Origin of the sequence: Streptomyces spiralis, from assembly GCF_014654675.1 — a bacterium.
GTDB classification, from domain to species: Bacteria; Actinomycetota; Actinomycetes; order Streptomycetales; family Streptomycetaceae; genus Streptomyces; species Streptomyces spiralis.
On record NZ_BNBC01000050.1, the window covers coordinates 812 to 44,895 of the forward strand.

The window sequence follows — 44,084 nt, forward strand, 5'->3', positions numbered from 1 at the left end:
GGCGTCCTCGGGCTTTTCACTCCTTTGCGTCCTTTGCGAGGAGTCCGTTCGACCGATTGGTCAATACACGGTCAAAAGTTGGCCCGGCTTCCCTGACCCGGTGTTCACTCCCGCGCCATCATGGCTCCGCCACCGCGCCGCCCGTCCGGCGGGGCGTCCCAGGCCGTACGACGCACAGACGATCCTGCCCGGAAGGTGAAGCCGCATGGCCAGCAGGGGAAGACGAGCAACGATACGGAGCCTCGGGGCGCTGGCCGGCGCCGCGGCTCTCACCGTCCTGGGAGCGGCCGCCCCCGGCCGGGCCGCCGCTCCCACCGGCCACCACGGCCACGGATCGACGGCCACGCCCATCAAGCACGTGGTCGTCCTCTTCGACGAGAACATCTCCTTCGACCACTACTTCGCCACGTACCCGAAGGCCGCCAACACCGACGGCACGCGGTTCACGGCGTCGAAGAGGACCCCCAGGGACATCGACACCCTCGCCCACGCCGGGCTGCTGGAGGAGAACCCCAACCAGTACGCGCCCCGGCGGCTCGGTCCGGCCCAGGCCGTGACCTGCGACCAGAACCACTCCTACGGGCCCGAGCAGTACGCCTACAACGGCGGCGAAGCCGACCGGTTCGTGCAGAACACCGAGGTCGACAAGTGCAGCGGCGGCCTGTTCGGCGAGCCCGGCCTGGTCATGGACTACTACGACGGCAACACCGTCACCGCGATGTGGAACTACGCCCAGCACTACGCCCTGAGCGACCGTTCCTACAGCTCCACCTACGGGCCGTCCACCCCCGGCGCCATCAACCTGGTCTCCGGCCAGACGCACGGGATCATCTCGGTCGACCCGGCCTCCGGCACGGAGAACCCCCGGCAGACCTCCACGCCCGACCCCTACACCGTCAAGTCGCCCGACGCCAACGGCGTGGGCACGATGATCAACGACCCGGACCCCGCCTTCGACGACTGCTCCGGCAAGAACCACACCAGCAGCAACGCCCTGGGCGTGATGACGGGCCGCAACATCGGCGACCTGCTCAACGACCGCCAGGTCAGCTGGGGTTGGTTCCAGGGCGGCTTCCGCCCCTCCACCGCGTGGAGCGGCAACCAGGGCGAGTACGCCCGGTGCGACACCGCGCACGCCAACGTCGGCGGCGCCCAGGTCGTCGACTACAGCCCGCACCACAACCCGTTCGCCTACTACAAGTCGACGGCCAACCCGCACCACCTGCCGCCCAAGGATGTCGCCGAGATCGGCCACGACGGCCAGGCCAACCACAACTACGACCTGACCGACTTCTCCGCCGCGCTGAAGGCGGGCAAGCTGCCGTCCGTCAGCTTCGTCAAGGCGCCCTCCTACCAGGACGGCCACGCCGGATACTCCGACCCGATCGACGAGCAGCACTTCCTCGTCGAGCAGATCAACGCGATCCAGAGTTCGCCGCAGTGGAGGTCCACCGCCGTCGTCATCGCCTACGACGACTCCGACGGCTGGTACGACCACGCGTACGTCGCACCGCGCAACGGCTCCACCGACACCGCGCTCGGCTCCAACGGCAAGGCCACCGACAGCCCCGCCTGCCAGGCCGGCCCCCGGGCGTCCGGCGGCTACCAGGACCGCTGCGGCCCCGGCACCCGGCAGCCGCTGCTGGTGATCTCGCCGTACAGCAAGGTCGACAAGGTCGACCACACGCAGACCGACCAGACGTCGGTCCTCCGCTTCATCGAGGACAACTGGCACACCGGGCGCATCGGCGACCACTCCTTCGACGCCGCCGCGGGCACGATCACGGGGATGTTCGACTTCCGCCACCCCAACTGCAAGCAGGTGCTGCTGAACGCCGACGGCTCGGTGCGGTCCGTGGGCCCGATCCGTGACGTGGCGCCGGTCGCCACCTCCATCACCCCCGGCCCGGCCCTGCAGAACACGGCCGCGACGACCGATGCCTCCTCCTTCCCGGCCGTGCCGATCGGCATCGCCGCGGGCGCCCTGCTGGCCGCCGGCGCCACGGGCACGTACCTCTCCCGGCGTCGCAGGAACCGGGGCACGGCCTGAGATCCTCCCGACGGACAGGGGCCGCGCCGTCGGTGACGGCGCGGACCCTGCCGCGTGCAAGGTTCTGAGTCAGGCCCGGACCGGCAGTGTTGCGCAGTTGGCCTGGGCCGGCTTGCCGGCGAGGCGGTCGGTCAGCCAGGAGACCGCCGCGCCCTGGTCGGCGAGCAGGGGCGCGAAGTGGTTGAGCAGGGGGCTGATGACGTTCGGCAGGACGACCGGCTGGTAGGTGACGTCGGCGCCCTTGCGGCACCAGTCGACGGCGAGCTGCCGGGCCTGGGCGTGCGGGACGAGGTTGTCGCTGGTGCCGGTGGCCAGCCGCACCGGACCGGCCGGCTTCAGCCTGCCGATGCGCTGGGTGTCGAGGAAGTCCCGGAGGGCGGGCGTGGAGCGGATGATGTCGCTGACGGACCGCCCGTCGGTCGTCCACCGCGTGCTCCTGGCGTAGCCGTAGTGGAGGATCGCGTCGCCCACGCACATGGTCGACAGGTCCTTCAGAGCGGCCTTGCCGGCGGCGTTGAGGTGCGCGTCGGCGATCGGCCGCAGGTCCGGGTCGGTCTGGAGGAAGCCGTTGAGGGACCAGCCGATGGCGCCGGCCAGTTCACTGCCGTCGATGGCCTTGGTGACCTCGGTCAGGTCGGCGGGCGGCGCACCGGCGTAGGTGCCCGCGAGGGCCACGTCGGGGGCGTAGGAGGGCTGGAGTTCGGCGGCGGCCGCGGTGGCGCCGCCGCCCTGGCTGTAGCCGAAGAGCCCGACGGGCGAGGCCGCGGTGACCGAGGCGCCCCGCACTTCACGGCCGGCGCGGGCCGCGTCGAGGACGGCGTGGGCCTCGTCGACCCGGTCGACGTAGGTGTGCAGCCGGTCGGTGGCCCCCAGGCCGACGTAGTCGGTGACCACGACGGCGGCACCTCTGGAGAGCAGCCGGTAGACCGACAGGTCCTCGTAACCGACCGACACCGTCCGGCCGTTGAAGGACACCGGGTGCTCCAGGGCCATGGAGGCCGCGCACTGGTCGCCCTGGCCCATGGTGCCGGGAGCGACGACGACCAGGGGGCGCGCACCGGCGCCCGGCCAGTGCGCCGCCGGTTCGATGTAGGCGCCGGTGACGGCGACCGGCCGGCCGCCGGCGTCGGTCGACTTGTACATCACCCGGGTGGCCCGGCCCGGGAGGGGCCCGTTCATGCCGGGCAGGCTGAGGGCGAGCGGGAGCGGCTCGCTGCGGATCAGGGTGCCGTCGGCGCCCGGCAGTTCGGCGGGCGGGGTGTAGAACGCCGGGATGGTGACACCCCGGGACACCACGGGTGCGGACGCCGTGGCCGCGGTGGCAGGGGTGGCGGCAAGGGCCTGGACGCCGAGGCACGAGGCAGCGGTGACCGCTGCGGCGAGCAGATGTCTGCGCGCGGGCATGGGGAACCTCCTGGGATGCGGCCGAGCAGGAGAGACCGCCTCGTGCCGGGACGGCGGACGTCGCCCGGTCCGGGCACGAGGGCAGGACGGCGTGAGGCGGCACGGTCGTCCGCCGGCTTCCTCACGCGGGTGGGGAGTGAGCTGACGAGACCGTACCCACCGGCTGTTACCGCCGGTACCGGCCGGTAGGTTACGGTTCAGTAATTTGACTCAGCGTCCAATAAGGGGGCGATTTCCGTGACAGGGCGTCGGAGCGGGGCCCGAACGCCCGCCGCTCACCAGGCCATTTCGTCGATCAGCAGGGTCATGTCCGGCTCCGGGGCCCGGCCCAGGGTCTGCTCCGCCCAGATCACCTTGCCGTGCGCCACATAGCGGGTGCCCCACCGGTCCGCGAACTGGGAGACCAGGAACAGCCCGCGGCCGCCCTCGTCGGTGGTCGCCGCGCGCCGCAGCCGGGGAGAGGTGTTGCTGCCGTCCGAGACCTCGCAGACCAGGGTGCGGCCCAGCAGGATCCTGACCCGCACCGGCGGCGCGCCGTAGCGGATCGCGTTGGTGAGGAGCTCGCTGAGGATCAGCTCGGTGGCGAAGGACACCTCCTCCAGCTCCCAGTCCACCAGCCGGCGGCTCACCTCCGTCCGCACCCGGGAGACCGCGCCGGCCTCGAAGGGCACGTCCCAGACCGCCACCTGGGACGGGTCCAGCAGCCGGGTCCGGGCCACGAGCAGGGCGACGTCGTCGCTGGGGTGCTGCGGCAGCATCGTCTCCATCAGGGCCCGGCACGTCTCCTCCGGCGACCGGTCCGGATGGGCGACGGCCGCTCCGAGGATCCGCAGCCCCTCGTCGATGTCCCGTCCGCGGTCCTCGACCAGACCGTCCGTGAACAGCACCAGCCGGCTGCCCTCCGACAGGTCCAGCTCGCCCGCCTCGAACGGATGCCCGCCCACCCCCAGCGGCGGCGACAGGGGCAGATCCGGGAAGGTCACGCGGCCCGAGGGGTCCACCACGGCCGGGGCCACATGCCCGGCCCGGGAGACGGTGCAGCGTCCGCCCACCGGGTCGTAGATGGCGTACAGGCAGGTCGCTCCGGTGACCCGCGACCCCTCGCCGTCCGCCGCATCGGCCTGGGTGTCCAGACGGGTCACCATCTCGTCGAGATGGCCCAGCAGCTCCTCCGCGGGCAGGTCCAGCGAGGAGAAGTTCAGCACGGCCGTCCGCAGCCGGCCCATCGTCACCGCCGCGTGCAGCCCGTGACCCACCACGTCCCCGACCACGAGCGCCACCCGGAACCCCGGCAGCGGGATCACGTCGAACCAGTCGCCGCCCACACCCGACTGCGCCGGCAGATAGCGCCACGCCACCTCCAGAGCGTCCTGCTCCGGAAGGTCCCGGGGCAGCAGGCTGCGCTGCAGGGTCACGGCCATCTCGTGCTCGCGGGAGTAGCGGCGCGCGTTGTCGATCGCGACGGCCGCGCGGGCCACCAGCTCCTCGGCCACCGCGACGTCCTCGTCGTCGAACCGGGCCGCCCCGGCCACCCGCCAGAAGTTGACCATGCCGAGCACCACACCCCGCGCCCGCAGCGGCACCGTGATCAGCGAATGGATGCCGGCGGCCAGCACCCGGCGCGCGCCCTCCGGATCCTGCGCCCGCCAGTCCCGGGCGGTCTCGAGGTCCGGCACCAGCACGGCCTTGCCGCGGCGCAGCGCCGCCACCATCGGCGTGTCCGCCACCACGAACTGGATCGAGTCTCCGACCGGTTGCAGCGGATCGCCCGGAAGCGACCCGTGCAGCGCGGTGCGGCGCATCCGGTTCACGGCACCCGTGGGCTCCTCGCCGTGCAGCACGGCGTCCAGGAGCTCCACGGTGACGACGTCCGCCATCCGCGGGACCGCCACCTCGGCGAGCTCCTGCGCGGTGCGCGGCACGTCCAGCGTCCTGCCGATCCGCACCCCGGCCTCGTACAGCAGAGTCAGGCGCCCCCGCGCCATCTCGGCCCGGCCGGACAGGGCCTGCAACTCCGTGGTGTCCCGGAAGCTGGCCACCAGGCCCTGCGCGCCGCCGTACGGCGCGGTGCGCCGCGTGTTGACCGCCAGCAGCCGGTCGCCGGCCGGGCACACCACGTCGGAGGCGGCCTCGCCCGACACCAGCAGCCGCGTCATCTCCTCGCCCAGCCCCAGCTCCGTGACATGCCGCCGGCCGGCGTCCGGCGGCAGGCCCAGCAGCCGGTGCGCCTCGTCGTTGGCGAGCAGCAGCCGGCCGTCGGCACCCACGATCAGCACACCCTCGCGCACCGCGTGCAGCACGGCGTCGTGGTGCTCGTACATCCGGGTCATCTCGGCCGGGCCGAGCCCGTGGGTCTGGCGACGCAGCCGCCTGCTGACGAGGGCGGTGCCCCCGGTGGCCAGCGCCAGGGCGAGGGCCGCCGAACCCAGCACCATCGGCACCTGCTGGTCCAGCAGATGCCCCACGTTCTCGATCTTGATCCCGGCCGTGACCACGCCGACCACGCGCCGGCTCGCGTCCATCACGGGCACCACCGCCCGCACGGCGTCGGACGGCTTGCCGCGGAAGGTGTCGGTGAACGTCTCGCCCATGGCGGCCCGGCCGATGTCCTGCGCCGTGGTGCCGATCAGCTGCGGCTGCGTGTCGGCGAGCCGCACGCCCCGCGGGTCCAGCACGGAGATGAAGTCGACGCCGGACCCGGCCTGCGCGTGCATGACCGACGGCTGCAGCGCCCTCGTCGGATCGGACGACTGGAGCGCCGTCGCCGTGCCGGGCGCGTGCGCGAACGCCTCCGCGACGGCCAGTGACCGCTCCCTGGCACTGTTCTCACCGTCGTAGCGCCCCTGCAGCACGAGTGCGGCCGCGGCCGCCGCGATGAGCACCAGGACCACGATGACCTGGAGCAGGAACACCTGCGCAGCGAGCGTGCGCAGGCTCCAGGACGGCGACAGGCGGCGTCCGGGGAACCGCCACAGGCGACGGGACGGATCAGCGGACCGCCGACCGCCCGGCGGCGGTGCCGCTTTCGACCGGGATCGGCGGGTGCGTCCGATCATGTTCCCAGTTCTAACACCGCGCTTGACGCAGGGGCGACCTGGGAAGCTGCTGCTCCGCCCAGATCGTCTTGCCCGAGCTGGTGTACCGGGTGCCCCAGCGCTGGGCGACCTGGGCGACCAGGAACAGGCCCCGTCCGCCCTCGTCCGTGCCGAGCGCCCGCCTCATGTGCGGGGAGGTGTTGCTCGCGTCGGAGACCTCGCAGATCAGGGTGCGCTCATGGATGAGACGCAGCCCGATCGGGCCGCACGCGTGCCGGATGGCGTTGGTGAGCAGCTCGCTGACGATCAGTTCCGTGGTGAAGACCATGTCGTCCAGCCCCCACCGCGACAGCTGCCCGGTGACGTTCTCCCGGGCCACACGCACGGCCGAGGGGTCGGTGGGCACCTCCCAGGAGGCCACGCGGTCGGCGCTGAGCACATGGGTGCGGGCGATGAGGAAGGCCACGTCGTCCCGCGGCCGGTCCGGCAGCAGGGTGCGGACCATGATGTCGCAGATCTCCTCCAGGGGGCGGTCCGGGTGGGCGAGGGTGAAGCACAGGCGCTCCATCCCGACGTCCACGTCCCGGTCCGACGCCTCGATCAGCCCGTCCGTGTAGAGGGCGATGACGCTGCCCTCCTCCACGGCCACCTCGGCCGACTCGAACGGCAGGCCGCCCAGTCCGAGCGGCGGCCCCGCGGGGATGTCGGGGAACTCCACGGGTTCGGTCAGATGGGCGATCGCGGGGCTCGGGTGCCCGGCGCGAGCCACGACGATCTTGCGAGCGATCGGGTCGTACACCGCGTACACGCAGGTCGCCCCGATCACCATCGGCTCCTGGGCGGCCGCCTCCGCTTCGTCGGACAGGCGTACGACCAGGTCGTCGACGCGTGCCAGCACCTCGTCCGGAGGCAGATCCAGGTCGGCCAGGGTCTGCACGGCGGCCCGCAGCCGCCCCATGCTGGCCGCCGCATGGAGCCCGTGGCCGACCACGTCGCCCACCACCAGCGCGACCCTGGCACCGGAGAGCGGGATGACGTCGAACCAGTCCCCGCCCACCCCCGACTCCGCGTCGGCCGGCAGATAGCGGTAGGCCACCTCGACGGCGGTGTGCTCGGGCAGGGCGAGCGGCAGCAGGCTCGTCTGCAGGGTGAGCGCCGCCTGGTGCTCGCGGGCGAAGCGCCGGGCGTTGTCCACGCACATGGCGGCCCGCCCCACCAGGTCCTCGACCAGGAGCAGATCGTCCTCGTCGAACGGATCGGGGTTCTTCCAGCGCAGCAGCGTGACCACGCCCATCGTGGTGCCGCGGGCCCGCAGTGGGACGACCAGATGCGTGTGCACACCGAGCCGGAACATCTTCTCCCAGCGCTGGGCGTCGTGGGCGAGCCAGGGCGTCCAGGTGCCGACGATCTCCCGCAGGGGCTTTCCGGTGGCCAGACACCGCCTCTGCGGAGACAGGTCCGGGTACCGGGTGGGCTCGCCGACCCGGACGATCACCTCCGGCTGGTCCTCCTTGATGGAGCGATGGACCGCGCGCCGCAGTGTGTCCGCGTCGCTCGGCGCCCCGGCGTCCGGGGTCTTCGTCGCGTGGACGGCGTCGAGGAGGTCGATGGCCGCGAAGTCGGCGACCTGCGGGACGAGAACCTCGGCCAGCTCCTGCACCGTGCGGTCGAGGTCCAGGGTGGTCCCGATGTGATCGGTGGCCGCGTTCAGCAGCGCCAGCCGCTCGCGTGCCGGGTCCTGTCCGGTCAGGTCGAGAGCGGCGTAGCAGATGCCCAGCGTGCGGCCCGCGCCGTCCCGCAGCGGGAAGAAGGAACGCAGCCTGGAACGCCCCTGCCCCCCTGTGTCCGCCGCCGCGTGGCGGGGCGGGGTGTGTTCGAGGGTCACCTGGCACTGACCGGAGAGCAGCACCTGCCTCGCCTGCCGGGTCACCACGGAGGACTCCCTCGCCGTGGCGACCAGGGCCCGCAGGGTGTTCTCGTCGCGGGCGCCCCCCTCGGCCGCCGCGGTCCCCGCGGATCCGGCGCCTTCCCCGGTGTACGGGGCCCCGGCGGCTTCGGCGGCGGTGTCGTCCATGCCGGCCAGCGCGCGGTTGGCCCACCGGTAGCGCAGCTGGGTGTCCAGCACCGCGACCCCGAGCGGCGACTGATCCAGCAGGGCGCGCGCCACCGCCTCGTACATCTCGTGCCGGCGCCGTCGCACCGCGTCGCATCCGAGGACGAGCCAGTCGCTGCCGTCGGGCGCACCGGTGCCGCCCGCACCGCTGAGCCGGCACACCCGCACGGCCAGCCGCACGGCTCCGTCCGAGCGGTGGCGGACGGTGATCACTCCGGCCCAGGCGCGGTCGATGCCCCGCAGGAACTCCGGTACGGCGGCCGGGTCGCCGTACACCAGCAGGGATCCCGCGGGACGGCCCAGTACAGCACGGGCAGGGTGGCCGATGAGCTCCTCGGCTCCCCGGCTCCAGTGGACGATCAGTCCCTCGGCGTCTATCACCGCCACGGCCGTGGAGGCGATGTCGAACGGATCGCCCGGACCCGCACTGCTCGCCACGCCGCTGACGCCCATGCCTTCATCCCCATCCACGGGCAGGACCCCCAGGGACATTTTCCCATCGGGGACCGGGTCCCGCGCCCGGAGCGGCTCGGGGCGGACTCGCGGCCGGAACGGGCCCGCTACGCCTGCCGGCCCAGCGCGGCCAGCGCCTCGTCCGTGAGCCGGTAGACCGTCCACTCGTCCTGCGGACGGGCGCCCATCGCCTCGTAGAAGTCGATCGCCGGACGGTTCCAGTTCAGGACCGACCACTCCAGACGCTCGTAGCCGCGCGCCACGCAGATGCGGGCCAGCTCCGTCAGCAGGGCCCGGCCGTGGCCGCCGCCGCGGGCCTCGGGGCGGACGTACAGGTCCTCCAGGTAGATGCCGTGCACACCCCGCCAGGTGGAGAAGTTGAGGAACCACAGGGCGAAGCCCACGACCTCGCCGTCCGGGCCCTCCGCGACATGCGCGTAGGCCGCCGGGCGCTGTCCGAACAGCGCCTCCGCGAGCTGCTCCGGCGTCGCCCGCGCCTCGTCGGGCGCCTTCTCGTACTCGGCGAGTTCGCGGATCAGGGTGTGGATGACGGGGACGTCTGCGGAGGTCGCGGCGCGGATCATGGGCGCAGTCTCACACACCGCGATCGGAGGGCACCGGCCGGGTCCGCGGGCGCCTTCCGGTGTGCGTGACGCCGTCCGTCCGGTGCGAGTGGTCTCGTCCGTCCGGGTGTGCGTGAACGCGGCCGTACAACCCCTCGACCGGTCGGGGTGTCTTCTCCACCGAAGGGGAAGAACCGGACGTTCCCCGGCAATCCGACCGCACTTCCAGGGGGAAGAAGATGAGTGTGACGCGCACTCTCACCCGCCGTGGCCCGGCCGCGGCGCTCGCGCTCGTTACGGCGGCCGTCCTCGGGGCCGGTGCCGCCGGCTCCTCGAGCGCGGCCCCGGCCGCCGCGCCGCAGACACGGCAGATCGCCTCCTCGGTCCTCGGCGGCGACTACAAGTTCACCCTGACCGCGGTGCGTTCCGCGGGCGACCGGTACGCCGCCTCGGTGCGCCTTCAGGTCTACACGCGCACCGACGGCGGCGCCTGGAAGGAGTCGGACCGTGCGACGGTGGGTGCCGTGGACGGCTGGTTCTGGTATCCGCTCACCGGAAGGGGCGCCGTCTGCCGGTTCTCGACCTCCGCCGCCGAGCCCGCGCCGGTCGATGTGAGCCTGCTGGTCACGCCGTCCATCGGCTGCTCCCAGCCGCAGCACTTCGTGGTCGAGCAGGGCAGGATCCACGTCGGCTGAACCCGTGACGCGCGCGGGCGGGGCGGCGGCTTCGAGCCGTCGCCCCGCCGGTGACGGAACGGGGGGAACGCCGTCGGGTGTCAGGCCGCGGGCGCCGGGTAGGTCGGGTACTCCACCCCGGAGACGTACTGGACGACCCGGATGACCTGGCAGGAGTAGCCGAACTCGTTGTCGTACCAGAGGTAGAGGATGGCGTTGTCGCCCTCGACCTTGGTGGCGCCTGCGTCGACGATCGAGGCGTGGCGCGAGCCGATGAAGTCGCTGGAGACCGCGTCGGGCGCCGTGATGAAGTCGATCTGGCGCTTGAGCGGCGAGGTCAGCGAGACGCCGCGGAGGTAGTCGAGGACGTCCTCGCGGGTGGTCTCACGGGCCAGCTGCAGGTTGAGGATGGCGATCGAGACGTCCGGCACCGGGACGCGGATCGAGCTGCCGGTGATCCTCGCCTTGAGGTCGGGCAGCGCCTTGGCGACGGCGGAGGCCGCGCCGGTCTCGGTGATGACCATGTTCAGCGGCGCGGACCGGCCGCGGCGCTCGGACTTGTGGTAGTTGTCCAGCAGGTTCTGGTCGTTGGTGAACGAGTGGACGGTCTCCACGTGGCCGCGCAGCACGCCGTACTCGTCGTCCATCGCCTTCAGCGGCGGCACGATCGCGTTGGTGGTGCAGGAGGCGCAGGACAGGATCCGCTCGTCCGGCTTGACGGTGTCGTGGTTGACGCCGTGCACGATGTTCGGGACGTCGCCCTTGCCGGGCGCGGTCAGGACGACCTTGTCGATGCCCGGGCGCAGGTGCTTGGACAGGCCCTCGCGGTCACGCCACTTGCCGGTGTTGTCGATGAGGATGGCGTCCTTGATGCCGTACGCCGTGTAGTCCACCTGCGTCGGGTCGTCGGCGTAGATGACCTTGATCGCGTTGCCGTTGGCGACGATCGTGCTGGTGGCCTCGTCGACGGTGATCGTGCCCTGGAACTGGCCGTGGATGGAGTCGCGGCGCAGCAGCGAGGCGCGCTTGACGATGTCGTCTGCGGCCCGCTGACCGCCCCCGCGCACCACGATCGCGCGCAGCCGCAGGCCGTTGCCGGAGCCGGCCTTCTCGATGAGCAGGCGGGCGACGAGGCGGCCGATGCGGCCGAAGCCGTAGAGGACGACGTCGCGTCCCTCACCGCGCTCGATCTTGCCCTCGCCCGTGGCGCCGGCGACGGCCTCGGCGGTGAACTGCTCCACCGACAGGCCGCGGTCGTCGCTCCGGTACGTCGCGGCCAGCATGCCGATGTCGATCTGCGACGGCCCGAGGTCCAGCGTGGTCAGGGCCCGCACGAAGGGGAGCGTCTCGGTGACCGAGAGCTCCTCACCGGCGATCTGGCGGGCGAAGCGGTGGGTCTTGAGGATGCTCACCACCGACTTGTTCACCAGGGAGCGGCTGTGCAGCAGAACGGTCACGTCCCGCTCCCGGTGGAGCTTCCCGATCATCGGGATCATCGACTCCGCGATTTCCTCGCGGTTCTTCCAGTTGGTGAACGAGTCGTCGTTGACAGTCACAGATCTATCTTTCGAGCTAGGCGGCGCTCATATGTTAACCACATGACATGTTGATCACCCAAGCGGCGGTCGCCGAAGTCCCCTTCGGGTGCTATGTCGTGGGTGCAAAACGGGCCGGAACGGTCATCGGTGCCAAAGGTTTGTCACCCTCGTCCACCGTGCGTTAAGAAAGCGCCAACGACCGAGCAAGAGGTGGGGGAGGGGCCCGTGACACGGCCAGAGGTGCCTGGGGAGTTTCTGGAGGCCTACACCCGGATCCTGGCCGATGTCTGCGTCACCGGCCGCCGGCTGACCCGGGACGAACTGGAGTCCCTGCGGGCCCAGGGGAAACGGGCGGCGGAGGCCGGACACGAACTGCGGACCCTGGTCCGCCGCCACCTCGCCGAGGCCCGGGCGTTCTCGCCCGCACTGGCCGCCGCCGGGGTCGAACGCGTCCTGGCCGCCGTCGAACAGGCCATCGATGCCTTCGCCGAGGGCCACGAGCGGGCGCAGCGGCTGGCCATGCGCCAGGAGGAGGCCGACCGCCGGGAGTTCATCGACGACCTCCTCTACGGCCGCAGCGACCTCGGGCGGCTGGCCGAACGCGCCGAACGCTACGGACTGCTCTTCTCCCGCGCCCACGCGGTGGCCGTCGCCGAGGGCCGGCAACCCGTGGACGACACCCACCCGGCCACCCGGCGCGTGGAGACCGCCCTGCTCGGCCGCTTCGGGGAGCGCCGCATCCTGCTCACGACCAAGGACGGGCGGCTGGTCTGCGTCGCCCCGGGCGACCAGGACGACGTCCTCGCCTTCTTCGCCAAGCACGCCTACGCGGCCACCGACGGAGGCCGGGTCGCCATCGGACGCCCCCACTCGGGCGCCGGGGGAGTGGTCCACTCCTACGAAGAGGCCCTCAACGCCCTCGAACTCGCCGGCCGCCTCGACCTCCACGAGCCGGTGCTGCGCGCCGCGGAGCTCCTCGTCTACCCGGTCCTGACCCGTGACCGTCAGGCGATGGCCGACCTCGTCCGCGACACCCTGGGACCGCTGCGCGGCGCGCGGGGCGGCGCCCGGCCGCTCCTGGACACCCTCACCGCGTACTTCGACGCCGGCTGCACGGCCGCCGAGGCGGCGCGCCGCCTCGGTCTGAGCATCCGCGCCTTCACCTACCGCCTGGAACGCATCCACAAGCTCACCGGCGCCGACCCGGCGGACCCCGTGCACCGGTACACCCTCCAGACGGCGGTGATCGGCGCCCGCCTCCTCGGCTGGCCCGAGGCCGACGTGTGACCCACCGGGCCCGGCGCCACCGGCACTGCCACCGGCACCGGCACCGGCACCGGCACCGTTCACCCCACCGCCCCGCACAAGAGGCGGCCCCGGGTGCGGCGTGTGAGTCTGGTGCGGGGACGGACGCCCCCGGAGCAGGGCGAACGCATGCCCTGGCCGCCCACACGTCTCCCAGCAGGAGCTGGACCGTCTCCAGGAGAGGCCGAGCACATGAGCGTCGACATCAGCGGCACCACCCCCGTCGACCAGGAGTCCCAGGACGCCCGCGAACGGGCCGGCTTCGACGAGATCCACATCCTCTGGATCTCCGAGGGCATGAGCTGCGACGGCGACACCGTCTCCATCACCGCGTCGGACCAGCCCGCCATCGAGGACATCGTGCTCGGACTCGTCCCCGGGCTGCCCAAGGTGCACCTGCACAACAAGGTGCTCTCGCCGAGTCTGGGCGGCGAGGACTTCCTCGCCCCCTACCGGGCGGCGGCCCGCGGCGACCTCACGCCGTTCATCCTCGTCATCGAGGGCTCGGTCCCCAACCAGAACATCATCGAGGGCGGCGGCTACTGGACCTCCTTCGGCAACGACCCCGAGACGGGAGAGCCGCTCACCCTCAACTGGTGGATCGACCGGCTCGCCCCGAGGGCCTGGGCGGTCGTCGCGGCCGGCACCTGCGCAGCGTACGGCGGCATCCACGCCATGGCGGGCAACGCCACCGGCTCCATGGGCCTCGCGGACTACCTGGGCTGGGACTTCACGTCGCAGGGCGGCCTGCCCGTCGTCAACGTGCCCGGCTGCCCGGTCCAGCCCGAGAACTTCATGGAGACCCTGACCTGGGTGCTCCACCACGCCGCGGGCTCGGCGCCGCCCCCGCCGCTGGACGAGATGCTGCGCCCGCAGTGGCTGTTCGGCAGGACCGTCCACGAGGGCTGCGACCGGGCCGCCTACTACGAGCAGGCCGACTTCGCCAGGGACTACAACTCGCCCAAGTGTCAGGTGAAGGTGGGCTGCTGGGGCCCGGTGGTGAACTGCAACGTGCCCAAGCGCGGCTGGATGGCGGGCATCGGCGGCTGCCCGAACGTCGGCGGCATCTGCATCGGCTGCACCATGCCCGCCTTCCCCGACGCCTTCATGCCCTTCATGGACGAGCCCACGGGCGGCAGCCTGTCCTCCGTCCTCATCAAGCCCTACGGCGCCTTCGTCCGGCGGCTGCGCGGCATCACCAGCATGGCCGTCAACAAGGAACCGAAGTGGCGCCACAACGAGGAAGAGCTGACCAGCGGCTACGACCCGCACTGGCGAGCCTGAACAGCGAAGCGAGCCCCGAGGAGCGGATCATGGGCAGGATCAGAGTGGGCAAGCCCGACGTGCGGCCCGACACCCCGGCACACGTCCGCGGGCTGCACCAGGGAAATGCCGGCCCCTACCACCGTCAACAGGGACACCACAAGGACGGCACCGCCGACGCCCGGCGGTCCACCGGCATCCACTGGAAGAAGCACGACGCCCTCCTGAAGATCATGCCGAACATCCCGCCCGGGTGACGGGGCACGGCACGGACCGACGCGGGCAGACCAGGAAAGGAACGCGGATGACAGCCAAACGGATGCTGGTCGCAGAGGCCGTCGTGGTCGGCGGTCTGGCGCTCGCCTTGCTCGTCAAGGAGATGCCCGGGATCGTACGCGAGGTCAGGATCTGGCGGATGGTCGGTCTCCGCGCCGGCTCACGGCACCCGCGCTGATCCGGCTCGGGACAGGACGCAGGGACTCAGGGACAGGACGGTCTCAGGACGGGACGGTCTCAGGACAGGACGAAGTACCTGAGCCAGACGTAGAGCAGTGACAGGGCGACCGTCACCGCCGTCACGACCAGCCCGTACTTGGTGAACTGCCAGAAGGAGATCGGCTGCCGGTTGCGCTCCGCGATGCCGAGGACCACGACGTTGGCCGAGGCGCCGATGGCGGTGGCGTTGCCGCCCAGGTCGGCCCCCAGGGCCAGCGCCCACCACAGCACATGGTCGCCGCCACCGCCCATGTGGTGCACCAGGTCCGCGGTGATCGGCGCCATGGTGGCCACGTACGGGATGTTGTCGACGACCCCCGACAGCACCGCCGAGGCACCGAGCAGCGTCATGGCCCCGCCCAGCTCGTTCCCGCCGATGACACCGGCGAGCGCCTGGGAGATCCGGTCGACGACACCCGTTCCGATCAGTCCGCCGATCATGATGAACAGCCCGCCGAAGAAGGCGAGCGTCGGCCACTCCACCTCGGCCAGGACGTCGCCCGTCTCCACCGCGGACACCGCCACGAGCAGCCCGGCGCCGAGCAGCGCCACGACGCTCGGGGCGTAGTGCAGCACCGGGTGCAGCACGAACCCGGTGACGACCAGGCCCAGCACGACGAGACCCTGGGCCAGCATGCGCGGGTCGCGGATCGCCTCGCGCTCCTCCAGCGCCATGATCTCGGCGGCGCGGTCCTCGTCGAACCGGAGCACGGCGCGGAACATGAACCGGCACAGTCCCAGCAGGACCACGACGAGCACCACGACCAGCGGCGCGAGATGGACGAGGAAGTCGTTGAAGGTCAGTCCCGCGCGGCTGGCGATGATGATGTTCGGCGGGTCGCCGACCAGCGTGGCGGTGCCGCCGATGTTCGACGCCATCACCTCCGCGATCAGGAACGGCGCCGAGGGCACCGCCAGCCGCTCGCACACCAGCAGGGTCACCGGGGCGATCAGCAGCACCGTGGTGACGTTGTCGAGCAGCGCCGACGTCACCGCCGTGATCACCACCAGCATGGCCATGACCCGGAACGGCTGCGCGCGGGCCCGCTTGACGGCCCAGATCGCCAGGTACTCGAACATGCCGGTCTTCTTCAGCACGCCGACGATCACCATCATGCCCATGAGCAGGAAGATGACGTTCCAGTCGACCCCGGTGTCCTCGGAGTAGAACGCCGACACGTCGTCGGTCGCGCCGATGGCCAGCATCAGGCCCGCCCCGCCGAGCGCGACGGCGACACGGTGGATCTTCTCGCTGATGATGAGGGCGTAGGCGCCGACGAACACGGCGACGGCCGCCCAGCTGTGCCAGTCGTTCACGGTGCTCCGGTCGGTAGACGGACGGGTCGGAGGGGGACGTATCCCCTGCTCGCCGACCAGACTTCCCGGCACACCGGGAGGCACCTTACCCGTCCTTGACGCCCTTTTGACAGATCCCTGATCCGTCCACGGCTATGCGTGCACCCGGCAGGACGGGGCACGGCATCGACCGGCTCATGACGCGGCGCGCAGCAGCCGCTCCAGCAGATGCGAGGCGGTGATCACCCCGAGCAGCCGCACGCCCGCCTCGTCCCTGTCGACGACCGCGACCAGTGGACTGCGCACCTGCGCCATCAGCGCGGCCACCTCCAGCGCGGTGTCGTCCGGGGAGGCGACCGGTGGCTCGGGCACCGACGTCGACAGGCAGTCACGCACCGTGCGGCCCTTCAGCGCCTGGCAGAGCCGGTCGGCGTGGCGCTCGTCGACCACCGCGGCGAGGGTCGGGTCCTCCATGACGTACGCCGGCACCACGGCCTTGATCATCTGGGAGGCGGGCAGGATCGCCTTGGGCGCACCGTCGTCGTCCAGCACGAGCAGCGCGGGCAGCCGGTGCTCGGCCATCAGCCGCGCGGCCTCGGTCGCGTCGGTGTCGACACCGACCGTCTCGTACTCGACCGCCAGGTCACGTGCGCGCACGAGCCGCTCCCACTTCTCGTCTAGGTCCTGTTGCCGGTGTGGCCGTGTTCGACAGCGCCATTGTGACGCACCCGCCGTGGGCTGCCCGGCCGCTGCGCCGGTGGCCGTGGGCCGGGTCGGCCGCCCCGGGGGTCGGTGCGGCGGCGGTGCGGCCGGCCGGGTGAACCGCGGATGCGGGTGCGGTGCGGCGCGCCTAGCGTCGACAACACACGCCGGCGGGGGTGATCGGGAGGAAGCGGACATGGGCCGCAGCAGACGCACCGCGCACGAAGCCGGTGACCGCGACGCCATGGACGACCTCCAGGGGGACGTTCAGGAGGATGTCCAGCCGAGTCCGGAGCCCCGAATACCCGGCGTGGCGGAACAGTTGTGGCCCGCGGACGGGACCATACCCCGGCCCCGCAGACTGCGGCTGCGCATGGCACGGGCCGACCCCGTGTCCGTCCTGGCGGTGAGCTTTCTGGTGTCGCTGGGACTGGCGGTGTGCACGGCCGTCACCCTGCCACCCGTGTGGGTCCTGCTCGCCCTCCTGGGCCGCGACCCGTGGCCGTCTCCCGGCTGGGCACTCGCCCTGGGCATCTGCGCGGTCGTGCTGACCACCACCTCCGCCACGGTGTGCAGCCTCCTCTACAACGTCTCGTGCCGGTGCGCCGGCGGCATCGAGCTGACCCTGGCCGAGGACGCCCCGGCCGCGGCGGCACCCGCGCCGAAATCGGAACCGGCGGAGCAAGGAGCACGGCCCGGCCCATGACCGGGACCGGTTCACCCGGGGCGGGGACCGCTTCACCCGGGGACCTGGACCGCTTCACCCAGGCCGCCGCTGGGAGGGGCGCCGGGCGTCGGGGCCCGGACCGTCGGGCTCGACCCGCGGCGTGTCCCAGCCACCGGAGGCCGCGGCACCGGCCAGTCCTATGCTCCCCGCGCCGATCAGCGCCACGCCGATCACCTCGGGCAGCACCCGGACCCCGAGCCCGATGTACTCCTCGAACAGCGCCCAGCCCAGCGCCACGCTGGTCACCGCGTCCCCGAGGGTCAGCGCGGGCTGCGAGGCGGTGAGGCTGCCCGCTCGGAACGCGCTCTGCAGCAGCAGGAAGCTCAGGCCCCCGACGACGACCGTGGCATACGGCGGCCACTGCGTCAGCAGCGCGCCGAGTCCCTGGTCGAACCGGCCCGTGACCTCCTTCAGCAGCGCCGCCGTGGCCGCGAACGACACCGCGGACGCCAGCCCCAGCAGCGCGGCCCGCGGGGCGCCACGCACCAGGCGGGACGCCAGGAGCACCGCCACCACCACACCCAGCAGCGCCGCGCCCGCCTTCAGCCAGAGGTCCGGCGGAGCGGTCGACGTGCCTTCCGGCGGCGAGGCCGCGCCGAGGAAGAGGGCCAGTCCGACGGCGAGGGCGGCGAACGCCAGCCAGGTCCGCCGGTCCGGGCGGCGGCGGAAGACGAGGCTGCCGACGGCGAGGGTGAACAGCAGCTCACTGGCCAGCAGCGGCTGCACCACGGAGAGACTGCCCACGGACAGCGCCGCCGCCTGCAGCACGGTGGACACCGCCAGCAGCCCGGCGCCCGCGAGCCAGTACGGGCGCCGCAGCACACGGGCCAGCCACCGCACCGCCTGCCGCGCCCCGGAGCCGCCCCCGGACTCGTCCGTCGCGGCCCGCCGCTGGAGCACGGAGGCCGAGGCGTTGGACAGCGCCGCCAGCAGGGTGAGCACGATGGTCAGGGCGCTCACCGGCAGTCGTCCGGCCTCGGTGGCGAGCCGGCGGTCGAGCCCGCCGCGGTGGCGGCCGGGGAGCCGGAGGGGAGGTGGGACACGGTGGCTTTCCTGCGTCGACGGCGGACGCCGGGGGGAGGCGGCCGCTGCCGCTGCCACCCGGGTCCGGACGGGCTGGGCCGTCACGGAGTATCCCGGCAGCCACGCCACCAAACGCCCGGACAGAACCTGGCTAGTGCCCCTGCGGCAGCCAGTGGTGCTCGCAGAACCAGCGCCCGAACATCGCGCCGCCGTAGACGACGAAACCGACCCCGGTGAGCCAGGACTCCACGACCAGCACGATGCCGACCGTGCCGTAGCTGAGCGCGTTGTCGACGATGAGCGGGGTGAAGACCAGGTAGGAGAAGACGCGCAGGCCGCCCAGGCCCACCATGGTGGCCAGCGCGCCGGGCAGCAGGGTGCGCCAGTGGAGCTGGCCGCCCAGCAGGAAGTGCTGGCTCCACCAGAAGAACAGCGCGCCGGTGGTCGCCGACAGGGTGATCCGCGGCCAGCCGTGGAACTCGTGCCCGGTCAGCACCTCCTGGTAGAGGTACGCGCTCATCACGGCCAGCCACGTCGCCTGCCGCCACACGCGGTGCCACGGGCCGGGCGGCAGCCCCCAGATCCGCTCGTAGCCGTTCTGGACGCTGCCCGCGAAGGAGATGCCGAACACCGCGAGCAGGATCCCGCCCCAGACGCTGGTGGTGCCGATCACCTTGACCGGGGGACTGATGATGTCGGAGAGGATGCGCGCGGACCGGCCGGACAGGCCCATGCCGTCGACCAGCCATGACGCGAAGCCGCCCTCGCCGAGGGGGTCGGCGGCGGCGATGACGATGAGCAGGGGCGCCAGGGTGACCAGGGCGAGGGTGGCGAACCCCATCGCCCGGTGCATCAGCTCCAGATCGCGTCCGCGCCGGACCAGGGCCAGCGCGGCGAGCCGGTGCTCCAGGTCGAGCACCGCCTGCCGGAGCCGCGGGAAGTGACGCTTCACGCCCGTCATCCTGCACACATGGACGGCCGCCCGCCGCCCGGGACCTCCGTCCGCTCCCTCCGGGCCCGGCTACCCGGCCCCCGCCGGATACTCCGTGACCACCTGGGACTCCCTGGGGTGGTCGGTGGACGTGCCGGCGGCGAGGGCGGAGGTGAGGGCGAGCAGCGCGAAGACGAGGGCGGCGAGGAGGAACACATGGTGCCGCCGCTCGGCTCTCGGCCGGGGTGCGGTGATCTGTTCGAACGTCGCCAGCTTCTCCGCCAGGAGGGGATCCTCGGCCACCAGTCTCTTCTCGATCCGCGCGAGTTCACGCTCGAAGTTCACGTTCACGGTGGACTCCTTCGGGTCCGGCGGTACGGCCCCGCGACGATCGGCGCACGCGGCGGACCCCGCGGACACCATGGTGACTCCCGGCGCACCGCACCGCACAGCACGCGCGCACCACCGCGCGGCGGAACCGACGCGGGCCGCATGTCCGCAGTACCCCCGTGGCGCACGGTGACGCGAAAGGCGGCGCGAGAAAACCGGCACCGGCTCAGCGGCGGGTACGGCGGGTGGCCGCGTCGCGGATGCGGTCGAGGGGGCCCCACAGCTGGGTGGTGAGCCTGACCAGCGGTGCCGAGGCCGGGGCCGCGGGGCGCGGCCGGGTCGGTGCCGCCGCCCTGGTGTCCCGTACCTTCGCGCCCAGGTCCCGCAGGACGTCGGCGGGACACAGCGCCTGGAGCCGGGGGAACAGCAGCTGTTCCACCTCGACGACGTGCCGCGTCACCCGGGTGACCAGCGACAGCAGCAGTTCCACGAACTCCTCGCCCGCCGGGTCCGCGGCCTCCAGTGTCTTCAGCAGCTCCTCGATCTCCTGGAGTTCGCGCAGTTCCCCCTCCGCCCAGCCGTCACCGTCCGGCAGGAAGCGGCGGACCGCCGGGTACAGATGGGCCCGCTCCGCCGTCGCATGGCGCACCAGTTCCCGGGCGGCGCGCTCCACCAGGGCCAGGCGCTCGGGGGAGCCGGGCCGTGCGGACCGGATCCCGTCGAAGAGGGACCGGACCCGGCGGTGGTCCTCCGTCAGCTCCTCCACGATGCCGCCTCGACTGTCCACAGCTGCTCCTCGCCGGAGCGCCGGGCCCCTCTGCGCTCCTGGTGCGTCCCCCGGCCGCGACCGGGCCGGAGGCGTCGTAGGTGTCTTACCCGCGGAATTGGGGGGTGCCCCCGGCACGCCTGCGGCATGCGCTCGGGCCGTACACCCAAGATTGAAACACCCGGCAGGCGGGCGCCCCCGGGCCCGCCGCGCCGCCCGGGCTGCCCGGCGGACGCCGGACGGACACACGAGGAGCGTGATGCGGGCGTGCTGATGCGGCGCCGCAAGGCGAGAGTCGAAGCCAGGGCCCGGCAGGCGGCGTTCCAGGCCTACGTCGTCGCCGACCGGCGCGCGCCCGTGTCCGAGCTGGCCGGACAACTACTGCGCAAGGCCTTCCCCGACCACTGGTCGTTCCTCCTCGGCGAGATCGCCCTGTACAGCTTCGTCGTCCTGGTGCTCACCGGGTCCTTCCTGACGCTCTTCTTCGATCCGAGCCTGGCCGAGGTGCGCTACACGGGCTCCTACGGGCCCCTGCGGGGTCTGCTGGTCTCCAAGGCGTACGACTCGACCCTGCAGCTGAGCTTCGACGTGCGCGGCGGCCTGCTGATGCGGCAGATGCACCACTGGGCCGCCCTGGTGTTCGTGGCGGCCGTGGGCGTGCACATGCTGCGGATCTTCTTCACCGGCGCCTTCCGCAGACCGCGCGAGCTCAACTGGACCGTGGGGGTGACGCTGTTCATGCTGGCGCTGCTGGAGGGGTTCGCCGGCTACTCCCTCCCGGACGACCTGTTGTCCGGCACGGGCCTGCGCACCGCCAACACCATCGTGGAGTCGATCCCGGTGGTCGGGACCTACCTCGCCTTCTTCGCGTGGGGCGGCCCCTTCCCCGGCGACGCGATCACCAAGCGGCTGTACATCGTCCACGTGCTGTTCGTGCCGGGCCTGCTGATCGCGCTGATCGCGGTGCACCTGATCATGGTGGTGTACCTGAAGCACACCCAGTGGTCCGAGCAGGGCAAGACCAACCGCAACGTGGTGGGGCAGCCGATGTTCCCCTCGTTCGTCGGGAAGTCGACCGGGCTGTCGCTGATGGTCTTCGGGGTCCTCGCGGTGATGGGGGCGATCGCCCAGATCAACCCCATCTGGGCCTTCGGCCCGTACATCCCCGACCAGGTGTCCACCGACGCCCAGCCGGACTGGTACGTGGGGTTCCTGGAGGGCGCGCTGCGCCTGATGCCCGGCGTGGAGTGGAACGTCGCCGGGCACACCTTCATGTGGAACGTGCTGCTCCCGGCGGTGGTGCTGCCGGGGCTGCTCTTCCTGGTGCTCTACTGCTATCCCGTCTTCGAACGCTGGGTCACCGGGGACCTGGTGGAGCACCATCTGTGCGACCGGCCTCGGGACCGCCCGGTGCGCACCGGGCTCGGCGTCGCGGCGATCGTCTTCTACGCCGTGCTGCTCCTCGCGGGCGGCAACGACGTGATCGCCACCGTGTTCCTGGTCTCCGTCAACGGCCTCACCTGGATCTTCCGCGTGCTGGTGTTCGTCGGTCCGGTCCTCGCGTACCTGATCACCAAACGCGTCTGCCTCGCACTCCAGATGCACGAACGGCGGCTGCTGGAGGAGGGCGAGGAGACCGGCGAGGTCTACCAGGACCTCCCGGGCGGCATGACGGAGAGCCACGAGGGACTCGACCGGCGCCGCCGCTACAAGCTGCTGGTCAGGGACATCCCGCTGCCGCTGAAACACCCGGGCCCCGACGCCCCGCTGCGTCGCCGGCTCCAGGCCCGGCTCAGCGCCTGGTACTACGGCGAGCGGGTGGAGGTGCCGACGACGGCGGAGGAGCGTCTGCAGATCACCGGCCGCACGGCCGATCCGGTGTCGGGCGGGGTCGGTTCCCAGGAGTGAGCGCCGGTTCCGCACGGGAGTGACGCACCAAGTCCCCATGGGCGCGACGGTTGTGGCGTGTCCGCGCCTGAGGACGCGGACACGGCGTGCTCCTGTGTGTCACCTCCCGGCGCCCAGGCGTGCCTTGCCGATGGTCAGGCCCATGGCCGCAAGGCCCAGCACCACGGTGATCGCACCGACCCAGCAGTTGTTCCAGATGATGCCCGCCCGCGCGGTGTGCAGGACGGTCACCACCCAGGGCGAGATGAACAGCCACACGCCGAGTGGGACGAGCGCCCACGCCAGTCGGAACATGCGTTCCGGGGCCAGCGCCAGGCCGACCCCGATCATGGCGATGGCGAGGCCCACGATCAGGTTGTTGACGGTGATGGCGGGCTGGATCGCGAAGTGCACGACCCAGGGGGAGATCGCGGCGTAGAGGCCTGTCAGTACGATCAGGCCCTCGACGGCCATCGCCGGGCCGCTCGACGCGGTGCGCTCGAGCCGTTCCCGCATCTCCGCCATCTCGGGATGCGTACCCATCATCTCCGGATGGGCGCCCACGTCACTGGAGCGATGTGGATACGACATTGCTGTCGTCTCCTCTCCGAAAGGGGAGTCTTTTGCCTTATGCAAGGGTTCCCCTGTTCGGGTGACTTATGCCGTTTTTATGTCGATTTCCAAGGATTCCTGGCATGGCAGGCGGTCCGTGGTGCGCGGCCGGGCTCAGGCGTCGTCGCGCCCCACGAACTCGAACACCATGCCGAGGAGCCCGACGGCGAAGACCCCGAAGCCGATCACGAAGAGCCAGAAGCCGTAGATGACGCCGACGGCGCACGTGGCCACGCCCGCGGCCGTGATCACCGGGTTCCTGCTGTGCGGCGGGAAGAAGTCGACGCGGCCGCTGCGCTCCCGGATCTCCCCGGTCGGCCGGTCCTCGGGCCGCTCCCCCTTGCGCCGGTGGTTGATCAGGCAGAAGAAGGCGATCAGCGACGCCATGAAGCAGGAGACGGTCAGCGCGGCGATACCGGCGGGCTCCCGGGCGAACCAGATGTAGGCCGCGTCCGTGAGCAGGAAGAACACGGCCACGCCGGCGAAGAGGTAGGCCTCGGACTTCATTCGCTCTGCCTCCCCAGGGTGTCGGGTGTCGCCTCCACGGCTCCGTGCTCCGTAGGCGGCAGTTCCTGCGCGATCTCCGGATGGTGCAGGTCGAAGGCGGGGGAGTCGGAGCGGATGCGCGGCAGCTCCGTGAAGTTGTGCCGGGGCGGCGGACACGACGTCGCCCACTCCAGCGACCGGCCGTACCCCCACGGGTCGTCCACGTCCACCTTCGTCCCGTAACGGGAGGTCTTCCACACGTTGTACAGGAAGGGCAGCGTGGACAGGCCGATGAGGAAGGCGCCGATCGACGAGACGGTGTTCAGGGCTGTGAACCCGTCGGCCGCCAGGTAGTCGGCGTAGCGCCGGGGCATGCCCGCCGCGCCGAGCCAGTGCTGGACGAGGAACGTCGTCTGGAAGCCGACGAAGAGCGTCCAGAACTGGATCTTCCCCAGCCGCTCGTCGAGCAGCTTGCCCGTGATCTTGGGCCACCAGAAGTAGAACCCGCCGAAGGTCGCGAAGACGATCGTCCCGAAGAGCACGTAGTGCAGATGGGCGACGATGAAGTAACTGTCGGTCACATGGAAGTCCAGCGGCGGGGAGGCGATGAGGACACCGCTGAGGCCGCCGAGCAGGAAGGTGACCATGAAGCCCATCGCCCACAGCATCGGGGTCTCGAAGGAGAGGCTGCCCTTCCACATCGTGCCGATCCAGTTGAAGAACTTCACCCCCGTGGGGATCGCGATCAGGAACGACATCAGGGAGAAGAACGGCAGCAGGACGCCGCCCGTGGCGAACATGTGGTGGGCCCAGACGGTGGCCGACAGCATGGTGATCGAGATGGTCGCGCCCACCATGCCCACGTAGCCGAAGACCGGTTTGCGGCTGAAGACCGGGATGATCTCCGTGACCACACCGAAGAACGGCAGGGCGACGATGTAGACCTCCGGGTGGCCGAAGAACCAGAACAGGTGCTGCCACAGCAGCGCGCCGCCGTTGGCGGGGTCGTAGATGTGGGCGCCCAGCTTGCGGTCGGCCTCCAGCGCCAGCAGCGCCGCGGTGAGCACCGGAAAGGCCGGCAGCACCAGGATCGAGGTGAACAGCACGTTCCAGGTGAACAGCGGCATCCGGAACATGGTCATGCCCGGCGCGCGCAGGCACAGGATCGTGGCGATGAAGTTGACGGCGCCGAGCGTGGTGCTCAGACCCGCGACCACCAGCCCCATGGCCCACAGGTCCCCGCCATGGCCCGGGCTGTGCACGGCGCTGTTCAGCGGCGCGTAGGCGAACCAGCCGAACGGCGCCGCCCCGTTGTCGACCGCGAACCCGGACACCACGGTCAGCCCGCCGAACAGGAAGAACCAGTACGTCAGGGCGTTCAGCCGGGGGAAGGCGACGTCGGGGGCGCCGATCTGCAGCGGCATGATGGCGTTGGAGAACCCGGCGAACGTCGGCGTCGCGAACAGCAGCATCATGATCGTGCCATGGATCGTGAACAGCTGGTCGTACTGGTTGTTGTCCATGATCTGCAGGCCCGGCCGGGCCAGCTCGGCCCGCATGAACATCGCCATGATGCCGGCGGCCAGGAAGAAGCCGAACGCGGTGACCAGGTACAGATTGCCGATCTTCTTGTGGTCGGTGGTGGTCAGATAGTCCCGGATCTTCTCGCCCGTACGGCCGCGGGGCGGCCGCACGGTGTGCCGCGGCTCGTCCACTCCGGGATGTGTCTGTGACATGAGCGCCCTCCACGCGCTTCGGCCTGCTACGCGCTCAACCGCCGGACGGACGGGCGGAGGGCCCGGACCGGGGAGCCGACCTGGTGTGGATGTACAGCTCCCGCCGGTCTTCGACCGGGATCCGGGGCGGCAGGGGCAGCTCGTAGCGGACCGGCCGGCGGTGGTCGGCGAGCTGGCGTCGCGGGTTGTAGACGCCGTTGAACTTCCACAGCATGCGCGCGAAGTTGGTCTGACCGTGTGCCAGCCGGCCGGCGAGGACACGCGCCGCGCCGAACGCGGTGCGCAGGCCCAGGTGCTTGCGGTTGATGACCGACTGGGTGCGCACCAGCTCCTCGTAGAACCGGTCCAACGGCAGCGTGGTGGGGACCACGGCGTGCTGGATGTCGAACAGGCGGTAGTCGCGGGTGGTCAGCCGGCGGGACTCGGTGTGCCAGATCTCGGTGCCCGGATAGGGGGTCATCACCGTCAGGTGCACGATCTCCGGGACGGACAGGGCGAACTCGCGCACCAGGCGGAAGCGTTCGGCGTCCCAGGCCGGGTCCACGATCAGGTTGATGGCGACGTTGATACCCAGCCGCCGCGCGGTCCGAAGGGCGCGGAAGTTGTCGTCCGGGTTGACGCGCTTGCGGAACAGGTCCAGGCCCTCGGCGTCCAGGGCCTCCATGCCCAGGAACATGTAGCGCAGGCCCAGCCGGGCCCAGCGTTCGAACACCTCGGTGTGGCGCAGCAGCACGTCCGCGCGGGTCTCCAGGTAGTACTGCTTGCGGACCCGCCGGCGCTCCAGTTCGGCGGCGATCGCGTCGCCGTGCTCGGGACGGATGAACGCGACGTCGTCGACGATGAACACGTTGGGTTCGGCGATGGAGGCCATCTCGTCGGCGGCGGCCTCCGGGGTCGCCTTGCGGTAGCTGCGCCCGTAGAACGTCCAGGCCGAGCAGAACGAGCAGTCCCACGGGCAGCCGCGGGTGAACTCCATGGAGGCGCAGGGGTCCAGCTCGCCGATGAAGTAGCGGCGCCGATGGCGCATCAGGTCCCGTGCGGGCCGCGGGGAGTCGATGCTGTGCAGCATGCGCGGGGCCGGCCCGTGCCCGTCGATGGTGACGATGCCGGGCACCTCCCGCAGACCCCCGTCCCGCACCGCCTCCAGCAGCGGGGCCATCGCCGGCTCCCCCTCGCCCCGCACCACGGCGTCCACGGCACCCCGCGCCTGGCGCAGCACGTCGTCGGCCACGAAGGAGACGCTGTGCCCGCCGAAGAAGACGAAGCAGTCCGGCAGCGCCTGCTTCACGGCGCGGGACAGGTCGATGGCCTCGGGAATGTTGGCCAGGTAGTTCAGCGAGAAGCCGAGCACGTGCGGACGGAAGGAGTGCACCACCCTGCGCAGGTCCCGGTGGCGCAGGACCTGCAGATCGACCACCCGTACCTCGTGTCCGGCGTCGCGGGCCGCGGCGGCCACCCGCTCCAGGCCGAGCGGCTCCAGCCTGAGGAAGATCTCCGAGTACATCAGGGCACTGGGATGGACGAGCAGGACGCGCATGGATCACCTCGGGTTCCGCGGCGGGATGCGGGGGAGCAACCACGTGAGGCGGTACGGGCACGGCACCCGGCGCTCCCCGGCCTTCCCGTCGGTGGACGACTGCGCCCGGCGTCCATGACGGGTCGTGACAGGCGCACGGCGTACTTCATTCGGTCCCGTTCCCGCCGGGCTTCATGCGGGCCTTCGTCCGGCTGCTGCGCACGTTCCGCCTCACGGGCGACCCGGCCGGTGTGTCGCCGCGGCGGCCGGACCGGGGCCGGGCGGACGGCGGGCCGGCCGCGTCGTCGCCCCACGTCGTTTACGCACCCTGCGCTCGGGTCACCCGCTGGTGACGACGTGAGGACGACGGCCGAGGTGTGCGAGGGAGTGCGTGATGGCGGTGACGAACGGCACGGAACCGGGCGCCCGCCCGCCCCTCGACGCGTGCCGGATCGAGGCCGTCGACGTGCACGCGTTCGAGCTGCCCACCGACGGTCCCGACGGCAGGGAGCAGGACGGAACCCTGGAGTGGGAGTCCACCACCATGGTCCTGTGCCGGGTGCACGCGGGCGGGCGCACGGGCATCGGCTACACCTACGGCGACGTGTCGCTCGCCGCGTTCCTGTCGGGCACGCTCGCCCCCCTGCTCGAGGGACGGCCGGTCTCCTCGCCGCCCGCGCTGTGGGAGCTGATGGGCAGGCGGATCCGCAACGCGGGCCGGCCGGGAGCGGGGGCCATGGCGGTGTCCGCCGCCGACATCGCCCTGTGGGACCTCAAGGCCAGGCTGCTGGACCTGCCGCTGGTCCACGCCCTGCCGGCCTGCCACGACCGGGTCCCCGTCTACGGCAGCGGCGGCTTCACCAACTACTCGCTGGCCCGCCTCACCGAGCAGCTCACCGCCTGGACCGAACAGGGCATCCCCCGCGTGAAGCTGAAGACCTCACGGGAACCCGACCGCGACCCGCAGCGGCTGACCGCGGTCCGCCGGGCGATCGGCCCCGGACCCGAACTGTTCACCGACGCCAACGGGGCCCTCGGCCGCAAGGAGGCGCTGTACTGGGCGCACAGGTTCCACGACGAGTGGGACGTGCGCTGGTTCGAGGAGCCGGTCAGCTCCGCGGACATCGAGGGCCTGCGGGCGCTGCGGCGCAGCGGGCCGCCTCGGCTGGAGATCGCCGCGGGCGAGTACGCGTACACCACACGGGACTTCGTCAACCTCGTGGACGCCGAGGCGGTGGACTGCCTCCAGGCGGACGTCACCCGCTGCGGCGGCATCACCGGCGTGCTGGAGGTCGCCGGCCTCGCGGCCGCCCGTCACCTGGACCTGTCCGCGCACTGCGCGCCCGCGGTCTCCGCCCACGCCTTCTGCGCCGTGCGCCGCCTGCGGCACCTGGAGTACTTCCACGACCACGTCCGGTTCGAGCGGCTGGTGTTCGACGGCACGCTGCCGCCCGTCGACGGCGCCCTGCGCCCCGACACCGGCCGGCCGGGCCTCGGTCTGGAGGTCAGGTGGGCCGACGCCGAGCCGTACCGCGTCCACGGGCAGCGACCCGCCTGACCGGGTTCCGACAGACCTGACCGGGATCCGCCCGTCCGACCGGGCCCGGGGGACGGGGCTTCGGGCGGCCGCGCCGACCGGCCATCCGGTCAACTGCGCCTACCGGCTGGGCAGATGGTGTGCCAGACTGCGGTGATCGACGACCCTGTCCGACGTCCGCCGCACTCGCTCGACGGAGGAGCCCGCCATGGCGACCGGAGCCCCCGACCTCCCGGCCCCGCAGACGGACACCGGCAAGGCGCACCCGGCCCGGGTGTACGACTGGCTGCTCGGCGGCAAGGACAACTACCCCGTGGACGAGGCCGTAGGGCGCATGCTGCCGCCCCAGGCGCGCGACGGCGCCCGGCAGAACCGCGCGTTCATGCACCGGGCGGCGGCCTGGCTCGCGGCGCAGGGCATGGACCAGTTCCTCGACATCGGCACGGGCATCCCGACCGAGCCGAACCTGCACCAGATCGTCCAGCGGGTGGTGCCCACCGCGAAGGTCGTCTACGCCGACAACGATCCGATCGTGCTGCGGCAGGCCGAGGCCCTGCTGGTCAGCCGGCCCGAGGGGATGACCGACTACATCGAGGCCGATGTGCGCCGGCCGGACCGGATCCTCGAGCACGCCCGGAAGGTGCTCGACTTCGAACGCCCCGTGGCGCTGTCGCTGATCGCGCTGATGCACTTCATCCCCGACGACCAGGACGCCCACGGCATCGTGCGCGGACTGCTCGACGCGCTCCCGTCGGGCAGCTACCTCGTGCTGACGCACGCCTCGTCCGACATCTTCCCGGAACTGGCGCGGCAGGTCACGGACGAGTACGCCAGGGGCGGCATCCGCCTCGGCTTCCGCAGCCGCCCGGAGGTCGCCCGCTTCTTCGAGGGACTGGAGCTCGTCGGCCCCGGCCTGGTCACGGCCCCCGAGTGGTTCACGTCACCCCCCGAGCCGCGGCCCGAGGACAGCGGCATCTACGCCGGCGTCGCTCGCGTCCCCTGACGCGGCGTGCGGGCCGCGAGGACACCGGACTTCCTCCCCTGCCCGAGGTGCGAGAAGTGAGCGCAGCCGTCAGCGCGGCGGCTGGTCGGGGCCCCGGTCCTGGTCGCGCATCTGTTCCTTGAGCCGATCCTGGCCGGTGTCCACCTGGCTGCGGTACTTGCCCTGGGTGCGCTCGTCGATGTAGTCACCACCCTTGTCGATGCCCTTGCCGGCCTGCTCCTCGTGACCCTTCAGCAGCCCCTTGAGCTTGTCCATCATGCTCATTGCGTGCTCCTTCACGGCGAGGGTTCACTTCCAGCATGGCCGACCCCTCCCGGGGACGCATCCGCAGCCGACGCGGGCCGGGAGAGGGCCGCAGGGGCGTGCCACGGCCGGGTCACGGCACGCCGGACCGTGTTCAGCGCACCGGGAAACCGAACGAGTACCCCTGCTGCTTCAGCCAGGGCAGCACCTCGCGCAGCGCGGCCACGGTCTGGGAGCGGTCGCCGCCCGCGTCGTGGAAGAGGATGGTCGGACCGTTCGCGACCTCCTTCTCCACCGTGGCGACGATGGCCGCCGTACCGGGCCGCTCGAAGTCCTTGCTGTCGACGTTCCAGCCGAGGGGCCGCATCCCACGGGACGCGGCGAGGCCGCGGCTGTACGGGGTGAAGGCGCCGCCCGGGGCGCGGTAGTACATGGGGCGGACACCCCCTGACGCCTTGGTGATCATACGTTCGGCGTCCAGGATCTGCTGCGACTGGTAGGCCTGTGACTTGTGGTCCATGCCGGTGTCGTGCGACACCGTGTGGTCGCACAGCCGGTGCCCGGCCGCCACGACCGCCCGTACCAGGTCGGGGTGCGCCTGGGCCTGTGTGCCCACCATGCAGAAGGTGGCCTTCACGCCGTTGTCCCGCAGCACCCGCAGCACCTGCGGCGTCCACACCGGGTCGGGTCCGTCGTCGATGGTGATGTTGACGCCCCGGGCGCCGCGGTCCGAGGCATGGACGATCGTCTCCGACACCTTCGCCGGCGCGGAGCCCCCGGCCCCGGCCGCCGGCGCGGAGGGCCGCGCCGAGACGCCCGTCCCCGCATGCTGCTTCCCGGTGGGATCCGCCTGTGCGGTCCAGACCGAGGTGGCGGCGGCCACCGCGGTCACCCCGATCGCCGCCGCGAGCACCCGACCGTGCCATCCCCGCCCCGCATGCCGCACCATGTCCGCCCCGCTCCTCGCCGTCCGTGTGCTTCCGTGCACCCGTCAGGACGGCACAACGCCCCTTGGGGATCCGTCTGTTACCGATCGCGGACATTTCCGGGGGGAACCCGCGACAGGCCGAGGCGGCCGGCCTCGCGGCAGCGGACGGAAGGAGCCCGCGGCAGCGGACGGGAAAGCCCGCGGCAGCGGACGGAAGGAATCAGTGGCCCGGCTCACATGGCGTGACGGGGTTGTCGCCGACACCATGGTCTGCGTCACCGGCAGGCCGAAGGGATCCAGGATGTTCCGCAAGGTACTGGTCGCCAACCGGGGTGAGATCGCGATTCGCGCGTTCCGCGCCGGCTACGAACTGGGCGCGCGCACCGTCGCCGTCTTCCCGTACGAGGACCGCAACTCGCTGCACCGGCTGAAGGCCGACGAGGCCTACGAGATCGGCGAGCCGGGACACCCGGTGCGGGCCTACCTCTCCGTGGACGAGATCGTCCGCGCGGCGCGCCGGGCCGGCGCGGACGCCGTGTACCCGGGATACGGCTTCCTGTCCGAGAATCCCGAACTGGCCCGTGCCTGCGAGGAGGCGGGCATCACCTTCGTCGGCCCGGACGCCGCCACCCTGGAACTGACCGGCAACAAGGCCCGCGCGGTCGCCGCCGCCCGGGCGGCCGGCGTGCCGGTCCTCGGCTCCTCGGCGCCCTCCACGGACGTGGATGAACTGGTCCGCGCCGCCGAGGACATCGGCTTCCCCGTGTTCGTCAAGGCCGTCGCCGGCGGTGGCGGGCGCGGCATGCGCCGCGTCGAGGACCCGGCCCAGCTGCGCGAGTCCATCGAGGCGGCGTCCCGCGAGGCCGCCTCCGCGTTCGGCGACCCGACCGTCTTCCTGGAGAAGGCCGTCGTCGAACCCCGCCACATCGAGGTGCAGATCCTGGCCGACGGCCAGGGCGGCGTCATCCACCTCTTCGAGCGCGACTGCTCGGTGCAGCGCCGCCACCAGAAGGTCATCGAGCTCGCCCCGGCACCGAACCTCGACCCGGCGCTGCGCGACCGCATCTGCGCCGACGCCGTGCGCTTCGCCCGCGAGATCGGGTACCGCAACGCGGGCACGGTGGAGTTCCTGCTCGACCGCCAGGGCAACCACGTCTTCATCGAGATGAACCCGCGCATCCAGGTCGAGCACACGGTGACCGAGGAGGTCACCGACGTCGACCTGGTCCAGGCCCAGCTGCGCATCGCCGCCGGCGAGTCCCTCGCCGACCTCGGACTGACCCAGGACTCGGTCCGGTTGCGCGGCGCCGCCCTGCAGTGCCGTATCACCACCGAGGACCCGGCCAACGGCTTCCGCCCCGACACCGGCCGGATCAGCGCCTACCGCTCACCGGGCGGCTCAGGCATCCGCCTGGACGGCGGCACCACGCACGCCGGCACCGAGATCAGCGCCCACTTCGACTCCATGCTGGTCAAACTCACCTGCCGGGGACGGGACTTCAAGGCCGCGATCGGCCGCGCGCGGCGCGCCGTCGCCGAGTTCCGCATCCGCGGGGTGGCCACCAACATCCCGTTCCTCCAGGCCGTCCTGGACGACCCCGACTTCCAGGCCGGGCGGGTCACTACGTCGTTCATCGAGGAGCGGCCGCACCTGCTCACCGCCCGCTCCTCCGCCGACCGCGGCACCAAGCTGCTGACCTACCTCGCCGACGTCACCGTGAACAAGCCGCACGGCGAGCGGCCCGAGTCGGTCGACCCGGTCACCAAGCTGCCGCCGCTGCCCGCCGGTGAGCCGCCCGCGGGCTCCCGGCAGCGCCTGGTCGAGCTCGGCCCCGAGGGCTTCGCCCGCCGGCTGCGCGAGGCGCCGACCATCGGCGTCACCGACACCACCTTCCGCGACGCCCACCAGTCCCTGCTCGCCACCCGCGTGCGCACCAAGGACCTCCTGGCCGTCGCCCCGGTCGTCGCCCGGACCCTGCCCGAGCTGCTCTCCCTGGAGTGCTGGGGCGGCGCCACCTACGACGTGGCGCTGCGCTTCCTCGCCGAGGACCCCTGGGAGCGGCTCGCCGCCCTGCGCGAGGCGGTGCCCAACATCTGTCTGCAGATGCTGCTGCGCGGCCGCAACACCGTCGGCTACACCCCGTACCCGACCGAGGTCACCGACGCCTTCGTCCAGGAGGCCGCGGCCACCGGCATCGACATCTTCCGCATCTTCGACGCCCTCAACGACGTCGACCAGATGCGCCCGGCCATCGACGCCGTACGCGCGACCGGCACGGCCGTCGCCGAGGTCGCCCTGTGCTACACCGGGGACCTCTCCGACCCCGCCGAGCGCCTCTACACCCTGGACTACTACCTGCGCCTGGCCGAGCGGATCGTCGGGGCGGGCGCGCACGTGCTCGCGGTGAAGGACATGGCCGGACTGCTGCGCGCGCCCGCGGCGGCCAGGCTGGTGTCGGCGCTGCGCCGCGAGTTCGACCTCCCGGTGCACCTGCACACCCACGACACCGCGGGCGGGCAGCTCGCCACCTACCTCGCCGCGATCCAGGCCGGCGCCGACGCGGTGGACGGCGCGGTCGCCTCGATGGCCGGCACCACCTCGCAGCCGTCGCTGTCGGCGATCGTCGCCGCCACCGACCACTCCGACCGCCCCACCGGCCTGGACCTGCAGGCGGTCGGCGACCTGGAGCCGTACTGGGAGAGCGTCCGCAGGGTCTACGCCCCCTTCGAGGCCGGCCTGGCCTCGCCGACCGGACGCGTCTACCACCACGAGATCCCCGGCGGCCAGCTGTCCAACCTGCGCACCCAGGCGGTCGCGCTCGGCCTCGGCGACCGCTTCGAGGACATCGAGGCGATGTACGCCGCCGCCGACCGCATCCTGGGCCGCCTGGTCAAGGTCACCCCGTCGTCCAAGGTGGTCGGCGACCTCGCCCTGCACCTGGTGGGAGCCGGGGTCGCGCCGGAGGACTTCGAGGAGACACCGGACCGGTTCGACATCCCCGACTCCGTCATCGGCTTCCTGCGCGGCGAGCTGGGCACCCCGCCCGGCGGCTGGCCGGAACCGTTCCGTACCAAGGCCCTGAAGGGCCGCGCGGACGCCAAGCCCGCGGCCGAGCTGACCGCCGAGGACCGCGAGGGCCTGGACAAGTCCCGCCGCTCGACCCTCAACCGCCTGCTGTTCCCCGGACCGACACGCGACTTCGAGGCCCACCGCCAGGCCTACGGTGACACCAGCGTGCTGGACAGCAAGGACTTCTTCTACGGCCTGCGCCCCGCCAAGGAGTACGCCGTCGACCTCGAACCCGGCGTACGGCTGCTGATCGAGTTGCAGGCCGTCGGCGAGGCGGACGAGCGCGGCATGCGCACCGTGATGTCCACGCTGAACGGCCAGCTGCGCCCGATCCAGGTGCGCGACACCGCCGCCGCGGCCGACGTGCCCGTGACGGAGAAGGCGGACCGCGCCAACCCCGGCCACGTGGCGGCGCCGTTCGCCGGCGTGGTGACACTCGCCGTGGCCGAGGGCGACGAGGTGGCGGCCGGCGCGACCGTGGCCACCATCGAGGCGATGAAGATGGAGGCCACCATCACCGCCCCGAAGTCGGGCCGAGTGACCCGGCTGGCCATCAACCGCATCCAGCAGGTGGAAGGCGGCGACCTGCTGATCGAGGTCGCCTGAACCACCTTCAGGCGGGCCGGGCCGGGTTGGCCCACCGGCGGGGCCACCGGCCGGGTCGGGCCGGTCTCAGCGGTCGGGTTGGCCCACGGGGGTGGTCGGCCCGCCGGTCAGGGTGGCGTCACTGGCCGGATCGGCTACCGGCGGGGGCTGGCCGACGGGCCGGATCGGCCGGGGCGGGTGGGTCTCAGCGGCCGGGTCGGTCCACCGGTCAGGGTGGCGTCACCGGCAGGGTCGGCCCACCGGCTGGGGCGGCCGACGGGCCAGGTCGGCCGGGCGGGTCGGGCTCACCGGCCGGGCTCACCGGCCGGGTTCGTCCTTCGGGGAGCCCAGCCAGGTTCGGGCCGCGGCGGTCAGTGCGGTGATGCCGGTGCTCAGTGTCGGCTCGACGACCGGGGCGAAGTGCGGGGAGTGGTTGGAGGGCTGGCTGCGTGCCACCTTCGCGAGGTCCTCGAACGTGCGGGCCGAGGCGAAGGCGGTCGGGTCGGCGCCGCCCAGCAGCCAGTAGACGCACGGGGCGCCGGCGGCCTGGGCCAGCAGGCCGACGTCCTCGCTGCCGGTGGCCGGACCGGGATCGACCAGGCGCGAGGCGCCCAGCGCCTCGGTGAGGGCATGGCGGGTCCGGTCGCAGGCGGCGGGGTCGTTGACCACCGCGGGGAACGACTCGGTGTACGCGATCTCCGGCTCCCGGGGCGCGCCGGAGGCGGCCGCCTCGCCGCGGACGATCCGCTCCACCGCCCGCAGCACGGTCTCGCGCACCTCCGGCTCGAAGGTCCGCACGCTCAGCAGCAGTTCCGCGCGGTCCGGAATGATGTTGGGCTTCGTTCCGGCGTGCAGGGCGCCGACGGTGACGACCGCCGTGGAGGTACCGGCCACCTCCCGGGCGACGACACCCTGCAGGCGCTGCACCGTCGCGGCGGCCATGAGGACCGGGTCCACGCAGGCCTCCGGCCGGGACCCGTGGCCCCCGCGGCCGTGCAGGACGACGCGCAGCGAGTCGGCCGCGGCGAACGCCGGTCCCGCGTGCAGCCCGACGAAGCCGGCGGGCAGCGGTGACACGTGCTGCCCGAGCACGACCTCCGGCCGGCCGAACCGCTCGTACAGCCCGTCGTCGATCATGGCCCGGGCGCCCCCGCCGAGCTCCTCGGCCGGCTGGAAGACCAGCAGCACGGTGCCCCGCCACGTGTCCCGGTGGGCCGCCAGTTCGGCCGCCGCGCCCAGCAGGCAGGTGACGTGCATGTCGTGGCCGCAGGCGTGCATGACGGGCACCTCGCGCCCATCGGTGTCGGTCGCCCGTGCCGTGCTGGCGTACGGCAGGCCCGTCTGCTCCCGCACCGGCAGGGCGTCCATGTCGGCACGCACCGCCACCGTGGGCCCCTCGCCGCTGCGCAGGACGCCGACCACGCCCGTACCGCCGACGCCCGTGGTCGTCTCGTAGCCCGCTGCACGCAGCCGCTCGGCGACGATGCGGGCGGTGCGGTGCTCGGCGAAGGCGAGCTCGGGGTGGGTGTGCAGATCGCGGTACACCTCGGCGAGGCCGTCGAGGTGGGGCCGTGGGGACGGGCTGCTGGGCATCGAGCCACCTTCCGATACGGGGTCCGGATCCGGCGGTGCCGCCGGGGCGTGCCACCGGCTCAAGATATCGAGAAGGTGATCTCTCGGCCCTGCCGGGGCGCGGGCCGGTCCCTGCGATCGTCCGCCCGCGCTCAGGGCGGGATCCGCGGGGAGGCGGCCCGGTCAGCCGTACCGTGTGAGCCCCCTTGCGGACGTCACCGCCGGGGGCCCGGGCTTCACCCGCTCGTCTCGCCCCGGGCCCGGTTCCGGGCCGCCATCACGGCGTAGACGATGACGCCCGCGAGCAGGAACAGCACGCCCTGGTAGACGGCGGCGTACCCGGCGCCCGCGACGAGCCACATCGAGAAGGCGGCCGCGAGCGAGGCGATCACGGCGTCCCGCACCAGCCGTCCCCGGTCGACCATGTCGCGGCGCCCGGCGACGAGGTGGAACAGCTGCGCCGCCGTGGCCAGCAGGTACGGCACCGTCGCCGTGAACGTGGTGACGAGGACCAGGATCTGGAAGACCTTCGCCGAACCCGAGGTGTAGTTGTAGACGGTGAGCAGCGAGGCGAGGACGACGGTGACGGCCACACCGACGGTCGGAACGCCCCGCCGCCGGCGCGCGAAGGCGGCCGGGAACAGGCCGTCCTGTGCGGCGGCGTACGGGGTCTGGGCGCTCAGCAGCGTCCAGCCGTTGAGGCAGCCGGTCATCGACACCAGCGCGGCCAGCGCGACCGCCCAGCCGCCCCAGGCGCCCCCGAACATGGCGTTCACGGCGTCGGAGAACGGCGCGGTGGACTCCACCAGACGGCCGTGCGCGACCGTGCCGAAGACCGACAGCGTGCCCAGCAGATAGACGAGGGCGGCTCCCACGGTGCCGATGACGGTGGCGCGTCCCACATTGCGCCGGGGGTCCTTCACCTCGCCCGCGCTGACCGCGGCGGACTCCACACCGAGGTAGGAGAAGAGCAGGATCGCGGCGGAGGCCGACACCGCGCCGACCGCGCTGCCGCCGCCGGCGTTGAACGGGCCGAGGTTGTGCGGGTCGAAGAAGAACAGCCCGCCGACCGCGACGAGCAGCAGCGGCACGAACTTCAGCACGGTGGAGACCAGCTGGACGGCGCCCACGTAGCGGGTGCCCGCGAAGTTGGCGAGCGCCGGCAGCCACTGCAGGACGAGCGCGGCCAGGCACGCGCTCCAGCGGTGGTCGTTCACCGGCACCAGCACGTCGAGGTAGCCGACGGCGGCCACGGCGAGCGCCGCGTTCGACACCCAGGTGGTGATCCAGTACGCCCAGGCGGCCAGGAAGCCGGCGAAGTCGCCGAAGGCCCCGCGGGCGTAGACGTAGGGGCCGCCGGTGCGCGGGTCGCGTTCGGCGAGCCGGCCGAAGACGAGCGCGAGGGTGATCGCGCCGATGGTCAGGACGCCGAAGGCGACCAGGCTGACCGTGCCGTACGGGGCGACGGAGGCCGGGAGCAGGAAGATGCCGCCGCCGATGATGTTGCCCATGACCAGCGCGGTCGCCACGGGGAGCCCGAAGCGGCGGGCGTGCCGGTCGGCGTCGCGTGTGCGAGCCCCGCTGGCCGAGGTGGCCGTGGGAACACCGCTGATCGTGGGGTCGACGGCGGGGGAGGGAGCCGTGGGGGTGTCCTGCGGGGCCGGAGCCGACTGCGGGGCGGTCCCGGTGACGTGCATGGGGTGGTGCGCCTCTCTTCGAACTGGTGCCCGGGATCGCCGGACGGACCCTATGGTCCGGCATCGGTCGTCATGACTCCAAATCCCCTCGTTTCGTCCTGTATGGATGGGTGCGGCACCGTAAAACGTGCGCCGCGGCGGCCCCGGAGACGGGAAACGTCCGGACGGCGGGACCTCGGCCGGCGTGCGGGACGGACGGGGTGAGGCGCGAGTGGGGCGCCAGTGAGGCGCGAACGAGGCGCGCGGAGAGCCCGGCGAGGGAAGGCGCCGCAGGATGATCTAGCGTGGGCGTTATGTCTGATACGTCGCACGGTGAGCACGGCCGTCCGCCCACCCCGGCCGAGCGCTGGGCCGCCTTCCGGAAGTCGCCCTTCCTGCCCGCGACGGTCCTGACGCTGATCATCGCCGCCGCGGCCGGACTCTTCGCCGGCTCCTACACGTACGCCATGGCCAACCCCACCCCGCACACCATCCCCACCGCGATCGTCGGCGCCCACGACCAGCCGGGCGCCCGGCGCTTCGTGGCCGGCATGGAGAAGGCCCTGGCCGCCTCGCTGAAGCTACGGCCCTACGCCACACTCGGCGCGGCAGAGGAAGCCGTGGACGACCAGAAGGTGTTCGCCGTGCTCGACGTCCCCCCGGGCGCGAACAGCGTCACGCTCTACGTGTCCGCCGCCACCGGGGCCACGGTCGCCCAGGTACTGGTGGAGTCGGCGGAGAAGGTCGGCCACGCCACCGGTGTGCCGGTCGCGATCCACGACCTCAAGCCGTTGCAGAAGGGCGACCCGCGCGGACTGGCGATCTTCTACATCTCGCTCGCGGCCGTGATCGTCGGCTTCGTCGGGGCCATCCAGCTCAGCGTTCAGGCGTCCGGGCTGAACCCGCTGGAGCGCATCGCCTTCACCGCCGTCTACGCCCTGCTCGGCGGGTTCGTGATCGCCGCGGTGGTGGACTGGATGCTCGGCGCCCTGCATCTGCCCTTCGTCGAGTCCTGGATGATCCTCGCGCTGACCATGTTCACCTCCGGCATGGTCTTCACGATGTTCAACACCCTGTTCGGGCGCTGGGCCATGATCCCGACATGGAGCCTGATGGTCCTGCTGGGCAACCCCTCCTCGGGCGGCGCGGTCTCCTGGCCGCTGCTGCCCTCCGCGCTCGGCGTCATCGGCCGCTGGCTGCCGCCCGGCGCCTCGGTGAACGCCCAGCACACGGCCGTGTACTTCTCCGGGCACCAGCACGCCTTCCCCTTCCTGGTCCTCGCCGGCTGGGCCGTCGTCTCCTGCGCCGTCTTCTGGACCTGGCGGCACCGCCACCCCGGCGGCCGCGAAGTCCGTCCCGCCCACGCCGCCCCCTGAGGGCCGTCCATTACCCCGAAAGTCATCGATCTCGTACCGTCCCCCGTGCCACGATCGTCGCCGTGAGAAGGCCGAGCGACCGACCGGAGGACACCATGCCCGCCTACGCCATCGCCCACCTGCGCGAGGCCGCCCCGCACCCGGAGATCGCCGAATACATCGAACGCATCACCGACACCTTCGAACCGTACGGCGGCCGCTTCCTCGTGCACGCCGCCCAGCACGAGGTGAAGGAGGGCGGCTGGCCCGGACACGTCGTGGTGATCGCCTTCCCCGGGATCGACGAGGCACGGGCCTGGTGGGACTCGCCCGCCTACCAGGAGATCGCACCGCTGCGCTCACGCCACATCGAGGGCGACATCATCCTCGTCCCGGGCGTCCCCGACGACTACGACCCGGCCACCACCGCGAAGGCGATGCGCGAGTCGCTGCCGCGCGACCGGTGACTCACCGTCCGCGCGGGCGCGGCTCGTCGTCATCGGCGGCTGAACGGGCGGCACGCGCCAGCCACTCCTGGTAGGCCGGCGCCTGGCGCGCCACGTCCCAGTAGGCCGCCTCCAACTCGGCGTAGGCCCTGTCCAGTTCCCCTTCGCAGCGAGCCGCGAGCAGCAGCCGTACGCCGATCGGGTCACCCTCCAGCGGCCGCATCGCGAGGTCGGGGCGCGGGTGCGCGGTGGGCTGACTGACCGTGACGACCTCGCCGGTGGCGGCCAGGGAGTACGCGGTGAGGTAGTCGCCGTGCAGCAGGTCGGGTTCGAGCCCCGCCGCGCGCAGCACCCGGCACAGAGCGTCCCATTCACCGTCGACCGTGGAGTCGACCATCCAGCGCTCGCCGGCGAGGTCGGCCAGCCGCACCTCGCGTCGCGCGGCCGCGGGATGGTCCGCGGCGAGCGTGACGAACTGCGGTTCCCGCTCCACCAGCACCCGCAGACAGAGCCCGCGCGGGACGCGCAGCGCACTGCCCTCGACCTCGTGCACGAAGGCCATGTCGAGCCGGCCCGCGGCGACCATGCCCAGCAGGGAGTTCGCGGACACGTCCATCTGGAGCGTCGGTTCGATCCCGGGCAGCCGGGCCCGCAGCCGGCGCAGTCAGCCCGGTATGGCCCGGCTCGCGGTGGCGCCGATGCGCAGCAGGGTCCCGCCGGCGGCGCGTGCCGCCGCCGCCCTGGTCTCGGTGACGATCGCCGCTAACTCGGCGACGAGGGGCCTGGCGCGGCTCAGGACCAGGTGTCCGAGCGGGGTGGGGCGGCAGCCGGTACGGGCGCGTACGAACAGCTGGGCGCCGAGGGCCTGCTCGATGCGGCGCAACTGGGTGCTCAACGAGGGCTGGGCCATGCCGAGTTCCCGAGCCGCTTTGTGCAGACTGCCCAGGTCGGCGATGGCGCAGAGAACGCGCAGGTGCCTCACCTCGAGCTCCATGGGGGGAGCGTAGGGCGGATGTGCGGCGCCCCACCAGATGTTCACATCGCGACGAAACCGCACGAGTCGGCCGCCGATAGCCCGGCGCTATCCCCAATTGCCATCATCCGCAGCCCCGTTGGCCTGCCCGAGACTCATGTGCAACCGATCGTTCCACCCCACAGAACGAGAAGGAGCCCCCACATGATCTCGTCCCGCACGGGCGCACGGTCCGCGAAGACCTCCAGAAGACTCGTCGCCCTGGCGCTCGGCCTCGGTCTGGCCTCCGCCGCGCTGGGCACCGCGAGCCCGGCGAGCGCCCGGACGGCCGCCCGGACGGCCGCCCACCCGGCCCCGGCCGGCTCCACCCTCGCCGCCTCCGCCCGCTACGCCGGCTCGGCCGAGGACGCCGCGAACAACAAGGCGTTCTTCGACGCCGTGCTGAAGTCGGTCGCCGAGAAGCAGGCCGCCCACCCGAACCTGAAGTCGGTCACCGTCTACTACAACGCCTCCCAGGCACCGAGTTTCCGTTCCCAGATATCGAGCGCCGCCTCCATCTGGAACAGCTCGGTGTCGAACGTGAAGCTCCAGGCGACCTCGTCGGGCGCGGACTTCGCCTACTACGAGGGCAGCGACCCGCGCGGCTCCTACGCCTCCACCGACGGCCACGGCAGCGGGTACATCTTCCTCGACTACGCGCAGAACCGGCAGTACGACTCGATCCGCGTCGCCGCCCACGAGACCGGTCATGTGCTGGGTCTGCCCGACCACTACAGCGGCCCGTGCAGCGAGCTGATGTCGGGCGGAGGTCCCGGCCCCTCCTGCACCAACCGCTACCCCGACGCGACCGAGCGCGCCCGCGTCGACCAGCTGTGGGCCTACGGCCTGGCCAAGGCCCTGGCCGCCGTGAACACCGGGCGCTGACGGCGCCCGGAGTGGCGCAGCAGTGATCCGTCCGTTCCGCTGCCACGATGACCCGGGAGAGGACCCCGCACCCGGTTCCCGGCAGCGGAACGGAAGAGACACCGCATGACCGATCCAGCAGCGCCCAGGAACGGCCGGAACGGCCCCGACGGCCCTCATGGCCGGCACGACCGCAACGGCCGGGCCCCTCGGGGCGGACGCCGCTTGTCGCCCCGATGGGCACCCGTCCTGTCCCTCGTTCGTGCCGTGTGCGTCACGGCCGGGCTGGTCGCCGCGTACTACCTGCTGCCCCTGGACCACCACGACACGGCCGTGACGCTGGCGCTGCTGGTCGGCGGTCTTTTCGCGGCCGCGGTGATGTTCGGCTGGGAGGTGGTGGTCGTCGCGCGCTCCCCGTACCCCCGCCTGAGGGCCGTGGAGGCACTGGCGGCCACGCTGCCGATGTTCCTGCTGCTCTTCGCCGGCGCCTACTACCTCCTCGACCGTTCCGCCCCCGGTTCCTTCAGCGAGCGGCTGACCAGGACGGACGCCCTGTACTTCGCTCTCACCACGTTCGCCACCGTCGGATACGGCGACATCACCGCCCGGTCCCAGGCGGGGCGCGTGCTGACGATGTTCCAGATGGCGGGCGGGCTGCTGCTCGTGGGCGTCGCCGCACGCGTGCTGACGGGCGCGATCGAGGCGGGGCTGCGCCAGCGGGACCGGTCGGCCGGGCCGGGGCGCGGCGCGGCCCGGGCAGCGGACGACCGGGAGTGAGGGCCGCGCACGTGCGCGTCTGCACGCACGTGCGCGGGTCACTACTTGCTGACGGCGAAGCGCATCAGGGCGTGCTCGTCGCCCTGCTTGATCTTCCCCGTGACATTGATCACCTCGAGCTTCCAGCTGCCGCCGACGCGCACGGCCTTGGCCACGGCGCAGCCGTTGTCCTGGGTGAGCAGACTCGGCCAGATGTCGGCGACCTGCTGGGAGCTGCCCCCGGTCGCGTCGTACACCTTGAAGCTGATGTTGCGCGCCTTCTGGAACGAGCTTCCCTTCTTGAAGGCGGCGGCGACGAACACGATCGAGGTGATCTGGGCCGGGATCCGGCCGAACTCGACCGTCACCGTCTCGTCGTCGCCGTCCCCCCGGCCGGTCTGGTTGTCGCCGCTGTGCACCAGCGAGCCGTTGCCCATGGGATCCAGCGAGTCGAGGCCCGCCAGACGCACCGGGTCGGCGCCCTGCATGGCGATGGCGATGAGATCGAGGTCGGTGCCGGCCTTGCGGCGGAGCATCCCCATCACCCCGCCACTGGCACCGGCGGTGGGGTCCCAGGACACCCCGATGGACAGGTGGGTCACACCGTCCAGGTCCGCGGGGCCGTCTTCCTTCGTCAGCGTAATCATGTGTAGATCATCCTCTGGTGAGGGGTACTCCGACAGGCAAAGTGTGCCTGGAACACACATCGTTGCGCACGACTGGCCTGCTGCTTGCCGTTTCATCCCCTTATGTACTGGCTGCGGGGCCGCGGCAGGGCCGGCGACGCGTCGCCGCCGGCCCGGCCTTCCGGCCTCAGTTCAGCGCGGGCGGCCCCGCCTCGGCGGCCGTCCCCCAGGCGGACGGCTGCGCGCCGACCGTGAAGGCGAGCGACGTCAGATGCCGCAGGGCGTCCGTCGTCAGGTACGTACGACCGTATGGGGACCCGTCCACGCGGGCCGCCTGGACGTAGCGGTTGCCGTCCGACGTGCCCGGCGCCGTGATGGTGAGCGAACCGCGCGGGTAGTAGCGCCGGTCGAGGGTCAGGTCGACCCGTTCGAAGACGGGGGTGGACAGGCCCCAGGTGTCGTAGCCGGGCTGCACCGGGAAGACGCCGATCGACGACAGCACGTTCCAGGCGGACATGGTGCCCAGGTCGTCGTTGCCGGTCATGCCGGTCGGGGTGTCCGTGAAAAGGGTCAGCGCCGCGTGCACCACGTCGGTGGTCTTCCAGGGCTGACCGGTCGACAGATAGGTGTAGGGCGCGATGAGGTCGGGCTCGTTCTGCGGGTTGTACTTGTCCGCGTTGTAGTAGGCGTAGGGGCCGTTCACCCACACCTCGCGGGCGGTCTTCGCGGGGTCCGCGACGAGCCGGTCGTAGGCGAAGAAGGAGTCCAGCCGGTCGTTGGCCGCCTGCTTGCCGCCGATCAGGGAGATCATGCCCGGCAGGTCCTGCGGCACGAGCCACTGGTACTGCCAGGACGTACCCTCGTGGAAGCCCTCGCTCTGCGCCGGGTCCGCCGGTCCGGTGAAGGCGCCGGAGGTGTCGCGGGCGCGGAAGAAGCCGGTCGAGGCGTCGAAGATCTTCCGGTAGTTCTGGGCGCGGGCGGCGTAGCGGGCGGCGTCGGCGTCGTGGCCGAGGTCACGGGCCATCTCGGCGAGCATGGCGTCCGACAGGGCGTACTCCAGGGTCGCGGACGCGCCGTGGTCGTAGTCGGAGTCGCCGGGCTTGGCGTGCGGGCGGCCCTTGATGTACGGCGCGAAGCCGCCTGCGATGTACTCCTTGTTCGCCTCGCGGCCCACGGCCGGGGAGCCGGCGGGCGGCACCCCGTCGGCGTTCTTCTTCAGGGCGCGGTACGCCCGCTCCTCCCAGCCCTTGAGCAGGCCCTGCTGGTAGGCGTTGGTGAGGAACGGCGTGACGGGGTCGCCGGTCATGATGTTCGTCTCGACCGTGCCGTAGCCCCACTTGGGCAGCCAGCCGCTCTCCTCGTCGATCCTGATGACGGAGATCGCCATGTCCCGGGCCTCACGCGGCGCGAGCAGCGACAGCAGCTGGGACTGGGTGCGGTAGGTGTCCCACAGCGACCAGTTCTGGTAGTACGTGAAGCCCTTCGCCCGGTGGATCCGCTGGTCCC

General features: G+C 72.0%; 36 protein-coding genes and 1 pseudogene. 15 read left to right on the plus strand and 22 right to left on the minus strand.

The window, feature by feature from the left end; translation table 11 throughout:
* The first annotated feature begins 205 nt into the window (after positions 1 to 205).
* Positions 206 to 2,050: a phospholipase C gene (locus IE318_RS35805; RefSeq protein ID WP_189907073.1), complete on the plus strand. Its 1,845-nt coding sequence runs from the start codon at positions 206 to 208 to the stop codon at positions 2,048 to 2,050.
* Between the two features lie 69 nt (positions 2,051 to 2,119).
* On the opposite strand, the gene IE318_RS35810 is transcribed toward IE318_RS35805, so the two are convergent.
* The 4 genes from IE318_RS35810 to IE318_RS35825 form a co-directional block, all read right to left on the minus strand.
* A complete protein-coding gene (locus tag IE318_RS35810) occupies positions 2,120 to 3,454 on the minus strand; it encodes a lipase family protein (RefSeq protein WP_189907075.1) in 1,335 nt (444 codons plus the stop codon).
* Positions 3,455 to 3,729: 275 nt separating this feature from the next.
* Positions 3,730 to 6,510 (minus strand): SpoIIE family protein phosphatase, encoded by a 2,781-nt coding sequence (locus IE318_RS35815; protein ID WP_189907077.1) that lies wholly within the window; start codon positions 6,508 to 6,510, stop codon positions 3,730 to 3,732.
* 10 nt (positions 6,511 to 6,520) lie between these two features.
* Positions 6,521 to 9,055, minus strand: coding sequence for a SpoIIE family protein phosphatase (locus IE318_RS35820; RefSeq protein WP_189907079.1), 2,535 nt, complete (start codon positions 9,053 to 9,055; stop codon positions 6,521 to 6,523).
* 107 nt (positions 9,056 to 9,162) lie between these two features.
* Positions 9,163 to 9,639 carry a GNAT family N-acetyltransferase gene (locus IE318_RS35825; protein WP_189907081.1) on the minus strand — a complete coding sequence of 159 codons (477 nt, stop codon included), beginning with the start codon at positions 9,637 to 9,639 and terminating at the stop codon, positions 9,163 to 9,165.
* A 218-nt stretch (positions 9,640 to 9,857) separates the two neighbouring features.
* Here IE318_RS35825 and IE318_RS35830 point away from each other — a divergent pair, with 218 nt between their 5' ends.
* Positions 9,858 to 10,313 carry a hypothetical protein gene (locus IE318_RS35830; protein WP_189907083.1) on the plus strand — a complete coding sequence of 152 codons (456 nt, stop codon included), beginning with the start codon at positions 9,858 to 9,860 and terminating at the stop codon, positions 10,311 to 10,313.
* An 80-nt stretch (positions 10,314 to 10,393) separates the two neighbouring features.
* On the opposite strand, the gene IE318_RS35835 is transcribed toward IE318_RS35830, so the two are convergent.
* Complete coding sequence (locus tag IE318_RS35835; RefSeq protein ID WP_189907085.1) at positions 10,394 to 11,848, minus strand: glyceraldehyde-3-phosphate dehydrogenase; 1,455 nt, start codon at positions 11,846 to 11,848, stop codon at positions 10,394 to 10,396.
* A 207-nt stretch (positions 11,849 to 12,055) separates the two neighbouring features.
* Here IE318_RS35835 and IE318_RS35840 point away from each other — a divergent pair, with 207 nt between their 5' ends.
* From IE318_RS35840 to IE318_RS35855, 4 genes are all read left to right on the plus strand, one after another.
* Positions 12,056 to 13,117 carry a PucR family transcriptional regulator gene (locus tag IE318_RS35840; RefSeq protein ID WP_229903976.1) on the plus strand — a complete coding sequence of 354 codons (1,062 nt, stop codon included), beginning with the start codon at positions 12,056 to 12,058 and terminating at the stop codon, positions 13,115 to 13,117.
* Positions 13,118 to 13,327: 210 nt separating this feature from the next.
* On the plus strand, positions 13,328 to 14,419 hold the full coding sequence (locus IE318_RS35845; RefSeq protein ID WP_189907090.1) for an NADH-quinone oxidoreductase subunit B family protein: 1,092 nt from the start codon (positions 13,328 to 13,330) through the stop codon (positions 14,417 to 14,419).
* 29 nt (positions 14,420 to 14,448) lie between these two features.
* On the plus strand, positions 14,449 to 14,655 hold the full coding sequence (locus IE318_RS35850) for a hypothetical protein (protein ID WP_189907092.1): 207 nt from the start codon (positions 14,449 to 14,451) through the stop codon (positions 14,653 to 14,655).
* A 47-nt stretch (positions 14,656 to 14,702) separates the two neighbouring features.
* Positions 14,703 to 14,852: a hypothetical protein gene (locus IE318_RS35855; protein WP_189907094.1), complete on the plus strand. Its 150-nt coding sequence runs from the start codon at positions 14,703 to 14,705 to the stop codon at positions 14,850 to 14,852.
* A 59-nt stretch (positions 14,853 to 14,911) separates the two neighbouring features.
* Here IE318_RS35855 and IE318_RS35860 read toward each other — a convergent pair whose 3' ends face one another.
* Positions 14,912 to 16,210, minus strand: a complete 1,299-nt coding sequence (locus IE318_RS35860; RefSeq protein ID WP_030179488.1) for an ArsB/NhaD family transporter — start codon at positions 16,208 to 16,210, stop codon at positions 14,912 to 14,914.
* A gap of 174 nt (positions 16,211 to 16,384) precedes the next feature.
* Positions 16,385 to 16,846 carry a CBS domain-containing protein gene (locus tag IE318_RS35865; RefSeq protein WP_189907096.1) on the minus strand — a complete coding sequence of 154 codons (462 nt, stop codon included), beginning with the start codon at positions 16,844 to 16,846 and terminating at the stop codon, positions 16,385 to 16,387.
* Positions 16,847 to 17,087: 241 nt separating this feature from the next.
* On the opposite strand from IE318_RS35865, the gene IE318_RS35870 reads away from it, so the two are divergent.
* Entirely contained in the window at positions 17,088 to 17,597 is a 510-nt protein-coding gene (locus IE318_RS35870; protein ID WP_189907097.1) for a DUF3566 domain-containing protein, read from the plus strand.
* Between the two features lie 54 nt (positions 17,598 to 17,651).
* Here IE318_RS35870 and IE318_RS35875 read toward each other — a convergent pair whose 3' ends face one another.
* The 4 genes from IE318_RS35875 to IE318_RS35890 form a co-directional block, all read right to left on the minus strand.
* Positions 17,652 to 18,578 carry a DMT family transporter gene (locus IE318_RS35875; protein ID WP_189907098.1) on the minus strand — a complete coding sequence of 309 codons (927 nt, stop codon included), beginning with the start codon at positions 18,576 to 18,578 and terminating at the stop codon, positions 17,652 to 17,654.
* Between the two features lie 214 nt (positions 18,579 to 18,792).
* Positions 18,793 to 19,602, minus strand: coding sequence for a YhjD/YihY/BrkB family envelope integrity protein (locus IE318_RS35880; RefSeq protein ID WP_229903977.1), 810 nt, complete (start codon positions 19,600 to 19,602; stop codon positions 18,793 to 18,795).
* Between the two features lie 60 nt (positions 19,603 to 19,662).
* On the minus strand, positions 19,663 to 19,923 hold the full coding sequence (locus IE318_RS35885; RefSeq protein WP_159007135.1) for a DUF3040 domain-containing protein: 261 nt from the start codon (positions 19,921 to 19,923) through the stop codon (positions 19,663 to 19,665).
* Between the two features lie 205 nt (positions 19,924 to 20,128).
* Entirely contained in the window at positions 20,129 to 20,689 is a 561-nt protein-coding gene (locus tag IE318_RS35890; protein WP_189907099.1) for a hemerythrin domain-containing protein, read from the minus strand.
* 246 nt (positions 20,690 to 20,935) lie between these two features.
* Between IE318_RS35890 and qcrB the strand changes: the two genes are divergently transcribed.
* The gene (gene qcrB / locus IE318_RS35895; protein WP_189907100.1) at positions 20,936 to 22,576 is read left to right on the plus strand and encodes a cytochrome bc1 complex cytochrome b subunit; all 1,641 of its coding nucleotides are present in this window, start codon (positions 20,936 to 20,938) and stop codon (positions 22,574 to 22,576) included.
* 99 nt (positions 22,577 to 22,675) lie between these two features.
* Here qcrB and IE318_RS35900 read toward each other — a convergent pair whose 3' ends face one another.
* The 4 genes from IE318_RS35900 to hpnR form a co-directional block, all read right to left on the minus strand.
* The gene (locus tag IE318_RS35900) at positions 22,676 to 23,146 is read right to left on the minus strand and encodes an SPW repeat protein (RefSeq protein WP_030179472.1); all 471 of its coding nucleotides are present in this window, start codon (positions 23,144 to 23,146) and stop codon (positions 22,676 to 22,678) included.
* Positions 23,147 to 23,281: 135 nt separating this feature from the next.
* Complete coding sequence (gene ctaF / locus IE318_RS35905) at positions 23,282 to 23,674, minus strand: aa3-type cytochrome oxidase subunit IV (RefSeq protein ID WP_189907101.1); 393 nt, start codon at positions 23,672 to 23,674, stop codon at positions 23,282 to 23,284.
* A complete protein-coding gene (gene ctaD, locus IE318_RS35910; protein WP_189907102.1) occupies positions 23,671 to 25,389 on the minus strand; it encodes an aa3-type cytochrome oxidase subunit I in 1,719 nt (572 codons plus the stop codon). Before ctaD ends, ctaF begins: the two co-directional genes overlap by 4 nt.
* A 34-nt stretch (positions 25,390 to 25,423) precedes the next feature.
* On the minus strand, positions 25,424 to 26,926 hold the full coding sequence (gene hpnR, locus IE318_RS35915; RefSeq protein WP_189907104.1) for a hopanoid C-3 methylase HpnR: 1,503 nt from the start codon (positions 26,924 to 26,926) through the stop codon (positions 25,424 to 25,426).
* 373 nt (positions 26,927 to 27,299) lie between these two features.
* Between hpnR and IE318_RS35920 the strand changes: the two genes are divergently transcribed.
* Both IE318_RS35920 and IE318_RS35925 read left to right on the plus strand, forming a co-directional pair.
* On the plus strand, positions 27,300 to 28,463 hold the full coding sequence (locus tag IE318_RS35920) for an enolase C-terminal domain-like protein (RefSeq protein ID WP_051844801.1): 1,164 nt from the start codon (positions 27,300 to 27,302) through the stop codon (positions 28,461 to 28,463).
* Positions 28,464 to 28,650: 187 nt separating this feature from the next.
* A complete protein-coding gene (locus IE318_RS35925; RefSeq protein WP_189907106.1) occupies positions 28,651 to 29,445 on the plus strand; it encodes an SAM-dependent methyltransferase in 795 nt (264 codons plus the stop codon).
* A gap of 69 nt (positions 29,446 to 29,514) precedes the next feature.
* Here the strand turns inward: IE318_RS35925 and IE318_RS35930 are convergent, their stop codons facing one another.
* Both IE318_RS35930 and IE318_RS35935 read right to left on the minus strand, forming a co-directional pair.
* On the minus strand, positions 29,515 to 29,709 hold the full coding sequence (locus IE318_RS35930) for an antitoxin (protein WP_030179458.1): 195 nt from the start codon (positions 29,707 to 29,709) through the stop codon (positions 29,515 to 29,517).
* A 133-nt stretch (positions 29,710 to 29,842) separates the two neighbouring features.
* The gene (locus IE318_RS35935) at positions 29,843 to 30,637 is read right to left on the minus strand and encodes a polysaccharide deacetylase family protein (RefSeq protein ID WP_189907108.1); all 795 of its coding nucleotides are present in this window, start codon (positions 30,635 to 30,637) and stop codon (positions 29,843 to 29,845) included.
* 280 nt (positions 30,638 to 30,917) lie between these two features.
* On the opposite strand from IE318_RS35935, the gene IE318_RS35940 reads away from it, so the two are divergent.
* Complete coding sequence (locus IE318_RS35940; RefSeq protein WP_189907111.1) at positions 30,918 to 34,292, plus strand: pyruvate carboxylase; 3,375 nt, start codon at positions 30,918 to 30,920, stop codon at positions 34,290 to 34,292.
* Between the two features lie 297 nt (positions 34,293 to 34,589).
* Here the strand turns inward: IE318_RS35940 and IE318_RS35945 are convergent, their stop codons facing one another.
* Positions 34,590 to 35,864 (minus strand): amidohydrolase, encoded by a 1,275-nt coding sequence (locus IE318_RS35945; protein WP_189907113.1) that lies wholly within the window; start codon positions 35,862 to 35,864, stop codon positions 34,590 to 34,592.
* A gap of 215 nt (positions 35,865 to 36,079) precedes the next feature.
* Positions 36,080 to 37,540 carry an amino acid permease gene (locus IE318_RS35950; protein ID WP_189907115.1) on the minus strand — a complete coding sequence of 487 codons (1,461 nt, stop codon included), beginning with the start codon at positions 37,538 to 37,540 and terminating at the stop codon, positions 36,080 to 36,082.
* A gap of 293 nt (positions 37,541 to 37,833) precedes the next feature.
* Between IE318_RS35950 and IE318_RS35955 the strand changes: the two genes are divergently transcribed.
* Both IE318_RS35955 and IE318_RS35960 read left to right on the plus strand, forming a co-directional pair.
* A complete protein-coding gene (locus IE318_RS35955) occupies positions 37,834 to 38,895 on the plus strand; it encodes an ABC transporter permease (RefSeq protein ID WP_189907117.1) in 1,062 nt (353 codons plus the stop codon).
* Between the two features lie 95 nt (positions 38,896 to 38,990).
* On the plus strand, positions 38,991 to 39,341 hold the full coding sequence (locus IE318_RS35960; protein ID WP_030179450.1) for a DUF1330 domain-containing protein: 351 nt from the start codon (positions 38,991 to 38,993) through the stop codon (positions 39,339 to 39,341).
* A gap of 1 nt (position 39,342) precedes the next feature.
* On the opposite strand, the pseudogene IE318_RS35965 reads toward IE318_RS35960, so the two are convergent.
* Positions 39,343 to 40,314 (minus strand): annotated as a pseudogene (locus IE318_RS35965) (LysR family transcriptional regulator).
* A 183-nt stretch (positions 40,315 to 40,497) separates the two neighbouring features.
* Here IE318_RS35965 and snpA point away from each other — a divergent pair.
* Positions 40,498 to 41,217, plus strand: coding sequence for a snapalysin (gene snpA, locus IE318_RS35970; protein ID WP_189907119.1), 720 nt, complete (start codon positions 40,498 to 40,500; stop codon positions 41,215 to 41,217).
* 246 nt (positions 41,218 to 41,463) lie between these two features.
* Positions 41,464 to 41,973 (plus strand): potassium channel family protein, encoded by a 510-nt coding sequence (locus IE318_RS35975; RefSeq protein WP_308438613.1) that lies wholly within the window; start codon positions 41,464 to 41,466, stop codon positions 41,971 to 41,973.
* Positions 41,974 to 42,014: 41 nt separating this feature from the next.
* Here the strand turns inward: IE318_RS35975 and IE318_RS35980 are convergent, their stop codons facing one another.
* Positions 42,015 to 42,599 (minus strand): TerD family protein, encoded by a 585-nt coding sequence (locus IE318_RS35980; protein WP_189907123.1) that lies wholly within the window; start codon positions 42,597 to 42,599, stop codon positions 42,015 to 42,017.
* Positions 42,600 to 42,765: 166 nt separating this feature from the next.
* The coding region (locus IE318_RS45580) for a glycoside hydrolase family 92 protein (protein ID WP_229903978.1) at positions 42,766 to 44,084 on the minus strand (1,319 nt) is incomplete at its 5' end.

Bases quoted from the DNA above. Each gene is read 5' to 3' on its own strand.
- IE318_RS35920 (WP_051844801.1), top strand. From the start codon at position 27,300: ATGGCGGTGACGAACGGCACGGAACCGGGCGCCCGCCCGCCCCTCGAC.
- IE318_RS35825 (WP_189907081.1), bottom strand. From the start codon at position 9,639: ATGATCCGCGCCGCGACCTCCGCAGACGTCCCCGTCATCCACACCCTG.
- IE318_RS35930 (WP_030179458.1), bottom strand. From the start codon at position 29,709: ATGAGCATGATGGACAAGCTCAAGGGGCTGCTGAAGGGTCACGAGGAG.
- IE318_RS35855 (WP_189907094.1), top strand. From the start codon at position 14,703: ATGACAGCCAAACGGATGCTGGTCGCAGAGGCCGTCGTGGTCGGCGGT.
- IE318_RS35940 (WP_189907111.1), top strand. From the start codon at position 30,918: ATGTTCCGCAAGGTACTGGTCGCCAACCGGGGTGAGATCGCGATTCGC.
- hpnR (WP_189907104.1), bottom strand. From the start codon at position 26,926: ATGCGCGTCCTGCTCGTCCATCCCAGTGCCCTGATGTACTCGGAGATC.
- IE318_RS35900 (WP_030179472.1), bottom strand. From the start codon at position 23,146: ATGTCGTATCCACATCGCTCCAGTGACGTGGGCGCCCATCCGGAGATG.
- IE318_RS35960 (WP_030179450.1), top strand. From the start codon at position 38,991: ATGCCCGCCTACGCCATCGCCCACCTGCGCGAGGCCGCCCCGCACCCG.
- snpA (WP_189907119.1), top strand. From the start codon at position 40,498: ATGATCTCGTCCCGCACGGGCGCACGGTCCGCGAAGACCTCCAGAAGA.
- IE318_RS35880 (WP_229903977.1), bottom strand. From the start codon at position 19,602: ATGACGGGCGTGAAGCGTCACTTCCCGCGGCTCCGGCAGGCGGTGCTC.
- IE318_RS35820 (WP_189907079.1), bottom strand. From the start codon at position 9,055: ATGGGCGTCAGCGGCGTGGCGAGCAGTGCGGGTCCGGGCGATCCGTTC.
- IE318_RS35870 (WP_189907097.1), top strand. From the start codon at position 17,088: ATGGGCCGCAGCAGACGCACCGCGCACGAAGCCGGTGACCGCGACGCC.
- IE318_RS35805 (WP_189907073.1), top strand. From the start codon at position 206: ATGGCCAGCAGGGGAAGACGAGCAACGATACGGAGCCTCGGGGCGCTG.
- ctaF (WP_189907101.1), bottom strand. From the start codon at position 23,674: ATGAAGTCCGAGGCCTACCTCTTCGCCGGCGTGGCCGTGTTCTTCCTG.
- IE318_RS35810 (WP_189907075.1), bottom strand. From the start codon at position 3,454: ATGCCCGCGCGCAGACATCTGCTCGCCGCAGCGGTCACCGCTGCCTCG.
- IE318_RS35850 (WP_189907092.1), top strand. From the start codon at position 14,449: ATGGGCAGGATCAGAGTGGGCAAGCCCGACGTGCGGCCCGACACCCCG.
- IE318_RS35980 (WP_189907123.1), bottom strand. From the start codon at position 42,599: ATGATTACGCTGACGAAGGAAGACGGCCCCGCGGACCTGGACGGTGTG.
- IE318_RS35950 (WP_189907115.1), bottom strand. From the start codon at position 37,540: ATGCACGTCACCGGGACCGCCCCGCAGTCGGCTCCGGCCCCGCAGGAC.
- IE318_RS35925 (WP_189907106.1), top strand. From the start codon at position 28,651: ATGGCGACCGGAGCCCCCGACCTCCCGGCCCCGCAGACGGACACCGGC.
- ctaD (WP_189907102.1), bottom strand. From the start codon at position 25,389: ATGTCACAGACACATCCCGGAGTGGACGAGCCGCGGCACACCGTGCGG.
- IE318_RS35945 (WP_189907113.1), bottom strand. From the start codon at position 35,864: ATGCCCAGCAGCCCGTCCCCACGGCCCCACCTCGACGGCCTCGCCGAG.
- IE318_RS35955 (WP_189907117.1), top strand. From the start codon at position 37,834: ATGTCTGATACGTCGCACGGTGAGCACGGCCGTCCGCCCACCCCGGCC.
- IE318_RS35935 (WP_189907108.1), bottom strand. From the start codon at position 30,637: ATGGTGCGGCATGCGGGGCGGGGATGGCACGGTCGGGTGCTCGCGGCG.
- IE318_RS35845 (WP_189907090.1), top strand. From the start codon at position 13,328: ATGAGCGTCGACATCAGCGGCACCACCCCCGTCGACCAGGAGTCCCAG.
- IE318_RS35830 (WP_189907083.1), top strand. From the start codon at position 9,858: ATGAGTGTGACGCGCACTCTCACCCGCCGTGGCCCGGCCGCGGCGCTC.
- IE318_RS35815 (WP_189907077.1), bottom strand. From the start codon at position 6,510: ATGATCGGACGCACCCGCCGATCCCGGTCGAAAGCGGCACCGCCGCCG.